This is a genomic window from Celeribacter litoreus (assembly GCF_020165855.1).
Classification (GTDB): domain Bacteria; phylum Pseudomonadota; class Alphaproteobacteria; order Rhodobacterales; family Rhodobacteraceae; genus Celeribacter; species Celeribacter litoreus.
Genome location: NZ_JAIUFY010000013.1, coordinates 169,494 through 227,164, shown reverse-complemented (window position 1 = coordinate 227,164; position 57,671 = coordinate 169,494). Strand labels below are relative to the sequence as shown.

General features: G+C 58.3%; 54 protein-coding genes (2 of these 54 cut by a window edge). 15 read left to right on the top strand and 39 right to left on the bottom strand.

The genetic code is table 11. The annotated features are described in order from the left end of the window. Both LA304_RS13170 and LA304_RS13165 read left to right on the top strand, forming a co-directional pair. Positions 1–727, top strand: partial view of an ABC transporter substrate-binding protein gene (locus LA304_RS13170; RefSeq protein WP_224503624.1) — the 3' portion only. 251 nt of this gene lie to the left of the window's left edge; the window shows 727 of its 978 coding nt (coding positions 252–978); its start codon lies beyond the left edge, outside the window; it ends in the stop codon at positions 725–727. A 46-nt stretch (positions 728–773) separates the two neighbouring features. After that, complete coding sequence (locus LA304_RS13165; protein ID WP_224503623.1) at positions 774–1,370, top strand: ABC transporter ATP-binding protein; 597 nt, start codon at positions 774–776, stop codon at positions 1,368–1,370. Between the two features lie 11 nt (positions 1,371–1,381). Here the strand turns inward: LA304_RS13165 and LA304_RS13160 are convergent, their stop codons facing one another. The 7 genes from LA304_RS13160 to LA304_RS13130 form a co-directional block, all read right to left on the bottom strand. Continuing rightward, positions 1,382–1,768: a c-type cytochrome gene (locus tag LA304_RS13160; protein WP_224503622.1), complete on the bottom strand. Its 387-nt coding sequence runs from the start codon at positions 1,766–1,768 to the stop codon at positions 1,382–1,384. Positions 1,769–1,923: 155 nt separating this feature from the next. Further along, on the bottom strand, positions 1,924–2,493 hold the full coding sequence (locus LA304_RS13155) for a tetratricopeptide repeat protein (protein ID WP_224503621.1): 570 nt from the start codon (positions 2,491–2,493) through the stop codon (positions 1,924–1,926). A gap of 80 nt (positions 2,494–2,573) precedes the next feature. Next, a complete protein-coding gene (locus LA304_RS13150; protein ID WP_224503620.1) occupies positions 2,574–3,365 on the bottom strand; it encodes an ABC transporter permease in 792 nt (263 codons plus the stop codon). Then, the gene (locus LA304_RS13145; protein WP_224503619.1) at positions 3,362–4,075 is read right to left on the bottom strand and encodes an ABC transporter ATP-binding protein; all 714 of its coding nucleotides are present in this window, start codon (positions 4,073–4,075) and stop codon (positions 3,362–3,364) included. The genes LA304_RS13150 and LA304_RS13145 overlap by 4 nt, the downstream gene beginning before the upstream one ends. Then, the gene (locus tag LA304_RS13140; RefSeq protein WP_224503618.1) at positions 4,072–4,515 is read right to left on the bottom strand and encodes a cupredoxin domain-containing protein; all 444 of its coding nucleotides are present in this window, start codon (positions 4,513–4,515) and stop codon (positions 4,072–4,074) included. The genes LA304_RS13145 and LA304_RS13140 overlap by 4 nt, the downstream gene beginning before the upstream one ends. A gap of 10 nt (positions 4,516–4,525) precedes the next feature. After that, on the bottom strand, positions 4,526–5,485 hold the full coding sequence (locus LA304_RS13135) for a YVTN family beta-propeller repeat protein (RefSeq protein ID WP_224503617.1): 960 nt from the start codon (positions 5,483–5,485) through the stop codon (positions 4,526–4,528). Between the two features lies 1 nt (position 5,486). Beyond that, complete coding sequence (locus tag LA304_RS13130; protein WP_224503616.1) at positions 5,487–6,674, bottom strand: ABC transporter substrate-binding protein; 1,188 nt, start codon at positions 6,672–6,674, stop codon at positions 5,487–5,489. A gap of 149 nt (positions 6,675–6,823) precedes the next feature. Between LA304_RS13130 and pedF the strand changes: the two genes are divergently transcribed. Continuing rightward, positions 6,824–7,501, top strand: coding sequence for a cytochrome c-550 PedF (pedF, locus tag LA304_RS13125; RefSeq protein WP_224503615.1), 678 nt, complete (start codon positions 6,824–6,826; stop codon positions 7,499–7,501). Positions 7,502–7,504: 3 nt separating this feature from the next. Next, positions 7,505–8,416: a substrate-binding periplasmic protein gene (locus LA304_RS13120; protein ID WP_224503614.1), complete on the top strand. Its 912-nt coding sequence runs from the start codon at positions 7,505–7,507 to the stop codon at positions 8,414–8,416. Between the two features lies 1 nt (position 8,417). Here the strand turns inward: LA304_RS13120 and LA304_RS13115 are convergent, their stop codons facing one another. Together LA304_RS13115 and LA304_RS13110 are read right to left on the bottom strand one after the other, a co-directional pair. Continuing rightward, a complete protein-coding gene (locus LA304_RS13115) occupies positions 8,418–9,290 on the bottom strand; it encodes an FAD:protein FMN transferase (RefSeq protein ID WP_224503613.1) in 873 nt (290 codons plus the stop codon). Then, positions 9,287–11,371 carry a 4Fe-4S binding protein gene (locus LA304_RS13110; RefSeq protein WP_224503612.1) on the bottom strand — a complete coding sequence of 695 codons (2,085 nt, stop codon included), beginning with the start codon at positions 11,369–11,371 and terminating at the stop codon, positions 9,287–9,289. Before LA304_RS13110 ends, LA304_RS13115 begins: the two co-directional genes overlap by 4 nt. 93 nt (positions 11,372–11,464) lie before the next feature. Here LA304_RS13110 and LA304_RS13105 point away from each other — a divergent pair, with 93 nt between their 5' ends. Further along, positions 11,465–12,217, top strand: coding sequence for an ABC transporter permease (locus LA304_RS13105; RefSeq protein WP_224503611.1), 753 nt, complete (start codon positions 11,465–11,467; stop codon positions 12,215–12,217). Here the strand turns inward: LA304_RS13105 and LA304_RS13100 are convergent. From LA304_RS13100 to urtA, 8 genes are all read right to left on the bottom strand, one after another. Continuing rightward, positions 12,214–14,427 (bottom strand): hybrid sensor histidine kinase/response regulator, encoded by a 2,214-nt coding sequence (locus LA304_RS13100; RefSeq protein ID WP_224503610.1) that lies wholly within the window; start codon positions 14,425–14,427, stop codon positions 12,214–12,216. The genes LA304_RS13105 and LA304_RS13100 overlap by 4 nt on opposite strands. Continuing rightward, positions 14,424–15,623, bottom strand: coding sequence for an FIST N-terminal domain-containing protein (locus LA304_RS13095; RefSeq protein WP_224503609.1), 1,200 nt, complete (start codon positions 15,621–15,623; stop codon positions 14,424–14,426). The genes LA304_RS13100 and LA304_RS13095 overlap by 4 nt, the downstream gene beginning before the upstream one ends. Positions 15,624–15,664: 41 nt before the next feature. Beyond that, complete coding sequence (locus LA304_RS13090; RefSeq protein WP_224503608.1) at positions 15,665–16,360, bottom strand: LuxR C-terminal-related transcriptional regulator; 696 nt, start codon at positions 16,358–16,360, stop codon at positions 15,665–15,667. A 144-nt stretch (positions 16,361–16,504) separates the two neighbouring features. Beyond that, positions 16,505–17,203 carry an urea ABC transporter ATP-binding subunit UrtE gene (gene urtE / locus LA304_RS13085; RefSeq protein ID WP_224503607.1) on the bottom strand — a complete coding sequence of 233 codons (699 nt, stop codon included), beginning with the start codon at positions 17,201–17,203 and terminating at the stop codon, positions 16,505–16,507. Positions 17,204–17,215: 12 nt separating this feature from the next. Continuing rightward, positions 17,216–17,968, bottom strand: coding sequence for an urea ABC transporter ATP-binding protein UrtD (gene urtD / locus LA304_RS13080; RefSeq protein WP_224503606.1), 753 nt, complete (start codon positions 17,966–17,968; stop codon positions 17,216–17,218). Continuing rightward, entirely contained in the window at positions 17,965–19,191 is a 1,227-nt protein-coding gene (urtC, locus tag LA304_RS13075) for an urea ABC transporter permease subunit UrtC (RefSeq protein WP_224503605.1), read from the bottom strand. The genes urtD and urtC overlap by 4 nt, the downstream gene beginning before the upstream one ends. A 3-nt stretch (positions 19,192–19,194) precedes the next feature. Next, positions 19,195–21,150: an urea ABC transporter permease subunit UrtB gene (urtB, locus tag LA304_RS13070; RefSeq protein WP_224503604.1), complete on the bottom strand. Its 1,956-nt coding sequence runs from the start codon at positions 21,148–21,150 to the stop codon at positions 19,195–19,197. Between the two features lie 73 nt (positions 21,151–21,223). Further along, positions 21,224–22,519 (bottom strand): urea ABC transporter substrate-binding protein, encoded by a 1,296-nt coding sequence (urtA, locus tag LA304_RS13065; protein ID WP_224503603.1) that lies wholly within the window; start codon positions 22,517–22,519, stop codon positions 21,224–21,226. Positions 22,520–23,075: 556 nt separating this feature from the next. Here urtA and LA304_RS13060 point away from each other — a divergent pair. Both LA304_RS13060 and LA304_RS13055 read left to right on the top strand, forming a co-directional pair. Beyond that, positions 23,076–24,461 (top strand): bifunctional enoyl-CoA hydratase/phosphate acetyltransferase, encoded by a 1,386-nt coding sequence (locus tag LA304_RS13060; protein WP_224503602.1) that lies wholly within the window; start codon positions 23,076–23,078, stop codon positions 24,459–24,461. Further along, positions 24,461–25,624 (top strand): acetate/propionate family kinase, encoded by a 1,164-nt coding sequence (locus LA304_RS13055; protein WP_224503601.1) that lies wholly within the window; start codon positions 24,461–24,463, stop codon positions 25,622–25,624. The genes LA304_RS13060 and LA304_RS13055 overlap by 1 nt, the downstream gene beginning before the upstream one ends. Before the next feature lie 9 nt (positions 25,625–25,633). Here the strand turns inward: LA304_RS13055 and LA304_RS13050 are convergent, their stop codons facing one another. Then, positions 25,634–28,156, bottom strand: a complete 2,523-nt coding sequence (locus tag LA304_RS13050) for an ABC transporter permease (RefSeq protein WP_224503600.1) — start codon at positions 28,154–28,156, stop codon at positions 25,634–25,636. Next, positions 28,153–28,839, bottom strand: coding sequence for an ABC transporter ATP-binding protein (locus LA304_RS13045; protein WP_224503599.1), 687 nt, complete (start codon positions 28,837–28,839; stop codon positions 28,153–28,155). Before LA304_RS13045 ends, LA304_RS13050 begins: the two co-directional genes overlap by 4 nt. A gap of 73 nt (positions 28,840–28,912) precedes the next feature. Between LA304_RS13045 and LA304_RS13040 the strand changes: the two genes are divergently transcribed. Next, positions 28,913–29,536: an arylesterase gene (locus tag LA304_RS13040; RefSeq protein WP_224503598.1), complete on the top strand. Its 624-nt coding sequence runs from the start codon at positions 28,913–28,915 to the stop codon at positions 29,534–29,536. Here LA304_RS13040 and ccoS read toward each other — a convergent pair. The 8 genes from ccoS to ccoN all read right to left on the bottom strand — a co-directional run bounded on the left by ccoS (position 29,533) and on the right by ccoN (position 37,518). After that, the gene (gene ccoS / locus LA304_RS13035) at positions 29,533–29,691 is read right to left on the bottom strand and encodes a cbb3-type cytochrome oxidase assembly protein CcoS (protein WP_224503597.1); all 159 of its coding nucleotides are present in this window, start codon (positions 29,689–29,691) and stop codon (positions 29,533–29,535) included. The two genes, LA304_RS13040 and ccoS, sit on opposite strands and share 4 nt — an antisense overlap. Then, positions 29,688–31,865 (bottom strand): heavy metal translocating P-type ATPase, encoded by a 2,178-nt coding sequence (locus LA304_RS13030; protein WP_224503596.1) that lies wholly within the window; start codon positions 31,863–31,865, stop codon positions 29,688–29,690. Before LA304_RS13030 ends, ccoS begins: the two co-directional genes overlap by 4 nt. A gap of 9 nt (positions 31,866–31,874) precedes the next feature. Further along, positions 31,875–32,333 carry a FixH family protein gene (locus LA304_RS13025; protein ID WP_224503595.1) on the bottom strand — a complete coding sequence of 153 codons (459 nt, stop codon included), beginning with the start codon at positions 32,331–32,333 and terminating at the stop codon, positions 31,875–31,877. Positions 32,334–32,336: 3 nt separating this feature from the next. After that, positions 32,337–33,782 carry a cytochrome c oxidase accessory protein CcoG gene (gene ccoG / locus LA304_RS13020; RefSeq protein WP_224503594.1) on the bottom strand — a complete coding sequence of 482 codons (1,446 nt, stop codon included), beginning with the start codon at positions 33,780–33,782 and terminating at the stop codon, positions 32,337–32,339. Positions 33,783–34,132: 350 nt separating this feature from the next. After that, positions 34,133–34,981: a cytochrome-c oxidase, cbb3-type subunit III gene (gene ccoP, locus LA304_RS13015; RefSeq protein ID WP_224503593.1), complete on the bottom strand. Its 849-nt coding sequence runs from the start codon at positions 34,979–34,981 to the stop codon at positions 34,133–34,135. Continuing rightward, positions 34,978–35,163 (bottom strand): cbb3-type cytochrome oxidase subunit 3, encoded by a 186-nt coding sequence (locus tag LA304_RS13010; RefSeq protein ID WP_224503592.1) that lies wholly within the window; start codon positions 35,161–35,163, stop codon positions 34,978–34,980. The genes ccoP and LA304_RS13010 overlap by 4 nt, the downstream gene beginning before the upstream one ends. 12 nt (positions 35,164–35,175) lie before the next feature. Further along, complete coding sequence (gene ccoO, locus LA304_RS13005; RefSeq protein WP_224503591.1) at positions 35,176–35,907, bottom strand: cytochrome-c oxidase, cbb3-type subunit II; 732 nt, start codon at positions 35,905–35,907, stop codon at positions 35,176–35,178. A gap of 15 nt (positions 35,908–35,922) precedes the next feature. Then, positions 35,923–37,518: a cytochrome-c oxidase, cbb3-type subunit I gene (ccoN, locus tag LA304_RS13000; RefSeq protein WP_224503590.1), complete on the bottom strand. Its 1,596-nt coding sequence runs from the start codon at positions 37,516–37,518 to the stop codon at positions 35,923–35,925. 363 nt (positions 37,519–37,881) lie between these two features. Here ccoN and LA304_RS12995 point away from each other — a divergent pair, with 363 nt between their 5' ends. Further along, entirely contained in the window at positions 37,882–38,721 is an 840-nt protein-coding gene (locus tag LA304_RS12995) for a universal stress protein (protein WP_224503589.1), read from the top strand. A 107-nt stretch (positions 38,722–38,828) separates the two neighbouring features. On the opposite strand, the gene fnrL is transcribed toward LA304_RS12995, so the two are convergent. Next, entirely contained in the window at positions 38,829–39,569 is a 741-nt protein-coding gene (fnrL, locus tag LA304_RS12990) for a transcriptional regulator FnrL (RefSeq protein ID WP_224503588.1), read from the bottom strand. A 66-nt stretch (positions 39,570–39,635) separates the two neighbouring features. Between fnrL and hemN the strand changes: the two genes are divergently transcribed. Both hemN and LA304_RS12980 read left to right on the top strand, forming a co-directional pair. Further along, positions 39,636–40,991, top strand: a complete 1,356-nt coding sequence (gene hemN / locus LA304_RS12985; RefSeq protein WP_224503587.1) for an oxygen-independent coproporphyrinogen III oxidase — start codon at positions 39,636–39,638, stop codon at positions 40,989–40,991. A 140-nt stretch (positions 40,992–41,131) separates the two neighbouring features. After that, positions 41,132–42,526, top strand: a complete 1,395-nt coding sequence (locus LA304_RS12980; RefSeq protein ID WP_224503586.1) for an FAD-binding oxidoreductase — start codon at positions 41,132–41,134, stop codon at positions 42,524–42,526. Between the two features lie 3 nt (positions 42,527–42,529). On the opposite strand, the gene hemC is transcribed toward LA304_RS12980, so the two are convergent. Continuing rightward, positions 42,530–43,474 (bottom strand): hydroxymethylbilane synthase, encoded by a 945-nt coding sequence (gene hemC / locus LA304_RS12975; protein WP_224503585.1) that lies wholly within the window; start codon positions 43,472–43,474, stop codon positions 42,530–42,532. 112 nt (positions 43,475–43,586) lie between these two features. On the opposite strand from hemC, the gene hemE reads away from it, so the two are divergent. After that, positions 43,587–44,621, top strand: a complete 1,035-nt coding sequence (hemE, locus tag LA304_RS12970; RefSeq protein WP_224503584.1) for a uroporphyrinogen decarboxylase — start codon at positions 43,587–43,589, stop codon at positions 44,619–44,621. Here the strand turns inward: hemE and LA304_RS12965 are convergent, their stop codons facing one another. Both LA304_RS12965 and hemF read right to left on the bottom strand, forming a co-directional pair. Beyond that, positions 44,622–45,230 (bottom strand): LysE family translocator, encoded by a 609-nt coding sequence (locus LA304_RS12965; protein WP_224503583.1) that lies wholly within the window; start codon positions 45,228–45,230, stop codon positions 44,622–44,624. A 6-nt stretch (positions 45,231–45,236) separates the two neighbouring features. Beyond that, positions 45,237–46,130, bottom strand: a complete 894-nt coding sequence (hemF, locus tag LA304_RS12960; protein WP_224503582.1) for an oxygen-dependent coproporphyrinogen oxidase — start codon at positions 46,128–46,130, stop codon at positions 45,237–45,239. A 121-nt stretch (positions 46,131–46,251) separates the two neighbouring features. On the opposite strand from hemF, the gene LA304_RS12955 reads away from it, so the two are divergent. Next, positions 46,252–46,626, top strand: a complete 375-nt coding sequence (locus LA304_RS12955; protein ID WP_224503581.1) for a hypothetical protein — start codon at positions 46,252–46,254, stop codon at positions 46,624–46,626. A 3-nt stretch (positions 46,627–46,629) separates the two neighbouring features. Here the strand turns inward: LA304_RS12955 and LA304_RS12950 are convergent, their stop codons facing one another. The 3 genes from LA304_RS12950 to clpS are packed head-to-tail and all read right to left on the bottom strand — an operon-like array spanning position 46,630 to position 48,804. Continuing rightward, complete coding sequence (locus LA304_RS12950; RefSeq protein WP_224503580.1) at positions 46,630–47,442, bottom strand: SDR family NAD(P)-dependent oxidoreductase; 813 nt, start codon at positions 47,440–47,442, stop codon at positions 46,630–46,632. Between the two features lie 33 nt (positions 47,443–47,475). Further along, positions 47,476–48,459, bottom strand: coding sequence for a class I SAM-dependent methyltransferase (locus LA304_RS12945; RefSeq protein WP_224503579.1), 984 nt, complete (start codon positions 48,457–48,459; stop codon positions 47,476–47,478). A gap of 18 nt (positions 48,460–48,477) precedes the next feature. Continuing rightward, positions 48,478–48,804 carry an ATP-dependent Clp protease adapter ClpS gene (clpS, locus tag LA304_RS12940; RefSeq protein ID WP_224503578.1) on the bottom strand — a complete coding sequence of 109 codons (327 nt, stop codon included), beginning with the start codon at positions 48,802–48,804 and terminating at the stop codon, positions 48,478–48,480. Positions 48,805–48,941: 137 nt separating this feature from the next. Here clpS and LA304_RS12935 point away from each other — a divergent pair, with 137 nt between their 5' ends. Both LA304_RS12935 and LA304_RS12930 read left to right on the top strand, forming a co-directional pair. After that, positions 48,942–49,646 (top strand): HAD family hydrolase, encoded by a 705-nt coding sequence (locus tag LA304_RS12935; RefSeq protein ID WP_224503577.1) that lies wholly within the window; start codon positions 48,942–48,944, stop codon positions 49,644–49,646. Between the two features lie 192 nt (positions 49,647–49,838). Beyond that, a complete protein-coding gene (locus LA304_RS12930; RefSeq protein WP_396022194.1) occupies positions 49,839–51,389 on the top strand; it encodes a D-alanyl-D-alanine carboxypeptidase family protein in 1,551 nt (516 codons plus the stop codon). Between the two features lie 36 nt (positions 51,390–51,425). Here the strand turns inward: LA304_RS12930 and LA304_RS12925 are convergent, their stop codons facing one another. The 5 genes from LA304_RS12925 to LA304_RS12905 form a co-directional block, all read right to left on the bottom strand. Next, positions 51,426–53,033 carry an ABC transporter ATP-binding protein gene (locus LA304_RS12925; protein WP_224503575.1) on the bottom strand — a complete coding sequence of 536 codons (1,608 nt, stop codon included), beginning with the start codon at positions 53,031–53,033 and terminating at the stop codon, positions 51,426–51,428. Beyond that, positions 53,030–54,136 (bottom strand): ABC transporter permease, encoded by a 1,107-nt coding sequence (locus LA304_RS12920; protein ID WP_224503574.1) that lies wholly within the window; start codon positions 54,134–54,136, stop codon positions 53,030–53,032. Before LA304_RS12920 ends, LA304_RS12925 begins: the two co-directional genes overlap by 4 nt. Then, positions 54,133–55,245 (bottom strand): microcin C ABC transporter permease YejB, encoded by a 1,113-nt coding sequence (locus tag LA304_RS12915; protein WP_224503573.1) that lies wholly within the window; start codon positions 55,243–55,245, stop codon positions 54,133–54,135. Before LA304_RS12915 ends, LA304_RS12920 begins: the two co-directional genes overlap by 4 nt. A gap of 24 nt (positions 55,246–55,269) precedes the next feature. Beyond that, positions 55,270–57,141, bottom strand: a complete 1,872-nt coding sequence (locus LA304_RS12910) for an extracellular solute-binding protein (protein WP_224503572.1) — start codon at positions 57,139–57,141, stop codon at positions 55,270–55,272. A 213-nt stretch (positions 57,142–57,354) separates the two neighbouring features. Further along, positions 57,355–57,671: the 3' portion of a c-type cytochrome gene (locus LA304_RS12905; RefSeq protein WP_224503571.1), read on the bottom strand. Its footprint extends 202 nt past the window's final position; 317 of the gene's 519 nt are visible here — the last part of the coding sequence; its start codon lies off the right edge, out of view — the gene reads right to left on this strand; the stop codon is at positions 57,355–57,357.

Genomic DNA, 57,671 nt, shown 5'->3' with positions numbered 1-57,671 from the left:
CGACTGGCTGTGGGTCGCATCCCAGCGCGCAGAGGGCAAAGATTATGTCTTTATCCCGTATTCCAAAGCGGTCGGTGGCATCTATGTCCCGAAAGACAGCAATGCACAGAGCCTTGCAGATCTCGCGGGCGGAAAAGTCGGGATCGCAGGTGGTCCGAACGACAAAAGCTGGCTGATCCTACGCGCCTATGCTGAGAAGCAGAGCGGGCTCGACCTAAAAGGTGAGACGGAACAGGTCTTTGGCGCCCCACCTCTGATTTTTAAAGCGGCTCTTGGTGGTGAGTTGGATGGTGCGATCAACTTCTGGCATTTCGGTGCGAAGATGGAAGCCTCCGGTATGCGCCTCCTGACATCGACCTCCGAGGCTGCGGTTTCTCTCGGCCTCAACCCGGACACCCCCTTGCTCGGCTATGTGGTGCGCGGAGAAGTTCTCGAACAGCACCCCGAAGTAGTCGAAGGCCTCTCCCGCGCCTCGCGTGCAGCGAAAGAGTTGCTCGCGAAAGATGACGCCGCTTGGGATCGCTTGCGCGATCGGATGAACGTGAAAAACGACGCACAATTCGACGCTCTCAAAGCCGGCTGGATTGCGGGCATCCCTGCAGAAGGCTCCGTCTCCAAAGAGGACGCAGCAAAGATGCTGTCTCTCATGGCCGATCTCGGCGGTGAGGACCTCGTTGGCAAGGCAACCACATTGCCGGATGGCCTCTTCTACGAACCGTCGTCCTGAGCCGATGCAGATGTCATTGGACATCACTCACAGCGAGGGGGAGCGCATGCGCCTCCCCCTGAGCCTGCGGCTCGAAGAAGTGCGCGCAGGTGGGGCTCCAATCCTCGGAGCCATTCGGCTTGATATCCTCCCGAGTGAAACCGTTGCACTGACCGGCCCGTCGGGTGTCGGCAAGTCGACCCTGCTGCGCGTGATTTCGGGACTACACACCGACTATACCGGAGACGTCCGGCGGCCCGAACGGATTGCGACGGTTTTTCAAGAGCCAACGCTGCTCCCGTGGAGATCGAGCCTCCAGAACATAACGCTCACCACCGGCTGCTCCCGCGACACGGCGATGAATTGGCTCGCTGCGGTTGGATTGCAGGACAAGGCCGATCACTTCCCTACGCAGCTCTCCCTCGGCCAACAGCGCAGACTTTCCCTCGCCCGCGCCTTCGCAGCCGATCCAGAGTTGCTTTTGCTCGACGAACCCTTTGTCTCACTCGATCCCGCCCTCGCGGACGAGATGATGAGCCTGTTCGAGAGCCTTCGAAGCACTCATCAGGTCACAACCCTACTGGTGACACACGTGGAGTCAGAGGCCCGCCGATTGGCAACGCGCCACTTGCGGCTGGCGGGCCAACCGGCCCACCTGACCTGACCGCTCTTCCGTCACTCGGTCAGCGACGCCAGATAGCTCACAATGAAGTCCTGAACGGTCGGATCACTGACGCCAACGTGGCGCATCTTCGTCCCTGGGACGAGACCGTCGTTATCTTCCATCCATGCGCGAATGGCACCTTCCGTCCAAACGAAGCCTGCATTCTGCAGAACCTCAGAGTAGGGGTAGCCCTCAAAAGAGCCGGCTTTCCGACCGACGACGCCATTCAAAAGCGGACCATAGCTCGCCCGATCCGCATCAACGGAGTGGCAGCGGTGGCATTCCTTATCGAAAAAATCCTCACCGGCAGAAATCTTGAGCGCGTCATATTCGCCCGCTTGCGCAGTGATTGCGAAGAAAGCCGGGACAACGGCTGCAAACATAAATCCTGATTTCATAAGAACCTCCTAAGGCGCTTTCATGTTCGAAAGCACCTTCGCGGATTGGCCCGTTCAAAGGCTTGATCTCGCGCAACAGCACGGGGCGACATTGGTCGAAAGACGCCTACGACCAAAGTCGTAGGCGTCTCCCTCAACCCTCCCCCTGGAGGAGTTCAATATAGTTGGAAATACCGCCATTCATCGGCATCAGGCGTGACCTCATCGAGATCATATTCCGCCGCTTGCAGTCGCTTGGCCACCGGCAACCCATCCCGCGCGGCTTCATCGACCAAAGCACGACCTGCCTCCGGATCACGCGCCACACCCCAGCCGCGCATCAGGTCCAGACCGTGATTGAACTTGCCGACCGGATCGCCTGCCTCCGCCGCTTTGCGGTTCCACTCGGCCGCGGCTTCGAGGTCCTGAGGGCCGCCCAAACCGTTATCGTCGAGTTGGCTCATCCACGTCATGGTCCCTGTCCACCCCGCGTCCGAGCAATTCGAGAACAATTCTCGCGCCAATTCGTGACGGCCGGATTTCGTGACGAGATACCCCTGCGAACAGAGCACCATGCCGGTCTCACCCTGCCTGATCTTGTCCATAACCTGAGCCATCGACATCTCGTGCGGGTTGAGAATGCCGTCTTCAGACACTTCTGTGTCCGGCCCGAGATCCATCGCCTTGTCCTCAGCCCAAAGCGGCAGGGCGAGACACGCCCCGATGATACATACGCTCACTCTCATGATGGCGCCTCCCTTTGATCCAAGGATGCCAGAGACACAGCACTTCCCGAATGCGACCAAGGTCGGGTCGAATATGCGACCTAGACTTTACGGGAAATCAGTCGCTTGGCCGGATTGTATCCCCAGAGCGCTAGCCCGAGGAACACCGCGAGAGCGACGAGCGTCACCGCCCAGTTGATCCAATCAACCTTTTGGTAGAGCGCGAACCGGATCATTTCGACGCCATGCGTGAACGGATTGACCAAACATATGTCGCGCAAAAGTGCCGATGCTTCCGCCATTTTCCAGAGCGGGTAGAGCGCGGATGAGAGGAAGAACATCGGGAAGATCACGAAGTTCATGACGCCTGCGAAGTTCTCCAATTGTTTGACGGTCGATGACAGCGCAATGCCGAGCGCGCCGAGCATCAATGCAGTGAGGAACAATGCGGGCAGCGCGAGGATATAGCTCACCGGCGCAAAGGTGATCCCATACATTGCGCAGACGGCGAGAAAGACATAGGCCTGCAGCACCGAAATCACCGCCCCCGCGATGAGCTTGCACGACAAGAGCCACCATCGCGGCACCGGTGCCGTGAGCAAGAGGCGCATGGTCCCCATCTCCCGATCCATGACCAATGACAGAGAGCTTTGCATCCCGTTGAACAACAGGATCATTCCGCAGAGACCCGGCACGATGTAGCTCTCATAGGTGATGTAGGTCTCATAGGGCGGCGTAATCGACAACCCGAGCGCCGCGCGGAAACCGGCGGCAAAAACGAGGAGCCAAATCAACGGACGGACGAGTGCAGCAAGCATCCGTGCGCGCTGGCCGAAGAAGCGGAGCAACTCGCGCTGACAGATCGCAATCAAGGCTGTGAGCGCGTTGTTCATGCGGCCTCTCCCGTCAGAGACAGAAAGCGGTCCGTCAGGTCAGAGCTGGTTTCCTGCGCGTAGCCGTTTTCGAGAACCGCCCCACGATGGAGAACAACGAGCCGATCCCCAGCATAGACCTCATCCGTCAAATGCGTGGCCCAGAGGACGCTCAATTTCGTGTCCTGTGCCAGCGAATGGACATGATCCGTGAGGGACTTCCGACTGGCGGCATCGAGACCAACGGTTGGCTCATCGAGCAACAGCACCTCCGGCTGATGCATCAGCGCCCGCGCAATTTCGAGCCGCCGTCGATGCCCGCCGTTGAGATCGCGCGCGCGCTCCTTCGCGCGCTCAACCATTCCGAGTCGCTCCAGCGCCTCTTGCGACGCAACGCGCGCGGCCTTACCCACGATACCGTGCAGTCCTGCGAAATAGAGCATGTTCCGCCAAACCGTCAGATCGAGATCGAGCGTCTGCTGCTGAAACACGACGCCCATACGCGACAAGGCGGCACGCGGCGCTGTGGCGATATCCGATCCAGCAATTTCAATCCGCCCCTGACGCGGTGAAACCAATCCGGTGAGCAAGGCAAAGAGCGTCGATTTCCCCGCACCGTTCGGCCCGAGCAGAGCACAGAACTCGCCGTACGCGACATGAAACGAGACGTCATCTAGCGCCCGCTTCTTGCCCCAGTCGTGGGAGATATGTTCGACGCTCAACCCCATCACTCGATGGTGATGCTTAGACGTTGAAGATCGCCCTTGGACTGCGGAACTCTTAACTCATAGCTGCCGGGCTTGATCGCAACGAAGCTGACTTCCATCGTACCGGCCTCATCGAATTCGAAACTGTCCACGCCGAGGGGGCGGATTTCGATCCCTTCTATGACAATCTCGTCGATCCAGATCGCACGAAAGAAATCAGCTCCCGCAAGCGCAAGCTCCTGCGACCCGTCGGCCTCAATCTCGATCTCATAATAGGTGCCGGATTTGAGTTTCAGCGGAGCCTCAGCCAACGGCTGTCCTGCTGACAAAAGGATCAGAGGCAAATCCTCGGAATTGGTCGCGGACAGAATACCCGCCATTCCGAAAATCTTCTCCTCATCGTGATCATCCGCAAACGCCGATGTCGCTGCGAACAGCGCCGCCGCCAGTGTCAGATATCGCATGATGCTCTCCTCAAGGCTTCATCGCCGCGCCCCAAGGGAAGCGACCGACTTTGATCGTTTTGACCGGCTTTCGCGAGGCGACATCAATCACAGTGACGTCCCCACTCACGCCGTTCGTCGTGAAAAGTCGCGTATGGTCCGGAGAAAACGCGAGGTGCCAAACACGGCGCCCGACGAGGATGTAGCCCTCAACTTCGAGCGTCTCCGCGTCGATGACAGCGACATGGTTGGACGGACCCAGCGCGACGAAGGCGGTCTTGTGATCCGGCGTGAATTCAAAACCCACGGGCTGGATCAGGTCAGGATGCACGCCCTGAATTTCGAACCCGATCTTTGCTTTTTCCTGCTGCGTGGCCGTGTCGAAGATTGAGATCGTCCCACCGATCTCTGCTGACACCCAAAGCTCAGTTCCCTCATTCACGAATTCCGCGTGGCGCGGGCGCGCGTCGACGAGGGAGTTGGCGTAAATCTGATGCGACTCCGTGTCGATCCAATGCGCCATGTTGGTGGTCTCAGAAGTCGTGATGACGGTCTTTCCGTCCGGCGACACTGCCATTCCTTCGGGTTCAATCCCGACGTTGATCTGCGCGACGACCTTGCGTGTTTCAACATCCACAACTGTGGTCACAGCGTCGTCTTCGTTCGCGATCCAGAGATGACGGTTGTCGGGCGCGAGCACGAATTGTTCGGGGTCTTCACCGGACGGCAGGTCGTGCAAAATCTCGCCCGTGACGGGGTCCATCACCTGCACCGCATCACTGTCCGAGGCGCAGATATAAAGCCGTGAATAGTCCGAGTTGAACGTGATCCCGCGCGGTCGCTCCCCCGTCGGGATGGTGCGTGTGACCTCGAGCGTCTCTACGTCGATCACACTGATCGTGTCGTCCTTCTCATTACTCACCCAGATTTCCGCCGCGAGCGTCGGCGACGCCATCAACAGGCATGCGGTGGTCAGTAGAAACCGTTTCATGTCACTCTCCAAATGCCTGACAGGCGCTTTCCACCTGATCTGTTCCCAATGTATCAAGCGGGTTGCGCGCGTGTTCGAACCCGTCGAGCGGCGCACTCGCAACTTGTGCTCTCGCGTTCACGACAGGCAGCGGTTGGCGCAACTGTCCGTTCCATGCGCGAAAACTCAGTGGCCGCCCCTGAAACGCAGCCAACGCGAAGTCGTCAGACAGGAGATACGCGCGCAGCACATCGACCTGATTGCTCCCCGTCCGCGTCACGGCCTCACCGACCGCGCGGACAGCGGCCCAAGCGGCGTAATCCTCCGGCGTCATGTCTCGGCCTGTCATATCCTTAAAACGCGACTGAAGCTGCGCTGCGCCCCATTGCTCGACAACCGGAAACCACGCCCGCGCCATGAGGCCCGTCGACCCGACGACGGGGCGCGGTTTCCATGTATTGTGTTCGATGTAGCGGGCGAAATCGTCGTGTGCGTCTGCAACGAGCAGGACGTCATGATCTTTAAAACCTTGTGTAAAGAGCGGAACCTCACGCGAAGCGGCGCGCCGAAGATCGGTATCGAACGTCCACTGTTTCTCCGACACGATCTTGAGTCCGAATTTCCGCGCGGACTTCCGGTAACTGTCTGCCAGCGCTTGATCCTCGACCGTCGGCCCCTCGATCAGCGCGAGTTTTGTCCATTTCTTCGCGAGCAAAACCTGCATGAGCGCATCAGCTTCCATGCCGGTTTCAGGAATCGTGTGTAGCAGGTTCGCGCGGCATCCGGCGGAGCGCAGCTCATGATCGCGCGCGCCTGCGTTGAACAGGATTTTCTGATCACCCGCCATATCCGCAACCATCTGCACGTCGGCCAGAGGCATATCCAGAACAACGAGATCATGCGTGGCGAGCAACTGCGCTGCGGCTTCGTCAAGCGGACCTCCGACGGGCACGGAAACAACCTCAAGCGCATAGTCATGACCTAGGAATGCGCCGGTCGTCATGTTGTCAGAGAGCGCAAGCTCCGCGCCCTCGATACCTCGGCGCGGCGGGATTTCGTCCAGATTCGACAGGACCGGACGTGGCGGGCGCTCCATCCGGAGATAGCCAATTTTAACCTCAAGAGTCGCGCGCGCCTCCGCGACTGCACCGGCCACGCCGACGCACGCGAAGAGAGCAAGAAAAATTGTCCTGCGCAGCAAACGTCTCATGAAAGTCCTCCCTTTCAATACGCTAGCGCTCACACGTCTGACCGAGAATTAGACCAAGGTCGCACCCCGTTCTCATGAGGCAGACCAAGGTCTAATGGCGCCACATCGGAGACCCGAGTTAAGCCTTAAGGAAAGCTATGGAGGAAGAAATGAAACGCACCATGCTGCTTGCGGCTGCTGCCGCGACTGCCCTCGCCACAAGCGCATTCGCTCACGGCGACGTGACGCCGCAACCTGTGAACACCGACGCCCTGCCTGACGTGGGCGAAGAGTGGCTCATCGAAAATCCCTATCGCGCAGAGGCCGTCGGCGAAGAAGCCTGGCTCAAAGCAATCGAGATCGGGTCCTCCGGTTACAACCAGAACTGTGCCCGCTGTCACGGTCTCGGTGCAGTGTCCGGTGGTCTTGCCCCTGACCTGCGTTACCTCGAAGCCGAAGAGTATGGCGATGAATGGTATGTGGAGCGTTTCCAGTTCGGCATGACCCAGAACGGCATCACCAAGATGCCCGCATTCGGCGAACTTCTCGGGCAGAAAGCTGCTTGGGCCATCCGCACCTACATCGAAACCCGTCCGGATGACGGTGCGCTCGACAGCCACATGACCCGACTGACGGAAATCCGCGACCACCTTCTCGCAGGCGATCTCGCTGATCCGGTCGCGGTGAAAGCCGAACTCGCAGAAATCGCAGCAAGCGTCGAAACCGGGTCTGGTGCTCCTATCGCAGACAGCGTGGCATTCGAAGCATCTCGCGCCCTCACCGAAGACAAAAGCACGTGGAAACACGCGGCGGATTTGCTCACCGTCGGCCTGTCTGCTGCGAACTAAACAATGCTGCAGCAGGGTCTGAAAAAGGGCCTTCTGAGTGGCCTAATCGCCTGTCTCGCTTTTGCGGGGCCGGCGTTCGCGCGCTGCGAGGACTATGTCCCGCAAGAGAAACCACAGAACACCTTCTCCCAAGACGTGGGCCGAGAATTCGACCGCATCCTCGATGAAGGGTGGATCGAGTTTGCGCTCTACGAGGACTTCCCTCCATGGTCCTACAATGAGGGCGGCAAAGTCATCGGCGTGGATGTGGAGATCGGAAAGATCATTGCCGAGGACCTCGGCGTCGAGCCGCGCTTCCGCCTCGTTCAGGCCGATGAAAACCTCGACAGCGACCTGCGCAATTACGTTTGGAAGGGCGCCACAGTCGGCGGTCGGGTTTCCGACGTCATGCTGCATGTTCCGTATGATTCGGAACTCACCTGCCGCATCGAACAGGTGATGTTCACTGGCCAATACGCGGCAGAGTCACTCGCCATCGGATATAGCCTCACGGATTATCCCGAGCCGGATGACAAACCGACGCCAGCCTACTTCCGGTTCGATACGGTCGCCGTCGAGAATGACTCGATCTCCGACTTCTACCTCTCCAGCATCGGTCGCGGGTCCGTCTCCGAGGCGATCCAGCGCTATGCCACAAGTGATGCTGCCGTCGCCGCAATGGTCGCGGGCGAAACGATGGCGAGTATGGCTCCGCTTGCTGTGATCGAGGCCGGTTTAACCGAAGGCTTCGATGTGCACCGCCCCCCTCTACCCGGCCTTGCCAGAAAGGAATGGACCATCGGGATCGCGGTGAACCACCAGCACAGAGATTTGGGCTATGCGGTGGATTACGCAATCGAGAAAGCCCTCGCGGACGGGCGCATTCGGGCGATCTTTGAAGAGCACGGCCTTACCTATCTGATGCCGGAGCGTTAAGTCAGGAGAGCGTCGACAGATCACCCTCCAGATCCACGAGAAATACCCGAGACAGGCCGAGCGCATGCTTGGCCTGTTCGATTTCGGATCGCGGCATGAGGCAGAATGCGGTCGAGCAGGCATCCGCGAGCGCCGCGCTTTCCGCCTCGACAGAAACCGTCGACCAGAGGGGGCGCCCTCCATTGGGGCTCAAGATATGAGACCGCTCCCCTACCTTCATGGCATCGGGTGAAGACGTCGCGACGGATTTGTTTTCCAAGTTGATTGCGCCGAGGCGCCCCACCGAGGCATCGGATAGCCCCACCCGAAACGGCCCGCCCAGCGCAGCGTATTCCCCTATGTTGATCAGGGCATTTCGATACCCGCGCTCCACTAGGAGAGCCCGCACGCAATCAGTCGCAAATCCCTGAGCGATCCCATTGAGCGTGAGCTTTTGACCTTCACCCAATCGGACGCGCGTGGCCTCGACAAAGACCCGATCAAACCCAACGGCTCGAGCAGAAGGCTCCTCTCCCATCGCGAGCGCTTCCCAAATGCTCTGAACCGTCGGGTCAAAGGCTCCCCCTGTCGCAAGATAGACAGCCGACGCGATTCGCGACACATCGATCATGTCAGAACTTGCGTCGACCACTCCTTCATTATTCAAGCGTGAAAGTTCTGACACCGGATTAAAAAGAGAGAAACGCTGCTCGATTTCAGCGAGCCGGTCCTGCACATCTTTCAGGTCCGCTGAGACAGCCTCCCGCGCGCCGACCAATTCCAGCGACACCTCCGCCCCGAACATCCGCCCCTGCCACCGCGCGGCCTGCGCGCCTTGCGGAAGCATCACAGCCGCAGCGGACAGGGTCATAAAACGACGGCGTGATAGTCTCATACGGTAGCCCCCTTATTCTTTTTCGCAGCGAGGATGAGCGGCACACATTGCTGAGGGTCGTCGTAAATCTGGACGCAATCTAGGCAGGCGAAACACTCGTCATATTGGATAGCGCCAGATTTGCGAATTGCTCCATAGCGGCATTTCACGCGGCAAAGCTGGCAGGGACTTCCGCAGGCTTCGCGGCGGTCGATCCATTTCCGCCCGCGCAGGACACCACCAATCGCCATGACCGCACCCAACGGGCAGACATACCGGCAGAAGCCTTTGAAAAAGACAGTCCCAAGCAAGAGCCAGAACACCGCATAGGCGACGTAATACCATTCGCGCACGAAGTAGACTGTGATCGCGGTCTTGAAAGGTTCGATTTCAGCAGCCTTCTCCGCATAGTCCGGCGCGATGAACGCGACGCCAATTAGGCCGAGCAGTAGGACATATTTCAGCTTCATCAGCCAGAAGTCAGTCCGCGCAGAAACCCTGATTTGCGGCAGTCGGAGCAATCGACCGAGATGGTGCATAAACTCCTGCATCGCTCCGAACGGACACAGCCACCCGCAAAAGAGCCCGCGCCCCCAGAGCAAAAATCCGAGGATCGCAACGCCCCAGAGCACAAGCGAGAATGGATCATAGAGCAGAACGGCGAAGGAGCCGTTTCCTGCGGCGGCCCTGAGCGTGGCGAGCACGGTGACAATGGACAACTGCCCCTGCCCCCACCAGCCGACGAAGACGATGACAAAGGCGAGGATCGATAGACGCATTGCGGAGAAGTGACGATGCCCCGCAAGTTTCCTCATGAAGACCGAAAGCACTACGAGTAGGCCGATCAGGAACACGGAAAGCACAATGATGTCTGCCTGGCGGTTGTAGATCGCTTCCAGCCACGCAGGCATCGGCTTGATCACCTCAGGCTGAATGAAAAAGCGTGCCGGTGCTGAGGTGGTTAGCTCAAAATGCGCCTCACCGAGTTCCGGCTGAAACATGCCATGTTCGCGCACGGCCTGAACCCTGAGCACCCACTCCGATACGGGATCAAAGCCAAGCCGCCGGTCAGCGCGTAGCACCATCGCTACCTGCGCATCTGGCAGGTCGTCTGCCAGTTCGACCCAAAGGTCCGCGTCCCGAAGCGCGACGGGCAGTCCGCCCTGCTCTGCGGATAGGCGATCCGGCGCCGTGTTCCGGACGAAGTCCTCGGACACGAGACCATGCCGACCGTCGTCGATAACCAATAACGGTTCAGCCTCCGGAGACACCTCCAGAAAGCGGGCGAGATCAGCGTAGCTCTCTTCGCTCAGAACAGCCTTCGCAATAGACGGCGGTCCCAAATCCACGAGCCAGAGATCGAGATAGAGGCCATCAGGGTCAGCCGCCGCCTCCGGATCATCGTCCGCCCACTTTGTGCCAGCGAAGGCTTGATCGACCTCGGCATTGGTGACGCGTAAGTTCTGCGCGATCCCCTGCTCAACCAGATCGCTCCATGTCAGAGTTTCCTCATAGTCTAGGTCGGGCCGCGCGGGCGAACCCGATCCCAAGCCCTGCATCTTTTCCCGCGCCACAGAGAGCGTCGCCGCGAGAATGCTCTCATGCGCGATCCGCACAGAAGCCGTCGCCTTACTCACCCCATCCAGATACACCAGATCGGACCCGCTCCCCCCAGACCCATAGGGCACGCCAACGACGAGACTCTCGGTGATCGCGTGGCCATTGTATTGCTGGAGAAACGCGAGCAGCGGTTCCTCTCCGAGGCCAGACACAAAAACAGGCTCCCGCTGCGACAGGAGTTTCACGTCTAGAAACTGTCCCGTCTCGGACAGCAATACCAACATATTCAACGGGGCACCGGAGAACCCTGGCAGCGGTGCGAGTGGTCCGGTCTCGAACACATAGCCCATCGGCGCTTCGCCGGAATTCAGGAGCTCATACACCCCCTTATCGTTGAGTTGGTCACCCAGTGCATAGGGCGGAACGATATAGGGTGAAATCTCATCGCGGCTCAGCGGTGCCAGCCCCTCGCCCCAAGAGGCGACGGTCGCAGCGAGCCACACGAAAACCGTGAGGCAAAAGACACCGAACCTCTGAACCATGTTCCGACGCTAACGGAGCGGCACGACCCGCTGAATACGACCAAAGTCCAGCCGGATTTGCGACCCGACGCGGTGTAGCATCGAGATCAGATCATGACACGTCTTCACTGCATAAACCTCGCCCTGTCTTTGTTCGGGCTGATCGCGCTCTGGGCCATCCTTAGCGCCCTCAAAGCCGATCCCGATGTGCTGCCCTCACCGATCGCGGTGCTTCAGGTCACGCGCGACCTCGCGATGAGCGGCGAACTCGGCACGCAGATCACTGCGACGCTTCAGCGGGTCGTCATCGCATTTACGCTCGCAATGGTTCTCGGCTCGGCGCTTGGCATCGCACTGGGAAGGATGCCCGCCCTTGATCGGTTCTTCGGCCCATGGGTCACGGTCTTCTTAAACCTACCCGCATTGGTCATCATAGTGCTTTGCTACCTCTGGATCGGCCTCAATGAGGTCGCCGCGATTGCCGCCGTTACATTGAACAAACTCGCGCAAGTCACAGTCACGCTCCGCGATGGCGCGCGGGCGGCGGACAAAAGCATCGACGAGATGGCCCAGTCATTCAGGATGCCCGCGATGACACGGCTCCGGCATATTCTGTTGCCACAGCTCGCCCCCTACTTCGCCATCGCCGCGCGCAATGGCCTCGCCATGATCTGGAAAATCGTCTTGGTCGTGGAGTTTCTTGGCCGCTCGACGGGTGTCGGCTTCAAAATCCATCTGCATTTTCAGAACTTCCAAACCGCGCACGTGCTCGCCTACGCGCTGAGCTTTGTCGCACTGATGCTCGCCATTGAGATACTCGTCATTCAAAAATGGGAACGCGCAGCGGAGCGGTGGCGGCACGCCTAAGCGCGGACCTGGCTGATCAAAGCCTCGATGTCCTTGGGTGCGATCGGCTTAAACATCACCTGCACATTGGCTTCTTTCGCCGCCTTCATGAGTTCTGGAGACCGGTTCGCTGTCACCAAACGGGTCGGCGTGCGTCCGAACCGCGCGCGCACCCGGGTGATGACCTCAATCCCGTCCATGCCCGACCCGAGCTGATAATCCACCAGCATAAGATCCGGCAGCACATCGACCTCTTCTAAAAGGTCCAAGGCCTCCTCACCGCTCCCGACATCAAGAACCGCAACACCGAGCTTTTCCAGGAAGAGAGTTACCGCCCGACGCAGTTCATCGTCATTCTCCACGACCATCGCAAAGACGCCTAACCCGTCTTCAGAGTGACCGGAGTTGTCGACACCAATCGCCTCACCAACGGTTCTGTCTCGGGCAAGCGGCACATCAATTCCGAAAACGGTGCCCTTGCCGACAGTGCTATCGAGATGGATAGGATGGCCCAACTGCGCGCAGGCGCGGTCAACAATCGCCAACCCGAGACCCATGCCCACCGCCGCCGACGCAGAGCCTTCGATCCGGTGGAATTCTTTGAAGATCGCCTGTTGTTCCTTCTCGGGAATCCCCGGCCCTGTATCCATCACCTGAATCCGGACCCGCCCAGCCCCCGCACGGCGCGGACCGACGAGCACACGGCCGGATTTCGTGTAGCGGATCGCATTAGACATGAGGTTCTGCACAATACGACGGAGATAGGTCGGATCGCTTTCGACCACCTGACTCGTGGGAATAACACGCAAGTCGATGCCCTTCGCCTGAGCGGCCGGCAAGTATTCGTCACGCAATTGCAGCAGCAGAGGACCAAGAGCAACCGGCATGATATCTAGCGCGGACCGCCCAGCCTCAAGCTTCGAAATATCGAGCAGAGCAGAGAGAATATTCTCCACACTCTCCAACGCATTTTGCGCCTTGCCGAGCACGATCCTTGTGCCCTTGTCGATGGAGCTATCCTCTGCGGAAGCCACAAAGAGCTTTGCGGCGGAGAGCGGCTGCAAGAGATCGTGGCTCGCTGCCGCAACGAAGCGGGAGCGCGCCGCGTTCGCCCGTTCGGCGCGTGCGAGAGCGTCCTCGAGATCTAGCGTCCGCGACATCACCCGCGCTTCGAGCGATTCATTCGTGCGTGTCAGTTGCTCCATCGCGCGGCGCTCGGACGTGACGTCTGTCACCGACATCACAAAGCCCCCGTCTGGCAAATCCTCAGCCGATACGATCATCACGCGTTTATCCGGTCGCGTGAGTTCGAAGGTGATCGGCGTGCGCGGCGTGACACCATAGGCCCAGTCCCGCATCAGCTCTGTCGGCATGTCAGAACTCAGCGCCATATCCCCGAGAATTCGCCCCTGCAAGGTCGCAAAATCATTCCCCATATGCAGAGCGGAGAGCGGCAATCCGAGGAGAAACCCGAGCCGCTGGTTAAAGCCAACGAGCCGACAGTCGCGGTCAAAGATACAGACACCGTGTGAGATGTGTTCGAGCGTTGCACGGATCATCTGGGCCTGCTCATCGAGCATCTTCCCGCGCGTTTCGCGTTCGGCCATGACCAGATCGGTCACTTCGGTTTGAAGAACCACAGTACCATCATCAGGCGTTCGATGTTCGGAAATCTGGATCCAACGGTCACCGGCGACATGGATATTGAAGACCACATGCCGCTCACGATGCCGCCCGAGGCGCCGTGTCACCCATGCGTCGGCGTTGTCCTTTTCAGTGAGATCAAGATGCTCTGAGCGGCTCACCATCGAGGCGTAGTTTTCGAAGGTAATGCCCGCCTCCAACCGCTCCCGCACGTCCGGCAGGAAGGTTGCAAAACGCGAGTTGAACATCACGAGCACATCATTGCGGTCAAAGAGCGCAAAGCCGTCTCGAACCGTCTCAATCGCATTCTCAAGGTTGCGCTGCGCGGTCTCGAGCGCCTTGTTCGCCTCCGCCAACCGCGCGTTGGAGACGTTGAGAAGGTCCAGCGCATATTCGAGATCGACCGTCCGTTGGCGCACCTGCTCTTCGAGCATCGCTGCGCGTTGAAACTGTGCATAGGCCGCGCCATGTTCGTTCGAGCGCAATTCGATCTGCTTGATCATCACGTCGACAATTTTCAGCAGTTTTTCCTGCGTGCGCGTATCGCTGTCGTTCGGGTTGAGGAGACTGTCGGACGGACGATTCATTTGCGGTTCTCCCCGACCCCGATGGTATCGCGTTCTGCACACGGTGGATAAATCGCAACGCCGGTGAAGGTCTGGTTCACGTGGATAGAGCCGATTTGCTCCCCATAGGTCGAAAACCCGCGCACGTTCGCCCCAGCAAGAAGATTGGAAATCTGCGATTTAACTTGTGTCATCTCCGCCTCGACGCGCCGGAAGATGCAATCGCAGGCCAGCACAATTGCAGGTTCTGTCGTCTTGCTGAGGCCCGCGAGGGACTCTTCGAGATGGGCCACCATGTTCTGAGGCTCTGCCAAGGTCAGAACGAGCCCTTCATCAATCGCAGCAAAAAAAGACATGTCTCCGTTGGGGGCGACCGACTTGATCGCGCGCACGTGGTGTTTTCCTCCCACCTGCACAACTACAGGGTTCGCGGCGAAGACGTGGTCACTTAACAGCGCAGGATCGACACCGACCAATCGCGCGTATTCCTGCGCTGCGGGTTCCGCATTGATTTCTTTGACGACGCGCGCGTTCGGTTCTGCTTCCGTGACCACCATCCGCTTTTGCGTCGCAACGAGGTGATCATAAGAAAACACCTTAATCTGACAGTTTGTGCGGAAAAATGTCAAAATTGCAGAGTTTTCCATAAGCGTCGGGCCGTTGAGGACAAAGGTCTCCTGAAACCTCCGACCATCCCCTGCCGACCCACCAAAAAGCGGGACAGGGCCAAGGCCGGACGCCAAGGCAGCCGTCAACTCATCCTCCCTCTCGGACAGGCCATCGACCAATAGCATGGCAAACTCATTGTCGAACTGGGGATAGCGCCGCTGCAGGTTTTGGCGCGCACGTAGAAGGCTCCCCATAAGGTCCTGAGGTGAGCAATTCTTGAGATCGGGGACGAGGAGCGTTTCCACGCCGAAGTTCTCAACCGGAAACCCGATGGCGATGATCTTTCCCTCATCATAGCCTTTGGAGCTCAACTCTCCTGCGGTCGAGCAGCCCATCACACGGGCATAGGGAATTTCAGCTTTGAGCTGACGGGCCAAGGTTTCGCGATCGCATTCGGGCGAGAAGAACATGAGCACGATGGAAAACGGCCCGCGTCCGAGGCCCGTCACGATCTTTTTCACGGCCTCCGGATCGGATGCGTCCACTTCCGCCGTCGACACAAGGTTTTGACGCAGCATGTGAGACATGCCGCCTATCGCGTTCGTCATCATTTGGGTCCTCCATCCCTGCCAATCAGGGTGAAGGAAGTTTATTCCTCAGGCAAGAGGCTGTTGAAATTGGCCTGCTGCGCAATCAACACCGCCTGGGTCCGGCTCTGCACGCCGAGTTTCCGCATGATCGCCGTCACGTGCGCTTTCACCGTCGTCTCTGCAATCGAGAGTTCGTAGGCGATTTGTTTGTTCATTTGGCCCGCGCAGATCAGTTGCAGGATGCGCGCCTGTTGCCGTGTCAGGTGGGACAGACGGACCAACGCATCCTCGCGCGGAGACAGGTTCTCATTCGGATCCCCTGCGGAAAGTGCTCCGGCAGGGGAATAGACCTCTCCGGCCGCAATCTGTTCGAATGCGGAGCGGAAAACTTCACGAGTCGAATGTTTCGGGACAAAACCAGCCGCGCCGACACGGATCGCAGAGCGCACAACGCGGGCTTCTTCAACCGAGGACACGATCACCACAGGCGTCTCGGGGCACTTTTTGGTCAGCCTGACGAGACCGTCGAGACCGTTCACATCCGGCAGGTTCAGGTCGAGCAGGATGACATCTGGCGCGGCCCAGCGGTCGAGAAATGCCATTGCCTCTTCGAGGGAACCTGCGGTGTCGACTTTGCCGATCCCGATCCCCGCCGTGAGCGTCATGCATAGGGCGTCGCAAAACAGCGGGTGATCGTCCACGATCAGCGCGCTTTGAAAGCCTCCTTCTACGCGAATGCGGGGTGTATCCATCATGATCGGCCTACAGTTTTTCTTTTCAATTTCTCCCACTGTAGCAGAGAGACACAAAACTAAGAAATTGCCGAAAGGTCTATATTCCTGTTTCGCGCAGAAACGGGTGAACTGCGACGCAGAAGGAAGGGGCAGTCCGCAGTCTGGTCACGCGATGCGGAATACCTTTGCCGCCTCTTCCTTCGAAATATCCGCTTTGTCATGTGTCGACGTCACGCGCCCGCGCTCCATGAAGACGAGCGTGTCGGCGAGGTCGTAAGCGAACTCAAAATACTGCTCGACGAGCACAATCGCCATATCCCCGCGATCGCGCAGGAGAGAAATCACCTTGCCGATTTGCTGAATGATGTTCGGCTGAATGCCCTCTGTCGGCTCATCAAGGAGCAAGAGTTTTGGCTTGATGATCAACGCACGCGCAATGGCCAACTGCTGTTGCTGCCCGCCGGAGAGGTCACCGCCTCGGCGATGCATGAAGTCCTTCAAAATCGGGAAGAGATCGAAAATCTCGTCGGGGATTTTGTGCTCGGACTTCGGCAGACAGGTAAAGCCAGTTTCGAGGTTCTCTTTCACGGTCAGAAGCGGGAAAATCATGCGTCCCTGCGGAACGACCGCGACACCTTTATGCGCGAGCGAATGCGCCGGGAGTTTCCCGACATCTTCGCCGTCAAGCATCATAGACCCGCCGGACCGGGGATGAGTGCCGGAGATGGCCTTTAGCAGAGATGTTTTCCCCACACCGTTGGTGCCCATGACGCAGGTGACTGCGCCCGCCTGCGCCGAAATATCGACGTCATAGAGGATTTGCGAACCGCCGTAGTGGAGAGAGAGGTTTTTCACATCGAGCATGGTTATTTTTCCTTATCGCCCGAGATAGACGTCAATCACGTCTTGGTTTTGCGTCACGTGATCGAGGGAGCCTTCGGCCAGAACCGACCCTTCGTGAAGAACAGTGACCTTGCACTCAAGTCTGCGGACGAATTCCATATCGTGTTCAACGACGACAACCGCGCGTGTTTTAGCGGCTTCTTTGAGGATGTCTGTCGTATGCTCACGCTCGCCCAAGGTCATCCCAGCGGCGGGTTCGTCCACGAGCAGCAATTTGGGGTCCTGAGCCAACAGCATCCCGATTTCGAGCCACTGTTTTTGACCATGGGACAACTCACCAGACTTTCGTTCCAACTGATCGGAAAGACCGATTTCCGCTGCGAGTTCTTCGACTTTCGCAAAGTCCTTCGCCTTCGGGCGGAAGAAGAGTACGGCTATCGGATTGCGGTCGTTCTTCACCGCCATGAGCAGGTTCTCGAAAACCGTTTGGTCCTCAAAAACCGTCGGACGCTGGAATTTCCTGCCGATGCCTGCACGGGCAATCTTTGCCTCGTTCATGCCGATCAGGTTGCGGGACAGATCGCCCCAGAGGACTTTGCCCTCGTCGGGTTTGGTCTTGCCCGTCACGATGTCCATGAATGTCGTTTTGCCTGCGCCGTTTGGACCGATGATCGCGCGGAGCTCCGCTGGCCCGATTTCAAAGGACAGGTTGTTGATTGCCTTGAAGCCGTCGAACGTGACCGAGATACCGGAAACTTCGAGAAGTGTGGATGCGTTGCTGGTCATTTCTCAGCCTCCTGTTCACGAAGAGAGCCATCATCGGGGCCCAAGGGCGCACCGCCACGCTTAGGCGACATACGGTGCGTGATCAGGTCGAACAGCCCGCCGATTCCCTTCGGCGCGAACAAGGTCACCAAGACGAACGACAGTCCGAGAAGGACGAGCCACCAGTCGACCCACTTGATCGTGTAGAACCCGAGCGGGATGTCAGGCGCTTGACCGCCCGTGAAATAGGTGGACACCAGCGACACAAACGCCGCGCCGATAACCGCGCCATAAATGCGGCCACGGCCACCGATGGCCACCCAAACAGCGAGGTAGATGGATGCAATCGGAGCGATTTCGGCGGGGTTGATGATACCGGCCTGCGGATAATAAAGCGCGCCACCGATGGCTGCCATCACGGCCGTCATTGCGAACACGAAGAGTTTGAACCCCTCTACCGAATACCCGAGGAACCGGACCCGCGCCTCGTCATCACGGATGCCGCGAATGACCGATCCGAACTTGCCGGACACAACGAATGCCGCGATCAGATAGGTGATGAGAAGCGCAAAGGCTGATGCCCAGAAGAACCAAATCGAGATGTAGTCTTGAGAGATGCCATCCGCGCCAGGCAGGTTCTGCAAACCGGAAAGACCGTTGTTACCACGCAGACCACTGTCGTTTTGGAAGAGGTAAAGAGACAGCGCGAGGGTCATCGCCTGCGTCAGGATCGACAGGTAAACACCAGTCACACGGGACCGGAAGGCGAGCCAACCGAACACGAGCGCGAGGATACCCGGGACAATCACCACGAGCGCGATCTGCGCCCAGAAGCTGTGCGCGAACATCCAGACCAGCGGGAATTCACTTGACCCGACGACGCCGAAAATCTGCGTCCCGATGGCGTCCGAAATTTCCGACGGTGTTGGAGGCAGCGCCGCGCTGGCCATGCTTTCTACCACAATAAGCTTGGTCCGCGCATACATCAGCCACATGCCGATCATGTAGCCCCCGAGACCGAAGAACGCGAAATGGCCGAGCGAGAGGATGCCAGTGTAACCCCAGACCAAATCCATCGCGATGGCAACGAGCGCGAGGCAGAGCGTCTTACCCAGTGTTTTCACGAATGAGGTCGACAGCGCGCCTGCGCCATAGGCTTCGGACATGAAAGTGACGACCAGCGTGAAGATCGCGAGACCTGCGATGAAGACCGGCAGAGAGGGGTTCTTGCGAATGAAATCCATAGCTTAATCCCCCGCTGCGCGACCTTTGAGGGCGATGATACCCTTCGGTCGGAACTGGATGAAGATGATGATGAAGATGATCATGTAGGTCTGCGCCGCCAGCGTGTTCGACGGGTTGAACCATTCGATCCCTTTTTGCAGGAACCCGATCATCGTCGCGCCGAGCAAGGTGCCCCAAATGTTGCCAACGCCACCAACGACGACGGTCATGAAGCTCTGGACGATGTAGTCCGCGCCAAGCTCAGAGGTCACCTTCGCATAGAGGCCAATGGCAACGCCGGCGATACCAGCGATGCCGGAGCCGAGGCCGAAAGTGAGCATGTTCACCTTGTCGGGATTGATCCCCATGGAGGCCGCCATGCGCGGGTTCTGCGTTACAGCGCGGGTCTCCAAGCCGAGGCGGGTTTTCTTCATGATGAAGAGGAAGATGCCGAGGAAGATCAGCGCCAACACGAAAATGGCAATGCGGATGTAGGAGATTGCGACCACGTCGTTGAACTGCAGTGCCCCATCGAGCCAGCCCGGAGAGGTGAGCGGACGCGCTTGGGTGCCGAAGATGTTCTTCGCGAGCTGCTGCAACGCAATTGACACACCGAAGGTCGCGAGCAGCGTTTCAAGTGGGCGGTTATAGAGCCAACGGATGATCAAACGCTCCATCGCGACACCCGCAGCGAATGTCACCGCAAATGCCATCGGAATGGCAACGATAATTGAGACGGTGTAATCGGGAATGATCTGCTGGATCACGTAACCGGTGTAGGCGCCCATCATAATGAACTCGCCATGGGCCATGTTGATCACGCCCATGACCCCGAAAGTAATGGCGAGGCCGATCGCTGCGAGGAAGTAGATGGATGCAAGCGAGAGCCCGTCGAGCGACAAGTCGAAGAATTGGTTGAGCCCAACTGTTCGGCTAATGGATTTGAGCGTTTCCTCGGCCGCGCTTGCCACCGCCGCCGAGGGCTCAGAATAGACTTCTGCAAACTGAACGCCGGTCACGACAGATGCTTTGTCGAAATCAGGATCGAAGGCCGGCACGAGACCCGCATCCGCCAAGGCGGCATAAGCACGGTCGCGCGCTTCTTGGGTATTCAGATCTTCGACCGAAACGCCCCCGACGGAACCGTCCACGATATTGCTCTCGAGCGCCGCTTTTCGTTCGGAGACACTCGGCTGCGGCGTCACTGCACCCGCCTCGACCATCAGATCGTAGGCTTCGTCGACGGAAAGGTCGCGAGAGCCAGCGCGCAGAATACGCTTCACATTCGCATTCGCGGATAGTTCTTCGGCGTAAACAACCTCGGTCGTGACGATCGGGTTGAGTGCGGCACGGGTGTCGAGCGACAGAGACCCGCGGAAACCTTCGATGGCGGCTACGCGCGCGGCCTCATCTTCGTCGAAGGAAATCGTCAGAAGACGTTCTGTGACTTCTTTGAGTTCTTTAATCTCGGGATCAGACTCGTTCGCAATCGACGCGCGGAGTGGCGCAAGGTGGCTTTCCTCACCGTCTCGCTGGATCGCCAACAGCGCGTCGCGGCGCAGAGATGGGTCCGGGTCGTTCAGTTGGAACTGAACCAAGGCTGCGCCGAGCATTGCGCGGATGCCCGAGTTCGGTTTGATCTGGTCAATCTCGTCTTTCGCAACCTCACCCGCAGGTTCGCCGGTGACAAAATCGGTGAGAGCATAGGTTTTGCTGTCGAGCTTCTCGGCCTTGAAGAAAAGCCCGTCTTCCTCACGCACCCACATGTCCTTGGACTGCCATGCTTGCAAAACGTCTTGCGCCTCCGGGAGAGCTGAATTGGCAACAGCGTCAATCGCGGGGCCGATGGTTTTGCGCGAAGATTTGATGATGGCGTCGGAGTGCTCTTGTAGCACATCCTGGATCGTGCGGTCCTGAGCCTGCGCAGAGAGCGCAACCGTCAGAAGAAGCAGTCCGGCAACGAAGATACGGCGGATCATGGAAGCTCTTCTTTATCAGAGAGGAGTCGAGGGGCGACGCGATGGCCGCCCCTCAAAAGTCTTTTAAATCAGATTAGTAGTTGGAACCGATCTGAACGCAGGTCTCGGTCTCGGTGTTGTACATACCGCACTCGAGATCTTTCCAGTCGGAGACGAGCACTGCAGATTCCGGCAGGAAGTCGGTCCATGCATCGCCCGGAACCGGATCGGTTTCGGAGATGATGTCGAACTGACCGTCTTCGAGGATCTCACCGATGAGAACCGGCTTGGCGAGGTGGTGGTTGACGCCCATGACAGCGGTGCCACCGGTCAGGTTCGGGAACTCTTGGCCCCACATAGCGGCGCGAACAGCGTCGACATCGGTGGTTTCAGCTTCAGTCACAGCGTTCACCCACATGTTGAAGCCGATGTAGTGAGCTTCCATCGGGTCGTTGGTGACGCGTGCTTCGTCGCCGATGAACTCGTGCCATGCGGAGATGAACTCTGCGTTGGCTTCGGTGTCAGCGGACATGAAGTAGTTCCATGCGGCGAGGTGACCAACGAGGTTGGTGGTGTCGAGGCCAGAGAGTTCTTCTTCACCCACGGAGAAGGCCACAACCGGGATATCGTCAGCGGAGATGCCAGCAGCAGCGAGTTCTTTGTAGAAGCCGATGTTTGCGTCGCCGTTGATGGTGGAGATCACGCCAACTTTTTTACCGTCAGCGCCGAGAGCGACAACGTCAGCAACGATTTTGGACCAGTCGGAGTGACCGAACGGCGTGTAGTTCACGAAGATATCTTCTTCGGCGATGCCTTTGTCCTTCAGATAGGACTCAAGGATGTTGTTCGTGGTGCGCGGGTACACGTAGTCGGTGCCGAGCAGAGCGAACTTCTCAACGCCAAGTTCGTCGAGGAAGTAGTCGGTTGCCGGGATAGCCTGCTGGTTCGGAGCCGCACCGGTGTAGAATACGTTTTTGGAGGACTCTTCGCCTTCGTACTGAACCGGGTAGAACAGAAGGCCGTTGAGTTCTTCGATGACCGGAAGAACGGATTTACGGGACACGGAGGTCCAGTTGCCGAACATGACATCAACTTCGTGAACGGTCAGAAGTTCACGTGCTTTTTCAGCGAACAGCGGCCAGTCGGAGGCCGGGTCAACGACAACAGCTTCAAGCTCACAGCCAAGCACGCCGCCTTTGGCGTTCTGTTGCTCTACGAGCATCAGCATGGTGTCTTTCAGAGTGGTTTCGGAAATAGCCATCGTGCCGGAGAGCGAGTGCAGGACACCAACTTTGATCGGGCAGTCAGCCGCCATTGCGGAGGATGCCATCGCAGTCGTTGCGAAAAGAGCAGATGCCAGAGTCGCCTTAAATTGAGTTTTCACTTCCATGTTCCCTTGTTGGAAGCCGCGAGGCCTTTAGCCGTCCCTAAAAAAGGAATTATCCATATTATTGATATTAAAGGATAAACGGTGAAAGCCCCTTACTTGCAGCGTTAATTTACATCGCGTGAGGAAAAGAATGCCAGCAAGCCTTCTCTCCCCCCGCGGGTCCCTGAGATGTGTGACCTTTCCCTGAGGTCATCGCCACATCGCGAGAAAAGTTTTTGCCTCGCGCATTCGCGCACACAAGAGTGTATACAAAGGCACAGGGCGCAATTGCTCAATTCACGCACAGTCGCTCAAAAATTATGCAACTTCCTGAGCGCCTGTCACATTGCTGCGCAGAAGAGAAACGGATTTGTGACACATTGCGCTCCGCACGCGGCAATCACGATTCTGCACTGGCGAAATCGTCGGACACGGACATCACGACATGACGCATCCGCAAGGGCGTGTTGCATAAGTTTCATGCCAGCAAGGGAAATTCTTGATATGCCTCATGGAGACCCGCCCGGAAGTGCATCAAGTAAGACGCAACACAGCGCAAACATTTTAAGGATCGAATGTGACTATTTTCCAGAATATCCCTTTCGACAAACTCGAAGTCGGGATGGAAGCCGAACACAAACGCCTTTGTGTGGCTGACGACCTTTACGTCTTTGCCCATGCGTCAGGTAACCTGAATCCAATGCACCTCCCTCACGATGAGGCAGATAAAAAGTCACGAACCGAACCCGTTGCCCCGTCTTTCTGGATCGGCTCTCTCATCTCTGCTGTTCTCGGGAACAAGCTGCCTGGCCCCGGTACGCTCTACCGTTCGCAAAATTTGAAATTTCACGGGCGCGCCCATGCAGGCGACGAGCTGATCGCGCGGGTAAAACTGATCCGCAAGGATAGCGACAACATTGCCGTGTTCGAAACGTCCGTAACCCGCAGCGACGGAACGCTCCTCGTATCGGGTGAGGCTGAGGTAATCGCACCGCAAACTGCGACCTCTTTCGATGTGAATGATGTTCCCGGCCTCACCGTCGAAAGCCACCGCCACTTCGACCGACTGCTTCAAATGGCTGAGGAATTGCCGGCAACACGGATGGCCGTTGTTGCACCGGAAGAAGAACAGTCCCTCCGTGGAGCGCTTCTCGCTGCGGAACACAACCTGATCGACCCGATCTTGCTTGGGTCGAAAAGCAAAATTCGCGAGATTGCAGAGGAAAATGGTCTATCGCTAGACGGCATTGAGATCGTCGATTGTGAAAACCACGCCGAAGCGGCCAAACTCGCCGTGACCATGGTTCATGAGGCGCGAGCGGCAGCGATCATGAAGGGTCACCTGCATACCGACGACCTCCTGCGCCCGATCCTGAGCTCCTCTGGAGGTCTCAAAACCGGACGCCGGATCAGCCATATCTTTGTCATGGACGTTCCGGGCCTCGATCACCTGCTGCTGGTCTCTGACGCTGCGATCAACATCGCGCCGGACCTGCAAACGAAGGTCGATATTGTGCAGAACGCGATTGATCTCGGAAAAAGCCTCGGCCTCGAAACGCCAAAAGTGGGCGTGCTATCAGCCGTTGAAACCGTCAACCCGAAAATCCCTTCGACACTAGATGCGGCGGCGCTCTCGAAAATGGCCGACCGTGGCCAGATCACAGGCGGTATCGTCGACGGCCCCCTCGCCATGGACAACGCGGTGAGCATCTCGGCCGCCCGCACCAAAGGCATCAAAGGTCTCGTCGCCGGTCACGCGGAAATTCTCATTGCCCCGAACTTGGAGAGCGGCAACATGCTTGCCAAGGAACTGTCCTTCATCGCTCATGCTGAGGCGGCTGGTGTCGTTATCGGAGCGCGCTGCCCAATTGTGCTCAACTCGCGGTCGGACAGCGAAAAGTCACGCCTCGCCTCTTGCGCCGTCGCGGCGCTTCATGCGCATCATGGGGGCATCGTGAGCTAATGGGAAATTGCATTCTCACGGTGAACGCAGGATCGTCCTCCGTCAAATTCGCGCTCTATGAGGCTTCTGAACCGCCTATGCCCATCGCGCGTGGGCAGGTTCAGGGGATCGGATCAAAGCCGTCGTTTCAGTTCAAATCCGGCGGCCCCGAGGGAAGGAAAGAGATCGACGCTCCAGATCAGGAAGCGGCATTTAACGTCATTCTGTCTGAGCTTCAGCCCCTGCTCAAAGGCCAAGAAGTGTCCGGTGTCGGACACCGCATCGTACACGGCGGCCCATTGCGCGCGACCCCGACCGAGTTGACCGAGGAGGTGCTCGAAGACCTCGCGACCTTCAATCCGCTCGCACCACTGCACCAACCCCACAACCTCGCCGGTGTGGAGGCCGCAAAAGCAGCGTTCCCATATGCGTTGCAAATTGGGTGTTTCGACACGGCTTTCCACCGCAATCACCCGTGGGAAAACGACATCTACGCGATCCCTCGTAAATACTACAAACAGGGGATCAAGCGGTATGGCTTCCACGGTCTAAGCTATGACTACGTCTCGCACCAAATTGCCAATGAGCGCCCTGAACTTTCCAACAAGCGGCTGATCATCTGCCACCTCGGCAGCGGTGCATCGATCTGCGCCGTCAACAACGGCTACTCCATCTCCTCGACGATGGGATTCTCGCCTTTGGACGGGATTCCGATGTCGACACGCTCCGGTCAGCTTGATCCGGGCATTTTGCTCTATCTGCTTGAAACAGAGGGCATGACCCCCGCCGAACTGACCCATATGCTCTATCATGAATCAGGCCTCTTGGGCCTTTCGGGGATCAGCCACGACATGCAGGTTCTCGAACAGTCGGACGAAGAGGGTGCGAAAGATGCGGTGGACTATTTCATCTACCGCGTCCGTCGTGAGATCGGCGCAATGGCGGCAACACTCTCCGGCATTGATGCGCTCATTTTCTGCGGCGGAATCGGGGAAAATTCCGCGAACATCCGTGCGCGTATTTGTGGACGCCTCGGCTATCTCGGGGTCGAACTGGATCAGGCGGCGAATAGCCTGAACAAACGCGACATCTCAAACGGCGCGACGCCTGTAATGGTCATCCCGACCGACGAAGAACAGGTGATCGCAAACGCTGTCTCGAAATTCCTCGTCCCGGCGCAATAGCCGGGACCGTTATCCGTCATTCATACGCAAGACGCGCGCAGGACGAACCTTCATCGCGCGCCAAGAGAACATGAGGGAGGTGAAGCTCGTGAGGGCGACGCCTCCCAAAATCACCATGATGGCAGACCCCGTCGCGAGGGTGAAATCTGTCTCCATCACGAAGTGCAGCACACCCCAAGCCGCGCCCGCGCCAGCGGCAAGCGCCACAACCCCTGCGCCAAGTCCGAGGATCATGGAACGCAGGGCAAAGCTCAAAAGGATTTTCCGACGGGACGCGCCCAAGGTCTTCAGAATAGCCGCCTCATACCGCCGTCGATCCTCCCCCGCTGCCGCCGCACCGATCAACACAACCGCGCCCGTCGCCAGAGTGACCGCCGCGCCGAACGTCGTTGCCGCTGCGATACTCTCCATGATCGACACAACGCGTTCAATTGCGTCCCGCACGCGGATGGTCGTGATATTGGGGTAAGCTTGCGCCAAATCGCGGATCAGCGGGGCCTCCGCCTCTGGCGTCGCGTAGATCGTGGCGATCCATGTGTGCGGCGCACCGGCGAGTGCAATCGGGTTCATCGTGAGAACGAACCCCATCCCAGCGCCGGAGAAATCCACTGCGCGGAAGGATGTGATCGTGCCGGTGATATCTCGCCCGAGGATATTCACAGTCATTTCATCGCCGAGAGAGAGGCCCATCTCGGTTGCTTCGGATGACGAGAAACTGATCTGGAGATCCGTGTCTTCCGCATCCCACCACTCGCCCGCCGTAATTGTCGTGTTCGATGACGGAGTCTCTGCGTATGTGATCCCGCGATCGCCGCGCAAGACCCAGTGGGGACCGACAACCTCTTCGGCATTGCGCCCGTTGATCTGCGTGATCAATCCACGCAGCATCGGCGCGGCCTCGAAGCGAGACACCCCCGGATCGTTGACAACCCGCTCGCGTAGCGCCTCGATCTGGTCCGGTTGGATGTCGATCACGTAGTAAGACGGCGCGCGATCCGGCAGGTCGTTCTGGATCGCACTGCGCATATTCGCATCGATCTGTCCGACAGCCGATAGAACCGTTAGGCCGAGACCCAGCGAAAGCACAACAGACACAGCCTCATCCCCAGGCCCAGAGATGCTCCCAAAGGCCAGACGCAAAGGGAGGTGCTTCCGGATCAGGCCACGATGGGTCAGCGTGCGTGAGACACGGGCCAAGCCTCGGCCAGACAGCACAAGAACCTCGAACGCCACCGTCAGCCCGAGGAAGGACACAATGACCAACCGCGTGTTGTCGGCAAAGAGCACCGCCACCGTCACGAGCAGGCCGAGCAACGCGGCCAACGCCACCACGTAGGGAAGACGCGGCCACCCCTTGAGACCGAACAGGGCGTCACGATAGAGCGCGGCGGGACGGATGCTTTCGGCACGCGACAGCGGCCAAAGGACGAAAATAGCCGTCGCGAGTACGCCATAGAGACCTGCCTCAAACAAAGCGCCGATGTGCACTTGCGCAGCGATTGGGACGGGCAAAAGGTTCGCGACGAACGGGATGGCGATGAGGGGTAGGACCGCACCAAGGATAAGACCCGCGATGATTGCTCCGACCGCAATCACGCCGACTTGCATCAGGTAGATGAGAAACACCGTGCTGCGCTCCGCGCCCAAGGTTTTGAGCGTCGCAATGACGGAGATTTTGCGGTCGAGATAGGACCGTACCGCTGCGGAAACACCGACGCCACCAACTGCGAGTCCCGCCAAACCGACAAGGACGAGGAAGGCACTCAGACGGTCGATAAACCGTGAAACACTCGGCGCGGCATTGCGGGAATCCCGCCACCGGAACGCGCCATTGGCGACTTCGCTCTCCGCACGGCCTCGAAGCGCATCGAGATTGGTGCCCTCCGGCAGATCAAGGCGATAGGCGCTCTCAAACAGCGTCCCCGCCGCCATGAGGCCGGAATCCCGGATCGCATCCAGCGCAACGATGCTTCGAGGCCCGAGAGAGAAGCCTGCCGACATCCCGTCCGGCTCACGAACAAGCGCCGCCATCGCCACAAACGGTACACCACCGATTTCGATCTCATCGCCGGTTTCCAACCCAAGCCGCTCGAAAAGCATCGGGTCCAAAACCGCGCCCGGACGACCGCCCTGCCCCGCAAATGCGGTCGCAAGCGGCATTTCGGGGTCGAGCACCACGTTGCCAACGAGAGGATAGGCGTCATCAACGGCTTTCACCTGTGACAGCGCACGTTCTTCGCCGCGTGTCAGCATCGACCGGAAGTCCGCAATCTCCGAGAGATTGTCGGAGTTGGACGTCATCCAGTCCCGCTCTTCTGGCGTCGCAAAACGGTAGGTGAATTCAAGCTCTGCGTCGCCGCCGAGCATGGCCGCGCCCTCACGGGACAACCCACTCGAAATCCCTTCACGGACGCTTGTGACCGCGGCAATCGCGGCCACGCCGAGGACGAGACACAACACCAGAACGCGGAAGCCGCGGACGCCGCCTCGGAGTTCGCGGCGCGCTATGGACCAAGCGAGGGAAAACTTCATGCAGAAACCGCTTCCTGATCGAGTTGCCCGTCGCGCAGGCGGATGACTCTGTCACACCGCGCGGCGAGCGACGGCGCATGAGTGACCATCACGAGGGTCGCCCCGTGCCGGTCCCGCAATCCGAACAGCAAATCCATGATCGCTTCGCCGTTGACGCCGTCGAGGTTTCCGGTCGGCTCATCCGCCAAGAGGATTTTGGGGCGCGGCGCTGAGGCACGCGCCAGCGCGACACGTTGCTGTTCTCCGCCGGACATTTGGGAGGGGTAGTGCGAGGCGCGGGAGCCGAGGCCAACGGCCTCAAGTTCCGCCTGCGCGCGGTCAAACGCATCCGGCGCTCCCGCGAGTTCGAGCGGGATTGCAACATTTTCGAGAGCGGTCATTGTCGGAATGAGGTGGAAGGATTGGAACACCACACCCATATGATCTCTGCGGAAGCGTGCAAGCTGATCCTCATTCATGCCGGTCAACTCATGGCCAACAGCGTGAATTTCACCGGAGGTCGCTTGCTCCAATCCGCCCAAAAGCATCAGGAGAGACGACTTGCCCGAACCAGACGGACCAATCAGCCCCAAGGTTTCCCCCTCCATCACGTCGAGCGTGATGTCTTTCAAAATCTCGATGGCCCCCGCATTTCCATCGAGAGTGAGGCTCGCTGCGCGCGTCGAGAGGATGGGTGTGTTCATCAGAAAAGTCCTAAATGCCTCTTTCAGATATGGATCGCCGCGACGTCTCGGCAACCGTACGGCGCGGCTCATCTTGACGGCTTCTTTTGCCCTCACAGCCGGAGCGGCGGTCGCGGAACCCGTTCGAATTGCTGCACTTGGGGACAGTTTGACCCAAGGCTACGGCCTGATCCAGCAGGAGGGATTCACAGCCCAATTGCAAGATTGGCTCAACGAAAAGGCGCTCGATGTCACGATTGTGAACGCCGGCGTATCCGGCGATACGACGGCGGGGGGATTATCACGTGTCGACTGGACTCTCACTCCGGATATTGATGCGATGATCGTCGCGCTCGGGGGAAATGATGTGCTTCGGGGTATTGCGCCGGAGACCGCCCGCGAGAACCTGCGCGGGATTATGGTCGCGGCCTCGGAGAAAGACGTGCCCGTCCTGCTGGTCGGGATCAACGCGCCGAGCAACTATGGGACGGACTACAAAGCCGACTTCGAGGCGATCTATCCGGATTTGGCAGACGAGTTCGGTGCCCTCTATTTCGAGAGCTTCCTCGGCCCGCTTCTAAAGAATGCCGACATGGACGCAACGCTCCAGACCTACATGCAACCGGACGGCATCCATCCGAACGGCAGAGGCGTCGCGCTCATTGTCGCTGAGTTGGGGCCCTACGTCGCGGACCTCGCAGCCCGAGCCGAAGATTAATCTTTCGGATGATCGTCGTAGTCGCCCGTCAGGATGCGATTGGCGTCCCCGTCGGGGTCGTCATACTGTCGCGAGCGAATGGTCCAGAAGAACGCGGCCAGCCCCAAGCCACCCAGAAAGATCGAAATCGGGATGAGGTAAACGAGAACGTTCATGGTTTTCCTCTCAGACGCAAAGCATTGAGCGAGACTGTGACGGAGCTGGCGGACATTGCAAGAGCGGCTGCAAGCGGCGTTGCATACCCCGCAAGCGCGATCGGGATCGCGACGAGGTTATAGAGTGCCGCAATGTTGAAATTCTCTTTGATCCGCTTCGTCGCAGAGACCGAGACCTGTGTGGCCTCGCCCAAGGGGGCGAGAGATTTGCCAAGCAGGACCATATCGGACACGACCCGCGTGGCTTCCAAAGCCGAAGCCGGAGAGATCGACACATGCGCGGCGGCCAAAGCAGCCGTGTCATTGAGGCCATCGCCGACCATGAGGACTTTACGGCCCGAACGGGTCAACTCGGCCACGCGCAGCGCTTTGGTTTCCGGCAGGCACTCTGCATCCCACGCATCAATGCCAATCCGCGTCGCGAGTTCCGCGACTGCAGCTGGCCCGTCACCGGAGAGGAGAACAACGTCCTTGCCCTGTTTCTTGAGCGCGGCAACGGCTTCGTCTGCGCCCTCGCGGAGATGGTCGATAAAAGTAAAGGCCACGGCCTCCGCGTCACCAACCTTGAGATAGGTCGCGGTCTGACCGAGCGCATCTGCGCCGAGCCAAGTTGCGCGACCGAGCCGCACCGTCTGACCCTCGAACTGTCCTTCGACCCCCTGACCGGGAACCTCTCGGATGTCGGTCACAGCTGCGGGCATCACGTCTGCCGCACGCGCCGCATCAAAGAGCGCGAGCGATAGCGGATGCGCGGACCCTGCCGCCAAAGCCATCGCAACCGACTGCATGTCCTTGGGAATGTCTGAGAGATTGGACAATTCCGGTCGCCCCTCAGTGAGGGTGCCTGTCTTGTCAAAAACAACCGTGTCTACCTCTGCGAGGCGTTCAATCGCAGTCGAGGATTTGATGAGCATACCCGCGCGGAAAAGCCGACCGGACGCCGCCGTCGTCACCGCCGGAACAGCGAGGCCGAGCGCACAGGGACAGGTGATGATCAGAACAGCCACGGCGATGTTGAGCGCGAGGCGGATGTCGCCTGTCGCAACAACCCAACCGAGGAACGCCGCGAGCGCCAAGAGGTGCACCGCAGGCGCATAGAATTGCGCAGCACGATCCGCGAGCGAGGTGTATTTGTTGCGCGACGTCTCCGCCATCGCGACGAGATCGGCCATGCGATGCAGAGAGCTGTCCTCGCCTGCCGCCGTCACTTTCACGACCAATGGGCCAGTCAGGTTGACTTCACCAGCGGACACAACGGTATCCACGCCCGCTTCGACCGGCAGGCTTTCACCGGTCAGCAGAGAACGGTCCAGTTCAGAGGCGCCTTCGACAACAATGCCATCGACCGGAACACGCGCACCCGGAACAACGCGAACGAAGTCGCCCTTTGCAATGTCTTTGATCGACACGACCGTCCCGTCCACCAAGGTCGCCCGCGGCACCTCGAGCGCGGCGAGTTCTTCAGCAGCCGAGCGCGCCACGGAGCGGGTCCGGTAATCGAGATAGCGACCGGACAGCAGGAAGAAAGTCAGCGACAGCGCGGCATCGAAATAGGCGTGATGACCCGACTCCATCGTTTCAAATAGAGACATGCCGCCGGCCAAAAGGATCGCGAGAGATATGGGCACGTCCATATTCAGACGCTTGGCCCGCAGCGCGCCCCATGCAGAGACGAAAAACGGCTGTGCCGCATAGGCAATTGCAGGCAACGCAATCGCCGCTGAAATCCAATGGAACAGATCGCGCGTCACGTCAGACGCGCCCGACCAGACCGCCACGGACAACAGCATGACGTTCATCATCGCAAAGCCGGAGACGGCGATGCGCGTGAGAATGGCGCGGCCTTTTTTGTCGGTCTCAGTCGCGGAAATCGCGCTCGCGTCGAGTTCGTAGGCTTCATAGCCAGCGGACGTCAGGGCAGAGATCAGGTTGTCGACAGAGACACTTTCCTCAGCCTCGATCTGCGCACGTTTCAGCGTCAGGTTGACGCGTGCCGCACGAACGCCCGGCTGCTTCGTCAATTCGCGCTCAACGCCGGAAATACATGCCGCACAGTAAATCGCCGGCAGAGACAGGACAAAGCGGGTGTCCTGAACATCGCGCGCGTGCGCGGCTTCTTCGGCGGCAGGGGCGGCAACACAGGCCGGACATGCCGAGATTTGAACCTCTGACATCAGCTCTCTCTATCGCTTGACGTGGATGACGATGCGTTGGTTGAAGGCTGTGCCATCGAGCGCCGTAGCAACCATACGGAAGTTCCAGTTACCTTCATCCAAAACACCAGTTTGAGCGACGTAGGCCTCACCGTTGAAGACGAATTCCGGATCCTGATCCTGCGCCACAGTGGTCGCACGTCCGAGGGTGCCAGAAATCTCCGCCACTTCGACTGGGTTCCCTTCCTCATCACGGATGTAGACGTAGAGGTTCTCCTGATCGTCGATGGCCTCGACGGCCCAACCAAGTGCCTCTTGGGCTTCTTTGTCGCGGTTGAACGTCTGCGACACCCCGTAGGAGTTGGCGGTTTCCAGACCCGGGAATGTCTTCACGGCCTGAACAGCCATGAAGACGTTTACCCCAATGATCACTGCGAAGGCGGACACCGTCCAGATCAGAACGTGTTTGCCAGTAATCTCGCGCGCCATGTTTTACTGTCCTCTTCCGTTAAACACTGTCTCAACGGAGACACGTTCATTCGCAACGCCATCTTCCACCCAGAAGGTGAACTCTGTCCGGTCAGACGTCGCCGCCTTGGACCCAGCCGGAGCTTCAACATAGGCGCGCACGATGCGCATTTCATCTGCGTTTACGGCAATCGTATCACCGGCCTCGTTGTCAGCGTCCTGAAGCGTCACGATCAGCGTTTTATCACCTGTGAGGCTAACACGGAATTCACGTGTTTCACCCTGTTTGTTGCGTAGACGGAGGTCGTAAATGTTCCGGATCGCCCCGTCAGATTGCATCACGTAAGTCGGGTTCCGAACCGGCGCGACGGTCATGTCGATGTCCGAACGAACAAAGAGTGCAACGACGAGAGCGATACCCACAGCAGACCACAGCACCGTGTAAAGGATCGTGCGCGGGCGGAGGATGTGTTTCCAAACCGGCTTCGGCTCTTCGCCTGCGATTTCGCGCGGTTCATCGGTGAGGGCCATGTAATCGATCAGGCCGCGCGGCTTGCCGATCTTGTCCATCATCTCGTCACATGCGTCGATACAAAGGGCACAGGTGATGCACTCAAGCTGCTGACCATCGCGGATGTCGATGCCCATCGGGCAGACGTTCACGCAGGCCATACAGTCAATACAATCACCGAGCTTGTCCGCGCCTTCGCCCTTACGGTGCTTGCCGCGCGGTTCGCCGCGCCAGTGACGGTAGCCGACGACGAGCGTGTCTTCGTCCATCATCGCCGCCTGAATACGCGGCCACGGGCAGGCATAAATACAAATCTGTTCGCGTGCGATAGCGCCAAAGAAAACGGTCGTCGCGGTCAGGATGCCCATCGTGAGATAGGCAATCGGGTGCGCATGTCCGGTCACGAGGTCGATAAGGAGCGTCGGAGCATCAGTAAAATAGAAAACCCAAGCACCACCTGTCGCCAGACCGATCAGGATCCACGTAATGTATTTCGTCACGCGCAGGCGGAATTTGCGCATGTCCATTTTCTTCTGGCGATGCAGGCGCAGGCGCGCGTTGCGGTCGCCCTCAATCCAGCGCTCAACCAGAATGAAAAGGTCCGTCCAAACGGTTTGCGGACAGGCATAGCCGCACCAGACGCGTCCGGCAGCGGATGTGAACAGGAAGAGGCCGAGACCCGCCATAATGAGCAAGCCCGCGATGAAGTAGAATTCATGCGGCCAGATCTCGATCCAGAAGAAGAAGAAGCGGCGATTGGCGAGGTCCACGAGAATGGCCTGATCCGGCAATGCAGGTCCACGGTCCCAGCGAATCCACGGCGAAAGGTAATAGATACCCAGCGTGATCGCCATGATGATCCACTTCAGGTTCCGGAATTTGCCTTTGACCCGACGCGGGAAGATCGGCTCCCGGGATGCATAGAGTTTTGTATCGGGATTGTTGTCGGTAGAGCTCATGGAGCATTGCCTTTTCGCACTGTTCGCGTTTGCACCTTAATGGGCGGGAGGCCTGATCGGAGCCTTGATGTGGATCAAGCATTTTGGCCTCCGGGCACAAACATGCATTAAAAAAACCCCTTAGCCACGCGACATCCTGCCTCGGGGCAGTTTCGAGGAGCGTTTGTGCGTTTCTAAACCTCTGATGAGATGTGCGATTCTCTCAATTGGGAGAGATTTCATCCCACAAAAAACACCGCGCCCGATTGGACGCGGTGTTTGAAAGTTGTTGGCACCGACCCCGAAGAAACGCGCGAACAGGATCAAGGGCCGGTGCCGCAACCCGGGCCTTGTGAGCCCGGATTCGGATGTTATTCGCCGCCACCCAGAGAGTGGACGTAGAGAGCGGCTGCGTTTACTTCAGCTTGGGTCAGACGCTGACCCCACGCCGGCATGACGCCGAAGCGAGCGTTGTAAACGGTCTCGTGGAGCGTTTCGCGATCACCACCGTAGAGCCAGATCACATCGGTCAGGTTCGGAGCGCCCTGATAGATGTCACCGGTTCCGTCTTCGGCGTGACAGGCTGCACAGTTCTCTTCGAAAACAACGGCGCCTTCGGTTGCGAGAGCCGCGTCGTATTCCTGACCGGAGATTTGCAGGACGTATTCCACGACCTGATCAATCTGTTCGGCTTCGAGGAGTTCGTCAGCACCGAATTTCGGCATCTCAGAATAACGCGCATCGTCGGTTTCGTTCCGAACACCATGCTGGATGGTGTAGGCGATCTCGTCGATGGTGCCGCCCCAGAGCCAGTCGTTGTCGAGCAGGTTCGGGTAGCCAACGTTGCCAGCCGCACCGGAACCGTGGCACTGCGAACAGTTCGCACGGAACACAGCGGCGCCCATGTTTACACCGTAGTTGTAAACGTCGGTTTCTGGCATCACCTCGGTTACGTCGGCAGCAGCAAGCTCTGCGTTCACTGCAGCGTTCATTTCCTCGAACGAAGCAATTTTCTCTTCGACCTGTCCACGTGTGGACCAGCCCAGAACACCTTCGGTCGCGCCTTTTACGAGCGGCCAAGCCGGGAACGCGATCGTGTAGAGAACACCCCAAACGATACAAACGTAGAAGGTATAGAGCCACCACTTCGGGAGCGGATTGTTATACTCTTCAATCCCGTCCCACGAGTGGCCTGTCGTTTCCACTTCTTTCTTACTCATGTCCTCGCCTCCTTTTCGGCGGGTTTATCTTCATGCCGGAAGACGATGTCTGCCGTGTCGCGATGCTCCGAGCGGGAACCCGGGCGGAACGCCCAGATCACCACGCCAACGAAGAATACGAACATGGCCAAGAGCACCCAGCTATCGGCAAATTCGCGGAGAATGTGATAGTCGATATCCATCACATCAGCTCCTTACCGGGAGGCATCCGGAGTGAAGGTCGAGAAATCGACCAAGGTGCCAAGCATCTGCATGTAAGCGATGAGGGCATCCATCTCCGTGATTCCGTCCTGACCGTCGAAATTCGACACCACAGCACCCGGGTAACGTTCGACGACTGCATCGACGTCGTAGTCACCCCACGGATCGGCTTGGGCCATGAAATCTTCCTGGGCCATTTCGATCTGTTCGTCGGTGTAAGGCACCCCAACGATGCGGTGGGTCTTCATCAGGTCCTGAATGTATTCAGGCTCGATGTAACGGTCCGCGAGGAAGCCGTATTTCGGCATCACGGATTCAGGCACAACGGACTGCGGGTTGGTCAGGTGGTCCACATGCCATGCGTCGGAGTAACGTCCGCCAACACGGGCAAGGTCAGGACCAGTCCGTTTGGACCCCCACTGGAACGGGTGGTCGTATTTCGACTCCGCTGCCAGAGAGTAGTGACCGTAGCGCTCCACCTCGTCACGCATCGGGCGGATCATCTGCGAGTGGCAGACGTAGCAGCCCTCGCGGATGTAGATTTCCCGACCCGTCAACTCCAGCGGGGAGTAGGGGCGCACGCCCTCTACATCCTCGATGGTGTTCTCGAGATAGAACAGAGGAGCGATTTCCACGATCCCGCCCACGGTGACGACCAGAAGGGCGCCGACCATGAGAAGTGTGCCGTTGGTTTCAAGAATCTTATGCTTATCAAGAAGGCCCATTCTTCAAACCCTCCCTTATTCTGCCGGCACGGCAGCAGCTTCGTCCGCTTTCACGGGGCTGCGACGCACGGTCATGATGAGGTTATAGCACATGATGAGGGAGCCGGTGAGGAACAGAACCCCGCCGAAAGCACGCAGCACGTACATCGGGAATTTCGCGGAAACGGTGTCAGCGAAAGCGTTCACGAGGAAGCCTTGGCTATCAACTTCGCGCCACATCAGGCCTTCCATGATACCCGTCACCCACATCGACGCTGCGTAGAGCACGATGCCGATGGTGGCGAGCCAGAAGTGCCAGGACACGAGGCTGAGCGAGTAGAGACGCTCACGGTTCCACAGACGCGGCACGAGGAAGTAGAGAGCACCGAAGGTGATCATGCCGTTCCAGCCGAGAGCACCGGAGTGCACGTGGCCAATTGTCCAGTCAGTGTAGTGAGACAGGGAGTTCACTGCGCGGATGGACATCATCGGACCTTCAAAGGTGGACATGCCGTAGAAGCCGATTGAGATCACCATCATACGAATGACAGGGTCAGTGCGCAGTTTGTCCCAAGCACCGGACAGCGTCATCAGACCGTTGATCATACCACCCCAGGACGGCATCCACAGGATCACGGAGAACACCATGCCGAGGGTCGATGCCCAGTCAGGAAGCGCAGTGTAATGCAGGTGGTGCGGGCCAGCCCAGATGTACAGGAAGATCAGAGCCCAGAAGTGGATGATCGACAGCTTGTAGGAGAAGACCGGACGCTCAGCCTGTTTCGGCACGAAGTAGTACATCATGCCAAGGAAACCTGCGGTCAGGAAGAAGCCCACAGCGTTGTGGCCGTACCACCACTGCGTCATGGCATCCTGCACGCCGGACATCACCTGAACCGAACGGGACCCGAGGATGGACACCGGAACTGCGAGGTTGTTCACGATGTGCAGCATCGCGATCGTGATGATGAACGACAGGTAGAACCAGTTGGCCACATAGATGTGCTTTTCTTTACGGGTGAAGATCGTCCCCATAAAGGCCATCAGGTATGCAACCCAAACGATGGTCAGCCAAAGGTCGATGTACCACTCGGGCTCAGCGTATTCTTTGGATTGGGTCACACCCAGCAGGTAACCGGTCGCGGCCAGCACGATGAAGAGGTTGTAGCCCCAGAAGACGAACCAACCGAGATTGCCGCCCCAAAGACGCGCTGCAGAGGTCCGCTGCACGACGTAGAAGGAGGAAGCGATCAGGGCGTTGCCGCCGAATGCGAAAATCACCGCAGAGGTGTGCAGCGGGCGCAGGCGACCGAAGTTGCCGTAGCCTTGCAGGAACTCGAAGTTCAACTGCGGGAACGCCAGCTGAAAGGCAATGAACGTCCCTGCGAGGAAGCCCACAACGCCCCAGCCGGCAGTTGCGATTACGCCCGCGCGGACAACACCGTCAAGATAGCCGGTCGGAGCCGGTTTGACGTCGCCCATGGTGCGCAGGGTATAGATAAATGTGATGGCCGAAGCGGCCATGAAAATGAGCGCATGGACTTGGTATCCAAAATCGCGCCCGTAGTTTGCGGCAAGGCCGAACAGGACCACGGCGATCCCGAGCACTGCCAGCTTAATGTAGTTCCACATGTTGCGTCCCTTCGTTCATTCGCCCTCTGTCAGGGCATAGTCGTCCCGCATTCGACCCACGGGTTTCGACACTTTGTCGTTTGTCTCACATCTCTGTGACCAGCATTGATCTGAGTCAAAACGCGCCAGATAACGAAAATTCGAGCGCAGATTTCCGATTTTCATAAATTTTCACGGATAACCCGCCACTTCCTGTTCGCTCGGACACTTTGCGTCCTGAAACCGCTTATACAAAGTTAAATTTTGATGAACCCGAGGGCGTTATGTCGCGGCTGGTCGATTTTGTTGATCTTGGTCAAAGCGCTTCTTTTGGTGGAGGCGCACAGTCTAAGTCGTAATTGACACTGCCCAATGGAGGCGACAATGCCCTTCAAAACCATCACAACCATCATGTGCAACATGGAGGCAGACCGTCACGCGCTTGATGCGGCGGTTTCTCTTGCCCGTCGCGAAGAGGGGCATCTCGATGTGATCTGCCTCGGCCTCGACCGCACCCAACCCGGCTTCTATTATGCCGGCACCAATGCCATGGCCCTGCAGGACAACCTGCAACAGGCCCAGCAGGACAGCCGCAAAATCGAGGAAGAAGTCTCTGACTATCTCAAGGCGGAAGAAATTTCCTGGGTCACCAACCCGATCACGGCACAAATGGCCGGCCTGACCCCGCAGCTCGCACATTTCCTGCGCTTCTCTGATGTGGTCGTGCTCCCGCGTCCGTATGGTCCGGGCCGTGGTCACGAACATGAAGAGATTCTTGAAGCCGCGCTCTTCTCCGGTCACGTGCCTGTGCTCGTTGTGCCAGACACCGCAGACGTCCCAGAGAAAATTGATCGAGTCGTCGTGGCATGGAACGAGAGCGCAGAAGCTCTTGGTGCCGTGCGCTCCGGCCTCCCGATCATGCAAAAGGCTGATCTCGTCGACATCACCATCATTGATCCGCCGCAACATGGCCCGGATCGCTCCGATCCAGGTGGCTCGCTTTGCCAGATGCTCGTTCGTCACGGCGTTCGTGCAGAGGTATCTGTCCTCGCGAAAACCATGCCGCGTGTCTCCGACGTGCTGTGCCGCCAGATTCGCGACAAAGATGCAGACCTGCTCGTGATGGGTGCCTACGGTCACTCGCGCTTCCGCGAATCGATCCTTGGCGGCGCAACACGCCACATGCTCGAACTCGCTGAGATTCCGGTGCTGATGGCCCACTAAGTCCGGAAACATCCGAGCTTTACGAAAAGAATCGCCCCGCGAAACCTAGGTTTCCGGGGCGGTTTTCATTTCAAGCATTTGATAGAACGAATCTTTCTGATCGAAAATCAGATCATCAAGCCGCCGTCCATATCATCGCCGGTTTCGATCTGAAGACGGTCGAAGTCGGGAATGATCACGTGGCGTTTGCCCTCGAGGGTAATGATTCCATCGCGTTTGAGCGCGGAAATCTGACGCGACACGGTTTCGAGGGTGAGACCAAGATAGTCAGCCATCGCTTCACGGGTCAGCGGCAATTCGAAGGACATCCCGTCCTCTGCACTGGACAACGCCAGCGACGCATCTCGACGCGCGATAATCGCCATCAGCGACGCAATCTTTTCCCGTGCAGTTTTGCGACCGAGAATCAGCATCCACTCCCGCGCAGCGTCGAGCTCGTCCAATGTCATCTCGAGAAGTCGCTGACCGATGTGCGGCGTGCGGATCATCATCTGTTCGAACGGTTTTCTGCGGAAACAGCAGAGCGTCAGGTTCGACACGGCAACCACATCGTAAGGCGCCGCATCACGTCCCGGACGACCCAGAAAATCGGATGGCAACAGCAGACCGACCATCTGCGTCCGTCCATCTTCCATCGCTTGGCTGAGAGAGGCCACGCCGGTTACAACCGAGGCGACAAAATCCATGCGATCTCCCGACCATACGATCGGCTGACCGGCTTCGTAAGAACGGTAGTATTTAATAGAATCGAGTTCTTCGAGTTCATCTGCGTCACAGCGCGCACAAACTGCGCGATGTCGAATCGGACAGGACCCACATTCTTTATGATCGAAAACAATACCGTTCATGCGCGTGCTCGCTTTTCTTGATCTGGGTCAATGCACCAGACCATTGGTTCGCTAGAGCGTAACGCTATGAACAAACACACGCAACTCCGCAAGCTCGGGCTTTTTGATGCTCGTGTCCCCAGATACACAAGTTACCCGACGGCACCGCACTTCAATAATGCCGTCGATGAGACTGCTGTGCAGAATTGGCTGAATTACCTCAACGTGTCGCAGCCGATCTCTCTATATGTGCACGTCCCGTTCTGCCGACGCCTGTGTTGGTTTTGCGCGTGCCGGACTCAAGGCACGACAACAGCGGACCCTGTTGCAGCATATGTCGAAACCCTGAAGGCGGAATTAAAGCTCGTAAAAACGCAACTCCCCGAGGGAATTGAAATCGGGCATTTGCACTGGGGTGGCGGGACGCCGACCCTTTTGGAAGCCGGTATGATCCGCGATCTGTCCGCCGCGATTGCAGACGTTGCGCCGTTCTCCGGCAATTACGAATTCTCCGTCGAAATCGATCCGAACGAAATCGACGATGCGCGTCTCGATGCGCTGGCTGAGGCCGGAATGAACCGCGCTTCGATCGGCGTTCAGGACTTCGACCCAAAAATTCAGGAAACCATTGGCCGCATCCAATCCTACGAGACAACGCTCGCCGCTGTCGAAGGTCTGCGCGCGCGCGGTATCCGCTCCTTGAACGCCGACATCCTTTATGGGCTGCCGGGTCAAAGCGTCGAAAAGATTTCCGAGAGCGTGCAGAAACTCCTGTCGCTGTCTCCCGACCGTGTGGCCCTGTTCGGCTATGCGCACGTCCCTTGGATGGCGCGTCGTCAGAACATGATCCCGACGGACGAACTCCCGACACCGGAAGAGCGCCTCGAACTGTTCAACGTCGCGCGGGATCTCTTTGTCTGGGACGACTACGTCGAGATCGGCATCGACCACTTCGCCAAAAAGGGGGACGGGCTTGAGGTCGCCTTGCGCACCGGGAAGCTGCGCCGCAACTTCCAAGGCTACACCGACGACAAATGCCAGACGATGGTTGGCATCGGTGCCTCCTCGATTGCGAAATACCCGCAGGGTTTTGCGCAGAACGAGCCGTCTACGTCCAAATATCAGGCCGCAGTCCGCGCCGGAAAGCTCCCGATTGCGAAAGGGCACGTGTTCACCGAAGAGGACCATCTGCGTGGCCGGATTATCGAAGCCCTGATGTGCGACTTCCGCGTCGAAGCCGACGAACTGGCGGAACGCTTTGATCTCTCGCAAGAGGCCTTCGACGCCTTCGCGACTGAAGCGCAGGCTGCGTTCCCCGACATGCTCGACATCTCGTCGGAACGCATCGTGATCCGCGAAGAGGCAAAGCCGCTGACACGCATGATCGCACGCCACTTCGACGCCTATGACATGACACAAGCACAGCACTCTTCTGCTGTGTAACCCGCCCGCACGCCGGACGGACCCGTTTACCCCCCCGGGTACACGCCCCGCGCCTATCGCGCGGGGCGACTTATTATTGCGGCTTGCCATTCATGGAAAATTACCCGACACCCTCATTGCCCATCGAACAAGGACCTCCCATGGATTTTCTGTCGCGCCTCCGAGAAATCACCCCTCATGTTCTGACTGGTGAGGAGGCACGTCCCTACGGTGAGGATTGGATCGGCAAATACCCCACGATGCCGCTTGCGGTCGCGCGGCCGTCCACGACAAAAGAGGTCTCCGCGATTTTGGCGCTGTGCTCAGAAACTGGCACGGCAGTCGTTCCGCAGGGCGGCAACACTGGCCTCACCGGCGCTACGGCTGCGGAGGGTCTGCTCATCCTGTCCCTCGGGCGCATGAACACCATTCGCGAAATCCGAGCGGATGCACGGGTCGCCGTCGTCGAGGCGGGTGTCATCCTGCAAACGTTGCATGAGGCGGCTGCCGAGTACGACCTGAGCTATCCAATGAATTTCGGCGCGAAGGGCTCCGCGCAAATCGGCGGCACACTCGCCACGAATGCCGGCGGGTCTAACGTCCTGCGCTACGGCAACACGCGTGATCTTTGCCTCGGACTGGAAGTCGTTCTCGCGGACGGGCGCGTGCTCGATTTGATGAGCCAGCTTCACAAAGACAACTCCGGCTATGACCTGCGCGATCTGATGATTGGCTCCGAAGGCACGCTCGGCGTTATCACTGCCGCTGCACTCAAACTCACCCCTGCCCCGCGCGCCTATGCGACTGCGATGGTGACGGTCCCAAGTCTCTCAGGCGCACTGAAGCTCCTGAACACGCTTCAAACCCGCACCGGCGGGATGGTCGAGGCGTTTGAATACATGCCGCGCGCCTATATGACGAATCTCAAGAAGTTCCGCGCCGACCTGACCCCGCCGCTCGGTCATGATCAGGACCACACCGTCTTTCTCGAAATCGGCTCAACGGTTCCCTATGACTGCACGCCGGACGAGGATGGCCAGCTTCCTCTCGTGACGCATCTCGAAGAAAGCCTCGCCGCTCTGTTCGAAGAAGGTCTCGTCACCGACGCAGCGCTTGCCCAATCGGAAACGCAGCGCCGTCTGATGTGGGACATCCGCGAAGCCGCCGCCGAAATCTCTGTCGCGATCAAACCGGTCGTGATCAATGACCTGTGCCTACCGCTCGATCAGGTCGAAGAATTCCTCGCGCGTGCGGACAAAATCTTGGGCGACCTCGACCCGGGTTTCGCGACCTGCCCCGTTGCACACCTCGGCGACGGTAATATCCATTACACCGTCTACCCGAGCACTCAAGAAATGGCTGAACCCGTCATGGAAGCGGTCGAGGACATCGTGCGCGAGATGGGCGGCTCGTTCTCCGCCGAACACGGCATTGGCCTATCGAAACTGAGTTCAATGGAACGCCGCAAAGACCCCGTCGCGCTCGACATGATGCGCGCGATCAAGGCGGCCTTCGATCCGAAAGGCATTCTCAACCCCGGCAAAACGCTGCCCTAAGCGTTATTTCCAGTCGAAGAAGCCTTCGCCCGCGCGCTCAAGGAGTTTGGTCGCCATCTCGACGCCAATCTCCGCCGCATCTTCAACCGGTCCGGACATGTCATCGACGAGGCTCTCGGAGCCATCCGTGCGAAGTATCTCACCGCGCAGGCGCACCGTGCCGCCGTCGATCTCAGCGAGACCCGCAATCGGCGTCTGACAAGACCCGTCGAGTTTGGTCAGGAACGCGCGTTCACATTCCATCGCCTGACCCGTGGTGTCGTGGTGAAGCGCGCTGAGCATCTCTGCCACGTCCGCATCACTCACACGACGTTCGATAGAAATCACCCCCTGCGCGACGGCAGGCAGCATTTCTTCTGCGGTCACCGCCTGACGCGGCACATCGTCATAGCCAAGCCGGTTCAACCCTGCCATCGCGAGGAAGGTCGCATCGGCTACCTTGTTTTCTAGCTTTTGCAGACGCGTCTGAACGGATCCACGGAATTCAATCACTTGGAGATCAGGCCGCTTGTTCAACAACTGCGCTTTACGACGCAAAGAAGACGACCCGACCACAGCACCCAGAGGCAATTCTGAGAGTGGCTTCCCATCCAGCGTGATGAACGCATCAAACGGATTTTCGCGCGGTAGGAAGGTGTCGAGGATCAATCCATCCGGCTGATACACGGACATATCTTTCGTCGAATGAACCGCAATATCCACTTCGCCAGACAAAAGACGATCTTCGATCTCTTTGGAAAAGAGCCCTTTTCCGCCGAGTTCTCGCAGGGACCGATCCTGAACGCGATCACCACGCGTCGAAACCGTGACAATCCGAAATGCCTCAAGCGGCAGATCAAACGCCTCCATCAGACGCGCACGGGTCTCTTCTGCCTGCGCGAGCGCGAGAGGCGAGCCACGGGTGCCGATTTTCAGCGGTGAAGCGGGGGTCGGAAGCGTCAAAGTCATGAGGCAGGCTTACCTCCGACGCATCCGCCTGACAAGCACGGAAAACGCGCGATAGCCTTGACAAAAGCGCGCGGGAAAGGGACCAACAGCGGACACGAATATGGAGATTGGTATGACCGAAAAGACGATCCTCAAGGCGCTCAAGGGCGAGACCCAAAAAGTGCCCCCGATCTGGATGATGCGTCAGGCCGGTCGCTATCTGCCGGAATATCGCGCGACCCGCGCCGAAGCCGGCGATTTCCTGTCGCTCTGCTATAATTCCGATCTCGCCGCCGAAGTGACATTGCAGCCGATCCGCCGCTACGGGTTCGATGCCGCGATCCTCTTCGCCGACATTCTCCTGCTGCCTCAGGCGCTCGGGTCTGATCTCTGGTTTGTGACGGGCGAAGGTCCGCGTCTGTCGACCATCGACACGGACGCGGATTTCAATGCTCTGAAAGGCAAAGACGACATCCACGAGACCTTGGCGCCGATCTATGAAACCGTGCGCATTCTCTCCCGTGAGTTGCCCAAGGAAACGACGCTGATCGGCTTTGCAGGTGCGCCGTGGACCGTGGCGACCTACATGCTGGCCGGTCGCGGCACGAAGGACCAAGGCCCTGCCCACGCCATGCGCGAGAACAACAACGCGCTTTTCGAGAAGGTCATCAACCTTCTGACCGAGGGCACGATCGAATACCTCGACGAGCAAATCAAAGCGGGCGCAGAAGTCGTCAAAATCTTCGATAGCTGGGCCGGCAGCCTCAAGGGTGAAGCGTTTGAGAAATACGCCGTCGAACCCGCGCGCAAGATCACAGCCGCCCTCAAAGATCGTCACCCGGGCATTCCGGTCATCGGTTTCCCGCGTGAAGCCGGTGACGGCTATATCGGCTTCCACAAGAAGACCGGCGTGGACTGCGTTGCGCTAGACAATTCCGTGACGCCGGAATGGGGCGCCGCGAATGTTCAGGTCGACGGCTGCGTGCAGGGCAACCTCGCCTCCTCGCACATGGTGACGGGTGGACAGGCTCTGATCGACGAAGTGCGCCACGTGCGCGATGCGTTCTCCAAGGGGCCGCACATCTTCAACCTCGGCCACGGGATTACGCCGGATGCTGATCCGGACAACGTCAGCCTGATGATCGAGACCCTCCGCGAAAACGCCTGATCAGGCTGTTTCGAACGCGAACCAAGCAGCGATGGCGACCAACGTGCACGCCATCGCACGGCGCACGATCTTGCGACGGACGGGATCGGTGAGCGTGCCATGCGCCATATCCGCGAGCGTCACGAGCGAGGCGTGCACCACCGTTGCAACGGCCACATAGACCAGAGATAGCGTGATCGTCTGCGTGAGAATGGCCGCCTCTCTCGACACGAACTGCGGCAGCATGGCGATGTAGAACACCGCTGCCTTCGGATTCAGGAGGTTCACGATCAATCCGCGCCGGAAATAGCGGGCGTTCTTGCTCCTAAACGCATTCTCCTCGGGCCTCTCCGGACGCCACGCGTCATAGGCGAGCCACAGAAGATAAACCACTCCGGCCCAACGCAACGCTTGGAACAGGACGGGGGAGGCAGAGATCAAAGCTGCCAGACCAAGGGCCGACAAAAGTCCGACAATAAGCAGACCAAGCGCTACACCCGCAACAGCGGCGTATCCGGCACGGCGTCCTTCGGTTGCCGCGAGCACGATAAGGTAGGCCATGTTCGGTCCGGGCGTCGCCTCAATGGCGAAGCTGGCTAGGATGAAGGCCCAGAGCCCGTCACCGAACACGGAGGGTCAGACCCACTTCGCCATCGGCGGCAAAGACATCAAAACCGCATTGGCGTCATGACCGGTTTCAAGGCCGAACTTGGTCCCGCGGTCATAAACGAGGTTGTACTCGGCATAGAGGCCACGGTGGACGAGCTGCGCGTCTTTGTCGGCCTCAGTCCACGGGGTATCGCGGCGTTTTTCCGTCACGCCGAGGAAAGCAGGCAGGAAGGCGCGGCCAACGTCTTGGGTAAAAGCAAAATCCTTTTCCCAGTCGCCAGTGTTGTGATCATCAAAAAAGATGCCACCCACGCCGCGTGCTCTACCGCGGTGCGGGACAAAGAAATACTCGTCAGCCCATTCCTTGAAACGCGGGTAATACGCGAGATCGTGACGGTCACAGTGTTCTTTCTGAACCGCATGAAACTGGGCCGTATCCTCTTTATATTCGATGCAAGGATTGAGATCAGAGCCGCCGCCGAACCACCATCCGTGCGGGGTCCAGAACATGCGTGTATTCATGTGAACGGCAGGGGTGTGCGGGTTTTGCATGTGCGCCACGAGCGAAATCCCAGCTGCCCAAAAGCGCGGATCTTCTTTCATGCCCGGCAGGCCCTTACGCGCAGCCATCGCCATCTGCGCCCGTTCACCGAGTTTGCCGTAAACCGTCGAGACGTTGACGCCAACCTTCTCGAATACCCGACCACCGCGCATGACAGACATAAGCCCGCCGCCAGCATCCGATCCGTCATCAGAGGTGCGCTTGGTTTCGGTCACTTCGAAACGCCCGGCGGGCTCTTCGGCGAACGGTCCGGTCGTCTGGGTGTCTTCCAAGGCCTCAAAAGCCGCAACGATGTCATTGCGCAGTTGACGGAACCAGCTGCTGGCCCGTTCTTTTTCTGACTTCATTTCATCGGTCATTGCGATCTCTCCTTGCCTCAGCCGGACCACTGGTAACAGCTAGGCCCCTGCGACGGCAAGCGACCTTACATCACCTTCAGAAATTGCTATCCTGACATATGTCTCAGAGAAGGAGTTCCCAATGCGCTGGTTTATCCCGCTCGCTGTTCTGCCGCTGCTGGCGGCCTGCTCCGAACAGCAAATGTGCATTTCACGAGCCACAAAAGACCTCCGGCAGGTGCAGAGCTTCATCGCGGAAGCAGAGGGCAATATCGCGCGTGGCTACGCTCTCGAAGAACGACAGTTCCTCGAATACGACACCGAAATTTGTGGATATGACGTAAATGGTGCGCCGCAATACTGTCGCGTCCCGGACTTCGAAACTCGCCTCGTTCCGAAATCCATCGATCTTGACGGCGAAGCCGCGAAACTTGCCGCTCTAAAGGCGAAAGAGGCGCAACTATCGGTTCAGGCGAGCGCCGGAATCGAAGCCTGCAAGATCGAGTATCCCGAATGAGGATCAGTGCGTTGGCGCATGCACCGGATCAACGAGCGTGCGCCCGCCATCGACGGTCAGGATCTGACCAGTCATAAAACCGGAGCAGTCGGACACGAGATATTGCACCGTTTCAGCGACCTCTGAGGCGGATGCAACACGCCCCATTGGCGTCTTGGCAATAATCTCGGACCGATAGTCCGGATTATCCGCGAGCATGTCTTTCAGGGAGCGGCTCATGACAGAGCCAAAGGCGACCGCATTCACACGAATTCGGTGCGGTGCCAAGGCGACGGCCATTGCGCGCGTCATCTGATCGACGGCAGCCGATGAAATCGAGAAGGCCAACAATTCGGGCTGGCAGCGTCGGGCCGCAATCGAGGACAGGTTTACGATGGACCCCATTACGTCCTCAGAGTCTTCGGATTTCTCACCCTGCTTGATCCACCATTTAGAGACTTGCTGGGTCAGTCTCAGCGCGGTCATCAGGTTTTGGTCCATGAGGTCGGACACATTGTCCTCCAACTCGGAGAGCGGCTCGCTCATAGCAACCTGACGGGATGCATTGACCAGAATATCGACACCATCAAACGCATCTATGGTAGCCGAGAGAAGGTTCGCCACCGTGAGCTTTTGCCGCAGATCCCCCGCGAAATAGGCGATGCGCGCATCTTCCGCCTCAGCCTCTTCACCATATTGCTCACTCAGGCTTGCCTCATCCATGTCGGCGCACATCACGTTGGCGCCTTGCGCCAGAAAATGGCGTGCAACAGCGAGGCCAACTCCGTTGGCAGCTCCGGTCACGATGGCGGTTTTGCCCTCGATCGAAAAACTCATAGCGGGTGTCTCCCTGATTGACTTGCGCCTACCCTAGGCACTCGGGCCGGATCTGCGAAGGGGTTTCGCGGCGTGAAGCAATTTGAAACCGCCAGTGATTGCTAACTGATCATAGCTGCCAAAATGCGCAGCGAGTGTCGCCTCATATGGCAGCTGTTTGTTCGCCACGAGCCACAATTCACCATGCGGCGCGAGAATACGCGCGGCATTGGCGATAAATGCCTGCCCGAGCGACGGATCAGCCGCACGCGCCGTGTGGAACGGGGGATTCATGATCACTGCATCCAAGCGGGTCGTAGGCGAAAATCGGGTCGCATCTTCCCAATGGAACTGCGCCCGCGGATCATCGAGGTTCTCTTTGGCACACGCGAGGGCCGCTGCTTCGGCCTCGACTACGTGCAACTCCCGAACGCCCTCACGCGCCAAAATCGCGCGGGAAAGATAGCCCCAACCAGCCCCGAGATCGGCAACCTTTGCCGGCAGTTTTTCCGGCAGCGCCTCAACCAACAGCTTCGACGCCTGATCAACGCGGTCGACAGAGAACACACCCAAACGCGTCACGAACCCGTCGATCAGATGCAGCGGCCCCGGATCCGCCCAATCAGAAAAATCTCCATCCGAGAAAGCAATCGCCTTGCCGTGTGCTTTGGACACGGACTGGGGCGATGAGGCGCGTTTATTGATGTCTTTGATAAGGCTGTCGATACCATCCGTCTTTTGGCCATCGACGATCACCCGTTTGGCCCGCGAAGCCGCATCTGCGATCAGTGCGCGCGCCTCGAGTTTCGAACGCGGGACAGCGACGATAGCGAGATCGAACTCGGCCTGCGCGTTGGTCACGACCTCGAACCCACGCGCAGAAAACGCATCGGCGTCGGGCTTGAAACCCTGCACAATCTGCACTTTCACGCCCGAAAGAACATCGGGAAACACGTCCTCCGCGCGCGGGCGATAAATCACCACCCGCGTGTCAGCGGTCAGCGGTTCAAGAAGTAAGGGAAGACGCGCGGCGAGCATCGTGAAAAGGCGAAACGCCTATTCCTTTTCCATCGTGCATTGCAGCGGATGCTGATGACGACGCGAGAAGTCCATCACCTGATGCACCTTGGTTTCCGCAATCTCGAACGGGAAAACCCCGACGACCGCGAGACCTTTTTTGTGGACGGTCAGCATGATTTCAGTCGCTTGACCGTGACCAATGCCGAAAAAGCGTTCGAGAACGAGCACGACGAATTCCATCGGCGTGTAGTCGTCATTGAGCAGCATGACTTTGTAGAGCGGCGGACGTTTGGTCTTCGGGCGCGTTTTGAGCGCGAGACCGACATCACCATCATCATTCGAGCCGTCGTCGTTGTCTGCCATAAGTTGAGGCGCCAAGGTCACTCTCAAACTCTCCAAATATTCTATGTCGCGGTTCAGGAAGTTGGAGCGTTTATATAGCCCCTTTTGCCACCGAATAAAGAGCGTTATGCCCAAAGGCGCAAAGGAGCGCCGATCATATGACCGATAAACTCACAACAATCGCCTTTGATGCCGACGATACCCTTTGGGAAAACGAACAATTCTTTCGAATGACCCAAGAGCGATTCGCCGACCTGCTCAAGGATTTCACGGATCCGGATCATCTCTCGGGACGTCTCTTGGAGGCGGAGCGGCGCAATCTCGGGCACTATGGGTTCGGCATTAAGGGCTTCGTCCTGACGATGATCGAAACCGCAATCGAGGTCACAGAAGAGCGCGTGTCCGCCTCCGTCATCTCAGAATTAATCGCCGCGGGGCAGGATATGTTGCGGCATCCCATCCATCTCTTAGACGGGGTGGAAACGACGATCAAAACGCTCGCACAGGATTTTGACATCCTGATGGTCACGAAAGGCGATCTCCTCGACCAGGAGCGCAAGCTTGCACAATCGGGACTTGGCGATCTGTTCGACGGCGTAGAGGTCGTGTCCGCGAAGACACAGCCGGTTTACGCAGAAATTTTCGCGCGCCACGGCATCACTCCATCCGAGGCGATGATGGTCGGCAACTCTATGAAATCTGACGTGATTCCGCCAATTGAGGCCGGCGCATGGGGCGTTTATGTGCCTCACAATTACACGTGGGAAATCGAACACGCTGAACCACCAACAGACCATCCACGGTTTCGCGAATTGCCGTCTATCACCGTCCTTCCGGATTTGATCTACTCCATCTCTCGGTAACTGAAATATCGCGAGCGCACGTCCCTCAAATATGTGGTAGCCAACCCGGCCTTGGCCACCAGATATGGCGTTGCATCTCTGCACCCTCTGGAAACCCTTGAAAATTGGCTGTTTTCTGAAACGGCCGCCTGTGTTAGCGTGTTCCCAATTAAAGCTGGGCGAAATGATCCGGCAGGTTGAGGCAGAGTTATGATGATGAGCAACGTGCAGGCGCGGTCCGTGCCGCGTGCCGTTTTCCGACATGGATTCCTAGTTCTACTGATCGCTTTGGCGATGCTGGCGACCTCGGCCATACGCGCGGCGGCGGCTGAATACGCCGCGCTGGTTATGGACGCCCGCAACGGCAAAGTCCTCCACGCCACCAACGCAGATACGCGCCTCCACCCCGCTTCCCTGACCAAGATGATGACTCTCTACATCGCGTTCGAAGCTGTCGAACACGGTGAGATTACGCTCGACACCTTGGTCACTGTGTCCCGCAATGCCGCATCTGAGCCGCCCTCAAAACTCGGGCTGAAAGCAGGGCAACAAATCAAACTCCGCTACCTGATCCGCGCGGCTGCCGTGAAGTCTGCCAACGACGCAGCCACAGCGATCGGTGAAGCGATTGAAGGCTCGGAGGCCGCATTTGCACGCCGGATGAATCGGACAGCAAAAGCGATGGGAATGTCCCGCACGACCTTCAAGAACGCGAACGGTTTGACCGAAGCCGGACACCTTTCGACTGCGCGGGACATGACCGTTCTCGGGCGCCATGTCTTTTACGACTACCCAGACTACTACAACATCTTCTCGCGCAAGACCGCCGACGCCGGTGTTCGCACGGTGAGCCACACCAACATCCGCTTTCTGAACTCCTATCCTGGAGCAGATGGCATCAAGACGGGCTTTACCTCCGCAGCGGGCTACAACCTGACGGCTTCTGCGCGCCATGGGAATGAGCGCATCATCACGACAGTTTTGGGGGGTCGCTCGACGGTCTCCCGTAACGCGAAGGTGGTTGAACTCATGGACCTCGGCTTCAAACGCGCGCCAACGAACGTCAAAACAGTCAAACCTGCAGTGCCGCCCTATCTCGGAAAATCGAGCAACGGGGCCATTATGGTCGCAGGCAATCAGGATGCGCCGGACGTTGCATCGAAAATCATTCGGGTCTCTATCAACATGGAGAAAAGCCGGATTCCAAAACTGCGCCCTGCGCCAGAGCTGGAACCTGCAGAGGAAGAACTGCTTCTCGCGGCGTCATCTGATGTGATGGACGCCCTTGCCCAAGCGGAGGAAGAGGCGTTGCTCCTGACCGCAGCGCAGGCCGCAACACTTGAGGCAAGCACGATTCTCGCGGAGACGGCACGCGCCAAGCCCGCGGCTATCCCGGCCATCGCCCCAACGCCACGGCCGGAACAAGTGCAGCTGGCCTCACTCCAAGTCACTCCGTCCGCCACGACGCCACCGCCTGCGACGGCGGCCACCGCACCCGAAGTCGTGACCCGCATTTCCACGTCTGGCAGCCGCTACTACGGCGTCAACATTGGTACCTACACGAGCGAATACGAAGCCCGTAAGGCGCTCTTGAAAACGGCTCTGACGGAAGTCGAAATGCTCGACGGCGCACTCCGGAAAGTCGTGAAGACGAACAAGGGTTACGACGCGAATTTCCTCGGCCTAACGGAAGATATGGCCGCACTGACATGCCGCCGTCTCGATGCGCGCGGCACGGATTGCGAGACACTCGGGCCAACCTGATCAACAGTGTAATCGGAATTTTGAGAAGGCGTCGGGTTAAACTCCGGCGCCTTCTTTGACTTCGAGGTCGAGCGCAGCACTGATGAGCGCGCGCGTGTAGTCTTCTTTGGGGGCCTCGAAAACTTCATCCGCCGTCCCCATCTCCACGACATCGCCGCGCTTCATCACAAGAACCTTGTGGCTCAGGGCGCGCACGACGCGCAGATCGTGAGAGATGAAGAGATACGCGAGCTTGTGGCTCACCTGAAGCTTGCGCAACAACTCCACGATCTGAACCTGCACCGTCATATCGAGCGCCGATGTTGGTTCATCGAGCACCAAGAGACGAGGCCGCAGGATCATCGCCCGTGCGATCGCAATCCGCTGCCGCTGACCACCTGAAAACTCGTGCGGGTAGCGGTGCCGCGTTTCAGGATCGAGGCCCACTTCGCGCATGATGTCGATTACAGCCTGCTCTTTGGAGGCATATCCTTCGACCTGATGGACGCCGAGACCTTCGGAGATGATCTGCTCCACGGTCATCCGCGGCGAGAGCGATCCATAAGGGTCCTGAAACACGATCTGCATGTCGGCCCGCATCGGGCGCAGCTTCTTGTTGGACCAGCCCTGAATATCATTCCCCAGCACGACCACCGGCCCCTGGGAGGAAATCAGGCGCATCATTGCGAGCGCGAGGGTGGTTTTCCCAGAACCGGACTCACCGACGATGCCGACGGTCTCCCCCTCTCGCACCGAGAATGTTGCGGCGTTCACGGCCTTCACATGACCCACGGTTTTACGCAGGAGGCCCCGTTGGATCGGAAACCAAATGCGGAGATCTTTCGTCTCTGCAACGATTTGCGCGTCTTCGGGCACAGGGTTCGGTCGCCCCGTCGCCTCAGCGGCCAAGAGCATTTGTGTATACGGATGCTGTGGATTGTCGAAAATCTCGCTCGTTACGCCAGTCTCAACGATTTCCCCGTCCTTCATCACGCAGACTCGGTCCGCGAATTTCCGGACGATATTGAGGTCGTGCGTGATGAAAAGCATCGACATCCCGAGACGCGATTTCAGTTCAGCCAAGAGTTCGAGAATCTGCGCCTGAATGGTCACGTCCAGCGCCGTTGTCGGCTCGTCCGCGATGAGCAACTCAGGCTCATTCGCGAGCGCCATCGCGATCATGACACGCTGACGCTGGCCACCGGAAAGCTGGTGGGGATAGTCCTTGAGGCGGCTCTCCGGATCATGGATGCCGACCTGATCCAACAGCTCGATAATCCGCGCCCGCGCCTGCTCTCCCGTGAGCCCTTGGTGCAACAGCATCACTTCGGCGAGTTGTTTTTCGAGCGTGTGGAGTGGGTTAAGCGAGGTCATCGGCTCTTGGAAGATGAAGCTGATATCGTTGCCACGCAGCTTTTGCAGGGTCTTCTCGGAGGCACCGACCAGTTCCTGCCCTTCATATGTGACCGATCCCTCGATCACAGCAGTGTCGGCCAAAAGGTTCACAGAGGAGAGCGCCGTGACCGACTTGCCGGACCCGGATTCACCCACGAGCGCAACTGTCTCCCCCTTCTCGATCTTGAAGGAGACGCCTTTGACGGCCTCGACCACGCCGCCGTCCTGACGGAACCCGATCCGCAGGTCTTTGTATTCTAGGAGGCTCATCGGAAGGTCTTTCTCGGATCAAATGCGTCGCGGACGCCTTCGAACACGAAGACGAGGAGCGATAGCATGATGGCGTAGGTGAAGAAGGCCGTGAAGCCGAGCCACGGGGCCTGAAGGTTCTGTTTGGCCTGAAGCGTCAATTCACCCAGCGACGGATAGCTCGATGGCAGACCGAAGCCGAGGAAGTCGAGCGACGCGAGCGTCCCGATGTTCCCCGTCACGATGAAGGGCAGCATCGTCAGGGTCGCCACCATCGCGTTCGGAAGCATATGGCGGAACATGATGACCCAGTTCGACACACCGAGCGCACGGGCCGCACGGATGTATTCAAAGTTCCGCGCCCGCAGGAATTCTGCCCGAACCACGCCAACCAGCGCGGTCCAGCCGAAGAGGATCGTGACAAAGACAAGGAGCCAGAAACTTCGCCCGAGAATGGCGAATAGAATGATGATCACGTAGAGCGACGGCATCGCGCCCCAAATCTCCAGCACACGCTGGAAGATGAGGTCGGTGCGCCCGCCAAAGAAGCCTTGGATCGCGCCGGCTACAATCCCGATGAGCGAAGCCGCGACGGAGACGATCAAGGTGAAGAAGACGGACAAGCGGAAACCGTAGATCACGCGCGCGACCACATCGCGTTTGGTGTCATCCGTGCCGAGCCAGTTCTGCGACGTCGGCGGCGAAGGTGCCGCACCCGGACCCTCAACCTGCGTGTTGAACGAGTAGCGAATGGGCGGCCAGATCATCCAGCCCTTCTCGACCTGCTCCCCCTCAACGACACCATCCTTGGCGTCTTCGAGGTACCCCTCCGGATCGTCGAAGCAGATGTTCATCCCGCCGGTCGCGACGAGGCATTGAACCTCCGGATAGCGATAGACCGCTTCTGTCCTGAAATCCCCGCCGAACTCAGTCTCGGGATAGAACTTGAAGATTGGCATGTAGTAGCTGCCCCGATACTGCACGAGGATCGGTTTGTCGTTCGCGAGGAACTCGGCAAACAGAGACAGCCCAAACAGGATCGAAAAGATGATCAGCGACCAAAAGGCGCGGCGGTTCGATTTGAAATTCCGCCAACGTCTGCGGTTCAGCTCGGAGATCTTCATGTGTCCCTCCGTTCAAAATCAATGCGCGGGTCAACAAACACATACATCAAGTCGGACAGGATGCCGACGACGAGGCCAATGAGGCCAAAGAAGAAGAGCGTGCCGAAAATCACGGGATAATCGCGCTCAAGTGCGGCCTGATAGCCCATGCGTCCCAATCCATCGAGTGAGAAGAGCGTCTCGATGATGACCGATCCACCAAAGAACACACCGATGAAGAGGCTCGGGAAACCTGCGATCACGATCAGCATCGCGTTGCGGAACACGTGACCGTAAAGCACGCGGGACTCAGAGAGGCCTTTGGCCTTCGCGGTAACCACATACTGTTTGCGGATTTCATCGAGGAACGAGTTCTTGGTCAGCAAAGTCAGAGTCGCGAAGGACGAGATCACGGAGGCGACGACCGGCAGCGTGATGTGCCAGAAATAGTCCCCGATCTTGCCCAGAATGCTCAATTCATCCCAGTTTGGCGAGGTGAGACCGCGCAGCGGGAAAATCTGGAAATACGACCCGCCCGCGAAAAGCACGAGCAACATGATCGCAAAGAGAAAGCCCGGAATCGCATAGGCGGCGATGATGATGCCTGAAGTCCAGGTATCAAAGCTCGACCCGTCGCGCACCGCTTTGCGGATGCCAAGCGGGATGGAGATCATATAAGAAATCAGCGTCGCCCAGAGGCCGAGCGAGATCGACACCGGCAGTTTGTCCCAGACCATGTCGAGCACACGTTCCGATTTGAAGTAACTCTCCCCAAAATCGAACCGCATGTAGTTCCACATCATTGAGAGGAAACGCTCTAGCGGCGGCTTGTCGAGGCCAAACTGGCGCTCCAGATCCTCGATGAACTCCGGCGGAAGTCCACGCGCGCCGACGTAGTCACTTTCATACGTATTGGTCGCGTTGCTGGCGGCCTGACCGTCGATCGAAATGTCGATATCGCCTTGGCCGCCGGTGATGTTCTCGAACACATCGCCTTCGCCTTGAAGGTTCGCGAGGACCTGTTCCACCGGCCCACCCGGAACGAATTGCGTCAACGCAAAGTTCACCACCATGATCCCGACCAGCGTCGGAATAATGAGTAGCAAGCGCCGGAGAATATAGGCTCCCATGACCCGTCCTGCTCTTTATTGTTCTTATTTCAGGGCGCCCGCTTCACGCAGCGCAGCTTCCTTCTCGGCATTCACCCACCAGAAGTCCAGCTGTCCCAGAGCCAGAGGCGGCATTTTATCCTCGGACGGGTGCTCGTACATGTCGTAGTAGGCGACCCAATGGGTATCGTTCATATGTGCAGGCACAATAAAATAGTCATAGCGCATGATACGGTCGGCGGCGCGGACGTGGGCCGTGAGATCCTCGTAGCTTTCGACCTTCATCAGTTCCTCACCAATCTTGTCGATGGCAGGATTGCAGTAGCCAGCTGGGTTGAAGATGTCATCGACGTCCTCACACCCGTATTTCTGCAAGAAACCGGACCCTTCCTCAAACCCGTTCGAATAGCCATCGTAAAGCATGTCGTAGTCAAAGCTCTGAGTGCGGGCCTGATACTGGTTCGGGTCGATACGGTTGTAGCGCGCATTCACCCCGAGCGCGGTCAGGTTTTCGACGTAGGGCTTGATGATCCGGTCCCAAGACGGGCTGTAATGCAGGAACTCGACATCGAGTGTCTCCCCTGCGGCATTGCGCATCATTCCATCGTCACCCGGCGTGTAGCCAGCTTCCTCCAGGAGGGCGATGGCTTGGCGCATGTTGCGTCGGTCGAGCGAGCGTTCTCCGGAGGTGTGCGGCATGAACGCCTCTTCGGTGAAAATCGCGTCTGGAAGATCCGCTTTCACCCCTTCGAGCACGGCAAGCTCGGCGCCTTCGGGCAAGCCCTCGGCCATGAGGCCTGGCGCTTGCCAGTTGCTGACACGTTGGGTGAACAGACCGTATTGGAGCGTCTCGTTCGTCCATGTGAAGTTATACATCAGACCGAGTGCGAGGCGGACATTGCGATCCTGGAATTTCTCGCGACGTAGGTTGAAAAGGAACCCGAGCGCCGCAGGCAAAGCGCCGTTGTGCAACTCGTCCTTCTTCACCCAACTTTTTTCGAGGGCCGGGAAATCATAACCGGTCGCCCACTGGAGCGAGGACCGCTCCTGCCGGAAAGTAATGTCTCCAGCCTTGAAGGCTTCGAACGCGGCAACTGTGTCGCCGAAGTAGACAACGCGGATGGTATCAAGGTTGTTGCGCCCCACGTTGAGCGGGTGGTCTTCGCCCCAGTAGTCCGGGTTGCGCGTGTATTCGACCCATTGCCCCGCATCATATCCCGCAAACATATAGGGCCCGGTGCCCGGAGAGATTTCATAGCGTTTCTCGTCGAGGCGATGACCAGTCTCTTCATACCAAGCCTTTTTCATCACGAGTGTCGCGCCCGCCTGTTCGATCAGGCCATTGCGAGGGATGTCGGGCATGAAGGTGAATTTGACGGTGTGCTCATCGAGAGCTTCGACTTTTTCGATCATCGCAGAGACGCCCGCCCTCCAGGACGGCGTTCCCTCTGCAATGAATTTGTTGTGGGTGAATGCCACATCCTCGGCCGTCATCGGCGTTCCGTCCGAGAAGGTCACGTCGTCGCGCAGGTTGAAGATCACCCAATCCTTGCTTTCAGGATACTCAATGGTCTCGCAAATCAGGCAATAGCTGACGGATTTGAACTCATCGTCAGTGCTGACCATCAAACGCTCGTACATGACTGTCGACAAAGCCGCAGGCGTTCCGGAGAGCGTCGAATAGGGGTTCATACTGTCGAATGTGCCGACCGTGCCGAGAGACATCGAGCCGCCCTTCGGAGCGTCCGGGTTCACATAATCGAGATGATCGAAAGGCTCGGCATATTTTGCCTCATTCCATTCGGAATACCATGTGGAGGTGATGATCTCGGCGTCTTCCGCTGTCGCCGCCCCCGCAAGCACTGAAACGCATGCAAAAACCGGTGCGAATACACGGTAAACGGATTTTTGAATCATCTTTGACCTCTCAGGTTGGTTCAAACCGTTGGCACAGTGCCGCTGTTTCATGACGGTAATGGGACGACGGTCACACATGCAAGCAACATGCAGTCGAATTTCCGTGAGCAGTCAGGCACGAGAGGAGTGTTAGCCCAAAAAGAAACCCTGTCCACCGGAGCGGACAGGGTTTCCGAATTTCAAACTGCCGAAGAGGCAGGAAATATATCGCGATCAGCCGGAGATCGACTGCAGGTAAGCAACCAGATCAGCGCGGTCCTCGATTTTGCCGAGACCTGCGAAGGACATTTTGGTGCCCGGAACAACAGCTTTCGGATTCTCAAGGAAGATGTTGAGTGCTTCAGCGTCCCATGCGCCGCCATGAGCAACCATTGCATCGGAGTAAGCGAAGCCATCGACAGAAGCGACTGCGCGGTCGAACACACCATCGAGGTGCGGGCCGGTGCCGTTGGAGCCGTCAACTTTGTGGCAGGCTTTACATTTGTTGAAGACACGTTCGCCTTTACCTGCATCGGCAGACGCGAGCAGTT

Coding starts and splice junctions, on each gene's coding strand:
- ccoO (WP_224503591.1), bottom strand. CDS start 35,907: ATGGGCCTTCTTGATAAGCATAAGATTCTTGAAACCAACGGCACACTT.
- LA304_RS13165 (WP_224503623.1), top strand. CDS start 774: ATGCGCCTCCCCCTGAGCCTGCGGCTCGAAGAAGTGCGCGCAGGTGGG.
- ccoG (WP_224503594.1), bottom strand. CDS start 33,782: ATGAGCTCTACCGACAACAATCCCGATACAAAACTCTATGCATCCCGG.
- LA304_RS12935 (WP_224503577.1), top strand. CDS start 48,942: ATGACCGATAAACTCACAACAATCGCCTTTGATGCCGACGATACCCTT.
- LA304_RS13055 (WP_224503601.1), top strand. CDS start 24,461: ATGGGAAATTGCATTCTCACGGTGAACGCAGGATCGTCCTCCGTCAAA.
- fnrL (WP_224503588.1), bottom strand. CDS start 39,569: ATGAACGGTATTGTTTTCGATCATAAAGAATGTGGGTCCTGTCCGATT.
- LA304_RS13025 (WP_224503595.1), bottom strand. CDS start 32,333: ATGGCGCGCGAGATTACTGGCAAACACGTTCTGATCTGGACGGTGTCC.
- ccoS (WP_224503597.1), bottom strand. CDS start 29,691: ATGAACGTTCTCGTTTACCTCATCCCGATTTCGATCTTTCTGGGTGGC.
- urtC (WP_224503605.1), bottom strand. CDS start 19,191: ATGGATTTCATTCGCAAGAACCCCTCTCTGCCGGTCTTCATCGCAGGT.
- LA304_RS12950 (WP_224503580.1), bottom strand. CDS start 47,442: ATGAGTTTTTCGATCGAGGGCAAAACCGCCATCGTGACCGGAGCTGCC.
- hemN (WP_224503587.1), top strand. CDS start 39,636: ATGAACAAACACACGCAACTCCGCAAGCTCGGGCTTTTTGATGCTCGT.
- LA304_RS13120 (WP_224503614.1), top strand. CDS start 7,505: ATGCTGCAGCAGGGTCTGAAAAAGGGCCTTCTGAGTGGCCTAATCGCC.
- hemE (WP_224503584.1), top strand. CDS start 43,587: ATGACCGAAAAGACGATCCTCAAGGCGCTCAAGGGCGAGACCCAAAAA.
- LA304_RS12920 (WP_224503574.1), bottom strand. CDS start 54,136: ATGAAGATCTCCGAGCTGAACCGCAGACGTTGGCGGAATTTCAAATCG.
- urtD (WP_224503606.1), bottom strand. CDS start 17,968: ATGACCAGCAACGCATCCACACTTCTCGAAGTTTCCGGTATCTCGGTC.
- LA304_RS13105 (WP_224503611.1), top strand. CDS start 11,465: ATGACACGTCTTCACTGCATAAACCTCGCCCTGTCTTTGTTCGGGCTG.
- LA304_RS12995 (WP_224503589.1), top strand. CDS start 37,882: ATGCCCTTCAAAACCATCACAACCATCATGTGCAACATGGAGGCAGAC.
- LA304_RS12915 (WP_224503573.1), bottom strand. CDS start 55,245: ATGGGAGCCTATATTCTCCGGCGCTTGCTACTCATTATTCCGACGCTG.
- LA304_RS13100 (WP_224503610.1), bottom strand. CDS start 14,427: ATGAATCGTCCGTCCGACAGTCTCCTCAACCCGAACGACAGCGATACG.
- urtA (WP_224503603.1), bottom strand. CDS start 22,519: ATGGAAGTGAAAACTCAATTTAAGGCGACTCTGGCATCTGCTCTTTTC.
- LA304_RS13135 (WP_224503617.1), bottom strand. CDS start 5,485: ATGAAACGGTTTCTACTGACCACCGCATGCCTGTTGATGGCGTCGCCG.
- LA304_RS13130 (WP_224503616.1), bottom strand. CDS start 6,674: ATGAGACGTTTGCTGCGCAGGACAATTTTTCTTGCTCTCTTCGCGTGC.
- LA304_RS13010 (WP_224503592.1), bottom strand. CDS start 35,163: ATGGATATCGACTATCACATTCTCCGCGAATTTGCCGATAGCTGGGTG.
- LA304_RS13050 (WP_224503600.1), bottom strand. CDS start 28,156: ATGAAGTTTTCCCTCGCTTGGTCCATAGCGCGCCGCGAACTCCGAGGC.
- ccoP (WP_224503593.1), bottom strand. CDS start 34,981: ATGAGTAAGAAAGAAGTGGAAACGACAGGCCACTCGTGGGACGGGATT.
- pedF (WP_224503615.1), top strand. CDS start 6,824: ATGAAACGCACCATGCTGCTTGCGGCTGCTGCCGCGACTGCCCTCGCC.
- LA304_RS12945 (WP_224503579.1), bottom strand. CDS start 48,459: ATGCTCGCCGCGCGTCTTCCCTTACTTCTTGAACCGCTGACCGCTGAC.
- urtE (WP_224503607.1), bottom strand. CDS start 17,203: ATGCTCGATGTGAAAAACCTCTCTCTCCACTACGGCGGTTCGCAAATC.
- LA304_RS13150 (WP_224503620.1), bottom strand. CDS start 3,365: ATGAACAACGCGCTCACAGCCTTGATTGCGATCTGTCAGCGCGAGTTG.
- LA304_RS12930 (WP_396022194.1), top strand. CDS start 49,839: ATGATGAGCAACGTGCAGGCGCGGTCCGTGCCGCGTGCCGTTTTCCGA.
- urtB (WP_224503604.1), bottom strand. CDS start 21,150: ATGATCCGCCGTATCTTCGTTGCCGGACTGCTTCTTCTGACGGTTGCG.
- LA304_RS12980 (WP_224503586.1), top strand. CDS start 41,132: ATGGATTTTCTGTCGCGCCTCCGAGAAATCACCCCTCATGTTCTGACT.
- LA304_RS13095 (WP_224503609.1), bottom strand. CDS start 15,623: ATGACGAACGCGATAGGCGGCATGTCTCACATGCTGCGTCAAAACCTT.
- LA304_RS12925 (WP_224503575.1), bottom strand. CDS start 53,033: ATGAGCCTCCTAGAATACAAAGACCTGCGGATCGGGTTCCGTCAGGAC.
- LA304_RS13030 (WP_224503596.1), bottom strand. CDS start 31,865: ATGTCAGAGGTTCAAATCTCGGCATGTCCGGCCTGTGTTGCCGCCCCT.
- LA304_RS13115 (WP_224503613.1), bottom strand. CDS start 9,290: ATGAGACTATCACGCCGTCGTTTTATGACCCTGTCCGCTGCGGCTGTG.
- LA304_RS13155 (WP_224503621.1), bottom strand. CDS start 2,493: ATGAGAGTGAGCGTATGTATCATCGGGGCGTGTCTCGCCCTGCCGCTT.
- LA304_RS13045 (WP_224503599.1), bottom strand. CDS start 28,839: ATGAACACACCCATCCTCTCGACGCGCGCAGCGAGCCTCACTCTCGAT.
- LA304_RS13160 (WP_224503622.1), bottom strand. CDS start 1,768: ATGAAATCAGGATTTATGTTTGCAGCCGTTGTCCCGGCTTTCTTCGCA.
- ccoN (WP_224503590.1), bottom strand. CDS start 37,518: ATGTGGAACTACATTAAGCTGGCAGTGCTCGGGATCGCCGTGGTCCTG.
- hemC (WP_224503585.1), bottom strand. CDS start 43,474: ATGACTTTGACGCTTCCGACCCCCGCTTCACCGCTGAAAATCGGCACC.
- clpS (WP_224503578.1), bottom strand. CDS start 48,804: ATGGCAGACAACGACGACGGCTCGAATGATGATGGTGATGTCGGTCTC.
- LA304_RS13110 (WP_224503612.1), bottom strand. CDS start 11,371: ATGGTTCAGAGGTTCGGTGTCTTTTGCCTCACGGTTTTCGTGTGGCTC.
- LA304_RS12955 (WP_224503581.1), top strand. CDS start 46,252: ATGCGCTGGTTTATCCCGCTCGCTGTTCTGCCGCTGCTGGCGGCCTGC.
- LA304_RS13140 (WP_224503618.1), bottom strand. CDS start 4,515: ATGCGATATCTGACACTGGCGGCGGCGCTGTTCGCAGCGACATCGGCG.
- LA304_RS12910 (WP_224503572.1), bottom strand. CDS start 57,141: ATGATTCAAAAATCCGTTTACCGTGTATTCGCACCGGTTTTTGCATGC.
- LA304_RS13090 (WP_224503608.1), bottom strand. CDS start 16,360: ATGATGGATACACCCCGCATTCGCGTAGAAGGAGGCTTTCAAAGCGCG.
- hemF (WP_224503582.1), bottom strand. CDS start 46,130: ATGACCGATGAAATGAAGTCAGAAAAAGAACGGGCCAGCAGCTGGTTC.